Source organism: Knoellia sp. p5-6-4 (genome assembly GCF_029222705.1).
In the GTDB taxonomy this organism is placed as follows: domain Bacteria; phylum Actinomycetota; class Actinomycetes; order Actinomycetales; family Dermatophilaceae; genus Pedococcus_A.
The window spans coordinates 679,015-735,303 of record NZ_JARGZF010000001.1; the positions used below are offsets into that span (position 1 = coordinate 679,015).

At 72.4% G+C, this 56,289-nt stretch carries 54 protein-coding genes and 2 tRNA genes (2 of these 56 cut by a window edge); 11 read left to right on the plus strand and 45 right to left on the minus strand.

The annotated features are described in order from the left end of the window. The 4 genes in view from P2F65_RS03215 to P2F65_RS03230 are tightly spaced (each overlapping or abutting the next) and all read right to left on the minus strand, a layout consistent with a single transcriptional unit that may run on beyond the window. A protein-coding gene (locus tag P2F65_RS03215) for a TOBE-like domain-containing protein (RefSeq protein ID WP_275804090.1) crosses the window boundary here: on the minus strand, positions 1-678 show its 5' portion. It extends 333 nt beyond the left edge of the window; only the first 678 of its 1,011 coding nucleotides appear in the window; it begins with the start codon at positions 676-678; its stop codon lies beyond the left edge, outside the window. Beyond that, positions 675-1,481: a sulfate ABC transporter permease subunit CysW gene (cysW, locus tag P2F65_RS03220; RefSeq protein ID WP_275804091.1), complete on the minus strand. Its 807-nt coding sequence runs from the start codon at positions 1,479-1,481 to the stop codon at positions 675-677. Before cysW ends, P2F65_RS03215 begins: the two co-directional genes overlap by 4 nt. Further along, on the minus strand, positions 1,478-2,416 hold the full coding sequence (cysT, locus tag P2F65_RS03225; protein WP_345803670.1) for a sulfate ABC transporter permease subunit CysT: 939 nt from the start codon (positions 2,414-2,416) through the stop codon (positions 1,478-1,480). The genes cysW and cysT overlap by 4 nt, the downstream gene beginning before the upstream one ends. Continuing rightward, positions 2,373-3,416 (minus strand): sulfate ABC transporter substrate-binding protein, encoded by a 1,044-nt coding sequence (locus tag P2F65_RS03230; RefSeq protein WP_275804095.1) that lies wholly within the window; start codon positions 3,414-3,416, stop codon positions 2,373-2,375. The genes cysT and P2F65_RS03230 overlap by 44 nt, the downstream gene beginning before the upstream one ends. A gap of 324 nt (positions 3,417-3,740) precedes the next feature. Here P2F65_RS03230 and P2F65_RS03235 point away from each other — a divergent pair, with 324 nt between their 5' ends. Beyond that, positions 3,741-4,667: a sulfite exporter TauE/SafE family protein gene (locus P2F65_RS03235; RefSeq protein ID WP_275804097.1), complete on the plus strand. Its 927-nt coding sequence runs from the start codon at positions 3,741-3,743 to the stop codon at positions 4,665-4,667. A gap of 13 nt (positions 4,668-4,680) precedes the next feature. Here the strand turns inward: P2F65_RS03235 and P2F65_RS03240 are convergent, their stop codons facing one another. Further along, positions 4,681-5,781 carry an amidohydrolase family protein gene (locus tag P2F65_RS03240; RefSeq protein ID WP_275804098.1) on the minus strand — a complete coding sequence of 367 codons (1,101 nt, stop codon included), beginning with the start codon at positions 5,779-5,781 and terminating at the stop codon, positions 4,681-4,683. Positions 5,782-6,104: 323 nt separating this feature from the next. On the opposite strand from P2F65_RS03240, the gene P2F65_RS03245 reads away from it, so the two are divergent. Beyond that, a complete protein-coding gene (locus tag P2F65_RS03245; RefSeq protein ID WP_275804099.1) occupies positions 6,105-6,758 on the plus strand; it encodes a hypothetical protein in 654 nt (217 codons plus the stop codon). A gap of 114 nt (positions 6,759-6,872) precedes the next feature. Here P2F65_RS03245 and P2F65_RS03250 read toward each other — a convergent pair whose 3' ends face one another. The 20 genes from P2F65_RS03250 to P2F65_RS03345 form a co-directional block, all read right to left on the minus strand. Continuing rightward, positions 6,873-7,502, minus strand: a complete 630-nt coding sequence (locus P2F65_RS03250; RefSeq protein ID WP_275804100.1) for a hypothetical protein — start codon at positions 7,500-7,502, stop codon at positions 6,873-6,875. Between the two features lie 216 nt (positions 7,503-7,718). Continuing rightward, positions 7,719-9,332, minus strand: coding sequence for a signal recognition particle protein (gene ffh / locus P2F65_RS03255; protein WP_275804101.1), 1,614 nt, complete (start codon positions 9,330-9,332; stop codon positions 7,719-7,721). 67 nt (positions 9,333-9,399) lie between these two features. Next, positions 9,400-11,772, minus strand: coding sequence for a [protein-PII] uridylyltransferase (locus P2F65_RS03260; RefSeq protein WP_275804104.1), 2,373 nt, complete (start codon positions 11,770-11,772; stop codon positions 9,400-9,402). Positions 11,773-11,777: 5 nt separating this feature from the next. Further along, complete coding sequence (locus P2F65_RS03265; protein WP_275804106.1) at positions 11,778-12,116, minus strand: P-II family nitrogen regulator; 339 nt, start codon at positions 12,114-12,116, stop codon at positions 11,778-11,780. Continuing rightward, complete coding sequence (locus tag P2F65_RS03270) at positions 12,113-13,498, minus strand: ammonium transporter (protein ID WP_275804108.1); 1,386 nt, start codon at positions 13,496-13,498, stop codon at positions 12,113-12,115. The genes P2F65_RS03265 and P2F65_RS03270 overlap by 4 nt, the downstream gene beginning before the upstream one ends. Before the next feature lie 173 nt (positions 13,499-13,671). Beyond that, the gene (locus P2F65_RS03275; RefSeq protein ID WP_275804111.1) at positions 13,672-14,319 is read right to left on the minus strand and encodes a maleylpyruvate isomerase N-terminal domain-containing protein; all 648 of its coding nucleotides are present in this window, start codon (positions 14,317-14,319) and stop codon (positions 13,672-13,674) included. Positions 14,320-14,329: 10 nt separating this feature from the next. After that, positions 14,330-15,358: a hypothetical protein gene (locus P2F65_RS03280; protein ID WP_275804113.1), complete on the minus strand. Its 1,029-nt coding sequence runs from the start codon at positions 15,356-15,358 to the stop codon at positions 14,330-14,332. A gap of 5 nt (positions 15,359-15,363) precedes the next feature. Beyond that, positions 15,364-16,584: a signal recognition particle-docking protein FtsY gene (gene ftsY / locus P2F65_RS03285; RefSeq protein ID WP_275804114.1), complete on the minus strand. Its 1,221-nt coding sequence runs from the start codon at positions 16,582-16,584 to the stop codon at positions 15,364-15,366. 102 nt (positions 16,585-16,686) lie between these two features. After that, entirely contained in the window at positions 16,687-17,004 is a 318-nt protein-coding gene (locus P2F65_RS03290; protein WP_275804116.1) for a hypothetical protein, read from the minus strand. 106 nt (positions 17,005-17,110) lie between these two features. Further along, positions 17,111-20,689 (minus strand): chromosome segregation protein SMC, encoded by a 3,579-nt coding sequence (gene smc / locus P2F65_RS03295; protein ID WP_275804118.1) that lies wholly within the window; start codon positions 20,687-20,689, stop codon positions 17,111-17,113. Positions 20,690-20,833: 144 nt separating this feature from the next. Beyond that, entirely contained in the window at positions 20,834-21,148 is a 315-nt protein-coding gene (locus tag P2F65_RS03300) for a chorismate mutase (RefSeq protein ID WP_275804120.1), read from the minus strand. Next, on the minus strand, positions 21,145-21,336 hold the full coding sequence (locus tag P2F65_RS03305) for a hypothetical protein (protein WP_275804121.1): 192 nt from the start codon (positions 21,334-21,336) through the stop codon (positions 21,145-21,147). Before P2F65_RS03305 ends, P2F65_RS03300 begins: the two co-directional genes overlap by 4 nt. A 121-nt stretch (positions 21,337-21,457) precedes the next feature. Continuing rightward, positions 21,458-21,754 (minus strand): acylphosphatase, encoded by a 297-nt coding sequence (locus P2F65_RS03310; protein ID WP_275804124.1) that lies wholly within the window; start codon positions 21,752-21,754, stop codon positions 21,458-21,460. 100 nt (positions 21,755-21,854) lie between these two features. Then, entirely contained in the window at positions 21,855-22,724 is an 870-nt protein-coding gene (mutM, locus tag P2F65_RS03315; protein ID WP_275804126.1) for a bifunctional DNA-formamidopyrimidine glycosylase/DNA-(apurinic or apyrimidinic site) lyase, read from the minus strand. A 19-nt stretch (positions 22,725-22,743) separates the two neighbouring features. Beyond that, positions 22,744-23,571, minus strand: a complete 828-nt coding sequence (gene rnc, locus P2F65_RS03320) for a ribonuclease III (protein WP_275804129.1) — start codon at positions 23,569-23,571, stop codon at positions 22,744-22,746. 11 nt (positions 23,572-23,582) lie between these two features. Continuing rightward, positions 23,583-23,777, minus strand: a complete 195-nt coding sequence (gene rpmF, locus P2F65_RS03325) for a 50S ribosomal protein L32 (protein WP_275804131.1) — start codon at positions 23,775-23,777, stop codon at positions 23,583-23,585. Between the two features lies 1 nt (position 23,778). Continuing rightward, positions 23,779-24,363, minus strand: a complete 585-nt coding sequence (locus P2F65_RS03330) for a DUF177 domain-containing protein (RefSeq protein ID WP_275804134.1) — start codon at positions 24,361-24,363, stop codon at positions 23,779-23,781. A 123-nt stretch (positions 24,364-24,486) separates the two neighbouring features. Beyond that, entirely contained in the window at positions 24,487-26,580 is a 2,094-nt protein-coding gene (locus P2F65_RS03335) for an acyltransferase family protein (protein WP_345803690.1), read from the minus strand. Continuing rightward, positions 26,577-27,074, minus strand: a complete 498-nt coding sequence (gene coaD / locus P2F65_RS03340) for a pantetheine-phosphate adenylyltransferase (RefSeq protein ID WP_275804136.1) — start codon at positions 27,072-27,074, stop codon at positions 26,577-26,579. Before coaD ends, P2F65_RS03335 begins: the two co-directional genes overlap by 4 nt. Positions 27,075-27,125: 51 nt before the next feature. Then, positions 27,126-27,686, minus strand: a complete 561-nt coding sequence (locus P2F65_RS03345; protein ID WP_275804138.1) for a hemerythrin domain-containing protein — start codon at positions 27,684-27,686, stop codon at positions 27,126-27,128. A gap of 190 nt (positions 27,687-27,876) precedes the next feature. Here P2F65_RS03345 and P2F65_RS03350 point away from each other — a divergent pair, with 190 nt between their 5' ends. After that, the gene (locus P2F65_RS03350) at positions 27,877-28,170 is read left to right on the plus strand and encodes an iron-sulfur cluster assembly accessory protein (RefSeq protein WP_275804140.1); all 294 of its coding nucleotides are present in this window, start codon (positions 27,877-27,879) and stop codon (positions 28,168-28,170) included. A 117-nt stretch (positions 28,171-28,287) separates the two neighbouring features. On the opposite strand, the gene rsmD is transcribed toward P2F65_RS03350, so the two are convergent. From rsmD to P2F65_RS03365, 3 genes are read right to left on the minus strand one after another with little or no spacing between them, the layout of a single operon-like run. Next, positions 28,288-28,863 (minus strand): 16S rRNA (guanine(966)-N(2))-methyltransferase RsmD, encoded by a 576-nt coding sequence (gene rsmD, locus P2F65_RS03355; RefSeq protein WP_275804142.1) that lies wholly within the window; start codon positions 28,861-28,863, stop codon positions 28,288-28,290. A 4-nt stretch (positions 28,864-28,867) separates the two neighbouring features. Beyond that, positions 28,868-31,093, minus strand: a complete 2,226-nt coding sequence (locus P2F65_RS03360; RefSeq protein WP_275807245.1) for an ATP-dependent DNA helicase RecG — start codon at positions 31,091-31,093, stop codon at positions 28,868-28,870. 2 nt (positions 31,094-31,095) lie between these two features. Continuing rightward, positions 31,096-32,787: a DAK2 domain-containing protein gene (locus P2F65_RS03365; protein WP_275804144.1), complete on the minus strand. Its 1,692-nt coding sequence runs from the start codon at positions 32,785-32,787 to the stop codon at positions 31,096-31,098. Positions 32,788-32,952: 165 nt separating this feature from the next. On the opposite strand from P2F65_RS03365, the gene rpmB reads away from it, so the two are divergent. After that, complete coding sequence (gene rpmB / locus P2F65_RS03370) at positions 32,953-33,147, plus strand: 50S ribosomal protein L28 (protein WP_056922510.1); 195 nt, start codon at positions 32,953-32,955, stop codon at positions 33,145-33,147. 63 nt (positions 33,148-33,210) lie between these two features. On the opposite strand, the gene thiL is transcribed toward rpmB, so the two are convergent. Then, positions 33,211-34,185 carry a thiamine-phosphate kinase gene (gene thiL / locus P2F65_RS03375; protein WP_275807248.1) on the minus strand — a complete coding sequence of 325 codons (975 nt, stop codon included), beginning with the start codon at positions 34,183-34,185 and terminating at the stop codon, positions 33,211-33,213. A gap of 129 nt (positions 34,186-34,314) precedes the next feature. Between thiL and P2F65_RS03380 the strand changes: the two genes are divergently transcribed. Together P2F65_RS03380 and P2F65_RS03385 are read left to right on the plus strand one after the other, a co-directional pair. Further along, positions 34,315-34,548, plus strand: coding sequence for an Lrp/AsnC ligand binding domain-containing protein (locus P2F65_RS03380; RefSeq protein ID WP_275807251.1), 234 nt, complete (start codon positions 34,315-34,317; stop codon positions 34,546-34,548). 74 nt (positions 34,549-34,622) lie between these two features. Further along, entirely contained in the window at positions 34,623-35,051 is a 429-nt protein-coding gene (locus P2F65_RS03385; protein WP_275804149.1) for a DUF3515 family protein, read from the plus strand. A 152-nt stretch (positions 35,052-35,203) separates the two neighbouring features. Here the strand turns inward: P2F65_RS03385 and P2F65_RS03390 are convergent, their stop codons facing one another. Then, a complete protein-coding gene (locus P2F65_RS03390; protein ID WP_275807254.1) occupies positions 35,204-36,352 on the minus strand; it encodes a D-alanine--D-alanine ligase family protein in 1,149 nt (382 codons plus the stop codon). A 56-nt stretch (positions 36,353-36,408) separates the two neighbouring features. Here P2F65_RS03390 and P2F65_RS03395 point away from each other — a divergent pair, with 56 nt between their 5' ends. After that, on the plus strand, positions 36,409-37,509 hold the full coding sequence (locus P2F65_RS03395) for a PLP-dependent transferase (protein WP_275804151.1): 1,101 nt from the start codon (positions 36,409-36,411) through the stop codon (positions 37,507-37,509). Here P2F65_RS03395 and P2F65_RS03400 read toward each other — a convergent pair. Beyond that, complete coding sequence (locus P2F65_RS03400; protein ID WP_275804153.1) at positions 37,506-38,504, minus strand: NAD(P)H-dependent glycerol-3-phosphate dehydrogenase; 999 nt, start codon at positions 38,502-38,504, stop codon at positions 37,506-37,508. The two genes, P2F65_RS03395 and P2F65_RS03400, sit on opposite strands and share 4 nt — an antisense overlap. Beyond that, on the minus strand, positions 38,501-39,211 hold the full coding sequence (locus tag P2F65_RS03405; RefSeq protein WP_345803671.1) for a lysophospholipid acyltransferase family protein: 711 nt from the start codon (positions 39,209-39,211) through the stop codon (positions 38,501-38,503). Before P2F65_RS03405 ends, P2F65_RS03400 begins: the two co-directional genes overlap by 4 nt. A gap of 141 nt (positions 39,212-39,352) precedes the next feature. On the opposite strand from P2F65_RS03405, the gene P2F65_RS03410 reads away from it, so the two are divergent. Beyond that, a complete protein-coding gene (locus P2F65_RS03410; protein ID WP_275804155.1) occupies positions 39,353-40,279 on the plus strand; it encodes an NTP transferase domain-containing protein in 927 nt (308 codons plus the stop codon). A gap of 91 nt (positions 40,280-40,370) precedes the next feature. On the opposite strand, the gene P2F65_RS03415 is transcribed toward P2F65_RS03410, so the two are convergent. The 3 genes from P2F65_RS03415 to leuC all read right to left on the minus strand — a co-directional run bounded on the left by P2F65_RS03415 (position 40,371) and on the right by leuC (position 43,527). After that, on the minus strand, positions 40,371-41,105 hold the full coding sequence (locus P2F65_RS03415) for an HU family DNA-binding protein (protein WP_275804157.1): 735 nt from the start codon (positions 41,103-41,105) through the stop codon (positions 40,371-40,373). Positions 41,106-41,512: 407 nt separating this feature from the next. After that, positions 41,513-42,106 (minus strand): 3-isopropylmalate dehydratase small subunit, encoded by a 594-nt coding sequence (gene leuD, locus P2F65_RS03420; protein WP_275804159.1) that lies wholly within the window; start codon positions 42,104-42,106, stop codon positions 41,513-41,515. A 2-nt stretch (positions 42,107-42,108) separates the two neighbouring features. Then, positions 42,109-43,527 (minus strand): 3-isopropylmalate dehydratase large subunit, encoded by a 1,419-nt coding sequence (gene leuC / locus P2F65_RS03425; RefSeq protein WP_275804162.1) that lies wholly within the window; start codon positions 43,525-43,527, stop codon positions 42,109-42,111. Between the two features lie 118 nt (positions 43,528-43,645). Between leuC and P2F65_RS03430 the strand changes: the two genes are divergently transcribed. Further along, positions 43,646-44,386, plus strand: a complete 741-nt coding sequence (locus tag P2F65_RS03430; protein WP_275804187.1) for an IclR family transcriptional regulator — start codon at positions 43,646-43,648, stop codon at positions 44,384-44,386. A 466-nt stretch (positions 44,387-44,852) separates the two neighbouring features. Here P2F65_RS03430 and P2F65_RS03435 read toward each other — a convergent pair. From P2F65_RS03435 to P2F65_RS03455, 5 genes are all read right to left on the minus strand, one after another. After that, positions 44,853-44,925: transfer RNA gene (locus P2F65_RS03435), tRNA-Glu, on the minus strand. A gap of 111 nt (positions 44,926-45,036) precedes the next feature. Continuing rightward, positions 45,037-45,108 (minus strand) — tRNA-Gln (locus P2F65_RS03440). A 111-nt stretch (positions 45,109-45,219) separates the two neighbouring features. After that, entirely contained in the window at positions 45,220-45,660 is a 441-nt protein-coding gene (locus tag P2F65_RS03445) for a cyclic nucleotide-binding domain-containing protein (protein ID WP_275804189.1), read from the minus strand. 146 nt (positions 45,661-45,806) lie between these two features. Next, the gene (gene gltX, locus P2F65_RS03450) at positions 45,807-47,330 is read right to left on the minus strand and encodes a glutamate--tRNA ligase (protein ID WP_275804192.1); all 1,524 of its coding nucleotides are present in this window, start codon (positions 47,328-47,330) and stop codon (positions 45,807-45,809) included. Positions 47,331-47,403: 73 nt separating this feature from the next. Continuing rightward, complete coding sequence (locus P2F65_RS03455) at positions 47,404-48,177, minus strand: fumarylacetoacetate hydrolase family protein (protein ID WP_275804193.1); 774 nt, start codon at positions 48,175-48,177, stop codon at positions 47,404-47,406. Between the two features lie 76 nt (positions 48,178-48,253). On the opposite strand from P2F65_RS03455, the gene P2F65_RS03460 reads away from it, so the two are divergent. Beyond that, the gene (locus tag P2F65_RS03460) at positions 48,254-49,153 is read left to right on the plus strand and encodes a 3-methyladenine DNA glycosylase (protein WP_275807260.1); all 900 of its coding nucleotides are present in this window, start codon (positions 48,254-48,256) and stop codon (positions 49,151-49,153) included. Here P2F65_RS03460 and cimA read toward each other — a convergent pair. Then, positions 49,128-50,711: a citramalate synthase gene (gene cimA, locus P2F65_RS03465; protein ID WP_275804195.1), complete on the minus strand. Its 1,584-nt coding sequence runs from the start codon at positions 50,709-50,711 to the stop codon at positions 49,128-49,130. The genes P2F65_RS03460 and cimA overlap by 26 nt on opposite strands. 37 nt (positions 50,712-50,748) lie before the next feature. Between cimA and P2F65_RS03470 the strand changes: the two genes are divergently transcribed. Then, a complete protein-coding gene (locus tag P2F65_RS03470; RefSeq protein ID WP_275804198.1) occupies positions 50,749-50,901 on the plus strand; it encodes a hypothetical protein in 153 nt (50 codons plus the stop codon). Positions 50,902-51,142: 241 nt separating this feature from the next. Here the strand turns inward: P2F65_RS03470 and P2F65_RS03475 are convergent, their stop codons facing one another. From P2F65_RS03475 to serA, 4 genes are all read right to left on the minus strand, one after another. After that, positions 51,143-51,619 carry a hypothetical protein gene (locus P2F65_RS03475; RefSeq protein WP_275804200.1) on the minus strand — a complete coding sequence of 159 codons (477 nt, stop codon included), beginning with the start codon at positions 51,617-51,619 and terminating at the stop codon, positions 51,143-51,145. 635 nt (positions 51,620-52,254) lie between these two features. Continuing rightward, the gene (locus tag P2F65_RS03480) at positions 52,255-53,373 is read right to left on the minus strand and encodes a branched-chain amino acid aminotransferase (protein WP_275804202.1); all 1,119 of its coding nucleotides are present in this window, start codon (positions 53,371-53,373) and stop codon (positions 52,255-52,257) included. A 100-nt stretch (positions 53,374-53,473) separates the two neighbouring features. Next, complete coding sequence (locus tag P2F65_RS03485) at positions 53,474-54,541, minus strand: 3-isopropylmalate dehydrogenase (protein WP_275804204.1); 1,068 nt, start codon at positions 54,539-54,541, stop codon at positions 53,474-53,476. 532 nt (positions 54,542-55,073) lie between these two features. After that, a protein-coding gene (serA, locus tag P2F65_RS03490) for a phosphoglycerate dehydrogenase (RefSeq protein ID WP_275804206.1) crosses the window boundary here: on the minus strand, positions 55,074-56,289 show its 3' portion. The gene runs 371 nt beyond the window's last position; the window shows 1,216 of its 1,587 coding nt (coding positions 372-1,587); its start codon lies off the right edge, out of view — the gene reads right to left on this strand; its stop codon occupies positions 55,074-55,076.

Here is a 56,289-nt window from a genome sequence, read left to right on the forward strand (position 1 = left end):
GTCGTTTGCGGGCTGCTCGTACAGCTCGTCGGGGGTGCCCACCTGCTCGATGCGGCCCGCGTTCAGGACCGCGATGCGGTCCGACACGTCGAGCGCCTCCTCCTGGTCGTGGGTGACGAGCACCGTCGTCACGTGGACCTCGTCGTGCAGCCGACGCAGCCACCGACGCAGGTCGGCTCGCACCTTCGCGTCGAGCGCGCCGAACGGCTCGTCGAGCAGGAGCACGCCGGGATCGACCGCAAGGGCCCGGGCCAGCGCCATCCGCTGGCGCTGCCCGCCGGACAGCTGGGCCGGGTAGCGGTGCTGGAACCCGGCGAGGCCGACGATCTCGAGCAGCTCGTCGACCTTCCTGTCGATCTCCTTCTTCGGCCGCTTGCGAATGGTCAGCCCGAAGGCGACGTTGTCGCGAACGGACATGTGCTTGAAGGCCGCGTAGTGCTGGAAGACGAAGCCGATCCCCCGCTTCTGCGGCGGGACGAGGGTGACGTCCTGCCCGTCGATCACGACCTGGCCCGAGTCGAGGGCCTCCAGGCCGGCGATCGAACGCAACAGCGTCGACTTGCCCGACCCGCTCGGGCCCAGAAGGGCGGTCAGCGAGCCCGCGGGGATGTCGAGGCTCACGTCGTCGAGGGCGGCGAAGCTGCCGTAGTTCTTCCGGGCGCCGGTGACAGTGATCATGAGGTGCTCCTCTTCCGGTCGAGCAGGGTCATTCCGAGCAGGGTCACCAGCGCAAGGCCCATGAGCACGGTTGCGGCGGCGTAGGCCCCGAAGGTGTTGTGGTCGTCGATGTAGCGCGAGTGCACGAGCAGGGTCAGCGTCTGCGAGACGCCGGGGAAGCCGGAGGACACCATGATCACGGCGCCGAACTCCCCCAGCGCCCGCGCGATGGTGAGGACCACCCCGTAGGTGAGGCCCCATCGGATGGCCGGCAGCGTGATCCGCCAGAAGGTCTGCCGGGCGGAGGCGCCGAGCGTTGCGGCGGCCTGCTCCTGGTCGGTGCCGATCTCGTGCAGCACCGGCTCGACCTCCCGCACGACGAAGGGAAGCGTCACGAAGATGGTCGCGATCACCATGCCGGGGATGCCGAAGATGACCCGGAGACCGGTGGACTCCAGGCCCCCGAACCACCCGTGGACCCCCCACAGCATGATCAGCGAGACGCCGACCACGATGGGCGAGACGGCGAACGGCAGGTCCACCACGGCCTGTATCAGGCCCCGGCCGGGAAACCGCCAGCGCACGAGCGCGATGGCGGTGACGACGCCGAACACGACATTGAGCGGGACGACGATGGCCACGATGAGCAGCGACAGGTTCAGCGCCGAGATGGCCGCAGGGGTGCGCACCGACTCGAGGAACGGCATCAGCCCGTCGCCGAAGGCGCGCCAGAGGATCACCGCGATGGGCACGGCGACCAGGCCGAACAGGTACCCCAGGGCGATGGTGCGCAGGGTGAGCTGGGCGGTGCGGGAGGTCCTCATTCGGCACTCTCCTCTCGCTGCTGGGCGCGGCTGATGTAGAGGCGCAGCAGGAACAGGGTCAGGAAGGCGATCGCGAGCAGCGCCACCGAGACGGCCGCGGCGTTGACCGGCCGGTCGATCTCGATCTGCTGCTGGATGTACTGCGAGGCCACCTGGGTCTCCCGCGGGATGTTGCCGCCGATGAGGACGACCGAGCCGTACTCCCCGATCGCGCGGGCGAAGGCGAGCCCCGTGCCACTGACGATGGCCGGCATCAGCGTCGGCAGCACCACCCGCCGGAACGTCGTCCAGTTGTCAGAACCCAGCGACGCCGCCGCTTCCTCCACCTCCCTGTCGGCCTCGATGAGCACGGGCTGGACGGAGCGCACCACGAACGGCAGCGTGACGAACGCGAGCGCCACCACCAGTCCTCCCTGGGTCGCGTTCAGGTGGATGTTCACCGGGCTGCTCGGGCCGTAGAGGGAGAGCAGCACGATGCTCGCGACGATCGTCGGCAGCGCGAACGGCAGGTCGATGAGGGCGTTGACGATGCGCTTGCCGGGGAAGTCGTCGCGGACCAGGACCCAGGCGATGAGCGTGCCCATCAGGGCGTTGACCAGGGCGACGACGACGGAGACGCCGACGGTCACGCGAAGGGAGGCCAGCGCCACCGGCGCCGTCACCGCCTCCCAGAAGCCGGCGAGCCCCTCCTCGAAGGACGCCACCGTCAGCGCGGCCAGCGGCAGCAGCACGATGAGGCTCAACCACAGGGACACCACGCCAACGCCGAGGGCCCGCCCCGCCCCGGGCCACCGGGCCCGGGACCAGGGCGAGGGAGCTGGCGGCAGGGACGCGGGGAGGGTGTGGGGGTGCGCGTCCCTGCCAACCAGGGTCTGGGTCGACATCAGGGCCCTACCGGGTGGCCTCGTCGTAGATGACGGCGATCGAGCCGACATCCTTCTTGAACAGCGAGTCGTTCACGGCCTTCCAGCCCCCGAGGTCCTCGATGGTCCACAGCCGCTGCGGCTCGGGGAAGTCCTTCGCGAACTCCTGGGCGACCGAGGCGTCGACGGGGCGGAAGCCCGCCTCGGCCCACAGCCGCTGGGCCTCGGGCGTGTAGAGGAAGTCGTTGAAGGCCTTGGCCTTGGCTGCGTTGGGGCTCTTGCCCAGCACCGCCACCGGGTTCTCGATCTTGAAGGTCTGCGGTGGCGTGACGTGCTGGACCGGGTCGCCACCGCGTTCGATGAACAGCGCCTCGTTCTCGTAGCTGAGCAGGACGTCGCCGCTGCCCTGGAGGAAGGCCTCGGTCGCCTCGCGGCCCGACTTCGGCTGGATCTTGACGTGGTCCTGCACGAGCGACGAGATGTAGGCCAGGCCCGCCTTGGCGTCCTTCCCGCCCGCGCTCTTCGCGGCATACGGGGCCAGGAGGTTCCACTTCGCCGAGCCCGAGCTGAACGGGTTGGGCGTCACGACCTCGATGCCGGGCTTGAGCAGGTCGTCCCAGTCCTCGATGCCCTCGGGGTTGCCCTTGCGGACGACGATGGTGACGACGGAGCCGAACGGGATGCCCTTGTGCTCCCCGGCGTTCCAGGCCTTGTCGACGAGCCCGGCGTCGACCAGGCGGGTGACGTCCGGCTCGACGGAGAAGTTGACGATGTCGGCGGCCGCGCCCGCCTCGACCTTGCGCGACTGGTCGCCCGAGGCGCCGTAGGACTGCTGGAAGGCCACACCCCTGCCCGCCTCGGTCGCGTTGAACGCGGGGATGACCTTGTCGAAGCCGACCTTGGGGACGGCGTACGCATAGAGGTTGATGGTGCCCCCGCTGCCCTGGGCGGCTGCCGGGCCGCTCCGTGCTGCGGCGACCGTGTCGGCGGACCCGCCTCCGGCGCAGGCGGACAGCGCGAGGGCGGAGGCGGCAAAGATGCCGCCCAGCGCTACGGCTGGTGTGCGTTGCATGTGATCTCCCTGGTGCCCCTCGTCGGGGAGAAGCCAAGACGGCCCGAGACTTCCTCGTCTCCCCCTAGTCCTATATGACAAGTAGGAGTTTCTTCGCCCATGCGGCCGGGGGTCAACCACCCACCCGGGCCATCTCGAATGCTGGCTGACCAGAACGCTTGCAGGATGAGGCCTTCCCACCTCGGCACTAGGCAGCACCTCCGTCGTACTCAGCATGCGAGATACGGCCGACGGTGGATTGCCCCCACGCATTTCGTCGCCATACTCCTATAAGACCTATAGGAGTAGTGGCGCCTTGTGTGGCCGCCAACGAGGGGAGTTCTGATGCGCAAGCTGATCTTGCTCGCGATCGTGGGCCTTGGTGCCCAGCTGGTCGACGGCAGCCTGGGGATGGCCTACGGCGTGACGTCCTCCACCCTGCTGTTGGCGGTGGGCACCAGCCCGGCTGCGGCCTCGGCCACCGTGCACCTCGCGGAGATCGGCACCACGCTCGTCTCGGGCGCCGCGCACTGGAAGTTCGGCAACGTCGACTGGCGGGTGGTCCTCAAGATCGGCATCCCGGGGGCTGTGGGGGCCTTCGCCGGCGCGACCTTCCTCTCCCACCTCGACACCTCGGTCGGCAAGCCTGTGATGTCGCTGATCCTGCTCGCCCTGGGCCTCTACGTCCTGGGTCGGTTCACCGTCCGGGGGCTGCGCCAGGACCGTCTCGGCACGCCGCTGCGGGCCCGCTTCCTGGGCCCCCTCGGGCTCTTCGCCGGATTCGTCGACGCCACCGGGGGCGGCGGCTGGGGCCCGGTGGGCACACCCGCGATCCTGGCCAGCGGTCGCCTCGAGCCCCGCAAGACGATCGGGTCCATCGACACCAGCGAGTTCCTCGTGTCCGTCGCCGCCAGCATCGGCTTCCTGTTGGCCCTCGGCACCGCAGGCGTCAACGCCGCCTGGGCCCTGGCCCTGCTTGCCGGAGGCATGGTGGCGGCACCCATCGCCGCGTGGCTCGTGCGCCACGTCCCGCCTCGGGTCCTCGGTTCGCTCGTCGGCGGGCTGATCATCCTCACCAACGCACGGACGCTGCTGCTCAGCGACTGGCTGGACGCCGGCACGAGCACCAGGTACCTGGTGTACGCGCTCATCTGGGCGATGTGGATCGGTGCGGTGACCTACTCCGTGCGCGCCTACCGGGCGGAGCGCGCCCAGTCCCCCGCACCCGCCCTCGCGAGCGACGGACGGGTCGCTGTGGCCGACCCCGTCTGATCCCGGGCCGGGCTCAGCCCCGGACGGGCCGGCCGCGCAGCACGACCAGCTCGGGGTGGGCCAGGACGCCGACGTCGTCACGGGGGTCCGCCCCGTAGACCACGAGGTCGGCGTCCGCACCCTCCTCCAGCCCCGGGCGGCCCAGCCACTCCCGCGCCCCCCACACCCCGGCCCGCAGGGCCTCGACGGGCGTGAGCCCGGCGGCCACCAGCTCGGCGGCCTCCTGCGCCACGAGCCCGTGAGGCAGCGAGCCACCCGCGTCGGTGCCGACGTAGACGGGGATGCCCGCCTCGTGGGCGGCGCGGACGGTCTCGTGGCGACGTTCGTGCAGGGCCAGCATGTGCCGGTGGTAGGCGGGGAACTTCTCGCGGGCCGCCTCCGCGATCGCCGGGAAGGTGGCGATGTTGACCAGCGTCGGCACGATGGCGATGCCCTGGGCGGCAAACTGCTCGATGGTCGCCGGCTCGAGACCGGTGGCGTGCTCGATGCAGTCGGTGCCGGCCGCGGCGAAGTCGTAGAGCGAGGCCTCCCCGAAGCAGTGGGCCGTCACCCGCGCCCCCTCCTCGTGGGCGGCCGCGATGGCGTCCTTGAGCACGTCCGCCGGCCAGCAGGGGGTCAGGTCGCCGACCTCGCGGTCGATCCAGTCGCCCACCAGCTTGACCCAGCCGTCACCGGCCCGGGCCTCGATCCGCACCCGCTCGACGAGCTGTTCCGGCTCGATCTCGTGGGCGTAGTTGCGGATGTACCGGCGGGTGCGCGCGATGTGCCTGCCGGCGCGGATGACCTTCGGAAGGTCGTCCCGCTCGTCGATCCAGCGGGTGTCCGACGGGGACCCGGCGTCGCGGATCAGCAGCGTGCCGGCCGCGCGGTCACCGAGCGCCTGCTGTTCTGCGGTCTCGCGGTCGACGGCGCCGTGGGCGTCGAGCCCCACGTGGCAATGGGCGTCGACGAGGCCGGGCAGCACCCACCCGCGCACGGTCTGCACGTCGCCACCGGCGGCGGCGGGCCGGTCGAACGTCACCGTGCCGCCCACCACCCAGGCCTCGGCTCGTACGTCGTCCGGTCCGACCAGGACCGGTCCCTTGAGGTGCAGCACCGTCGCCGTCGCCGTCATGTCCGCGACCCTACCGAGCCCCACTCCCGCCAGCCCATGGCGGCGCGGCCAGATACCCGTGTCACGCATAACCGGCAACTCGGGTCGAACAGCCGGAGAAGCGGACCGAACGCCTCAGGAGAACGGGCCACGGCAGATCGGCCAACTACCCCCAATGCGAAAGCCACCATAGGCATCCACACACGAACTCATTAGCGTGCCAGAGATCGCAGTCCTGCCCACGGGACAGTGATCGAGGGGGTCCAAAAGGGGGGACTCTCGCGCAAACCGCCAGATACAACCGCCGCGGCACGGTGCCCGGCGGACATCCAGGGAGGGTCATTGTGCGTCTCGCTTCCAAACTGACCGCGTTCGGCACCGCACTCGCCGCAGCGCTCATCGCCACACCCGCTGCCTCGGGCGCGCCCGAGGGCGGCCCCGGCAACGGAGCGCCCAGCGGCGCTCACTACACGCTCAACGTCATCGGCGTCGAGAACGCCAAGACTGCGTCGATGGACGGCACCAACCGCCACACCATCTTCGTGCCGAACCAGGGCAGCTGCCGCATCAACCTCGGCGAGGGCGACTACGGCGTGGGTGACGGCAACTGCTTCGACGGCGACGGGGCCCAGTTCACGCTGCCCGACCCAGACCCCGACGGCGACGGCGTGACGGCCTACAGCGTCTACGCCCGCGCCCTCGGCAAGCCGGGAGGCTCGTCGGTGACCACGACCTGCTTCGACGAGGACGGCGAGACCTATTGCTCCACGGAGAACATGGTCCTGGTGCGCAGCACCGGCAAGTCGCGGTTCAGCAACGTCTCGAAGGAGCTGCTCTCGCTCTGCCTCGACACCGACGGCGACATGGTCTGCGACACCCGTGAGTTCCTGTTCGACCGTGACCTCGCGGACTACTTCTGGTCCTACGACAACGCCGGCCTGAAGGTCGCCCAGCTGCGCTTCTACGAGGTCCCGACGAACGTCGGCACCACACCCTGACCTCGTAGGAGAACCGATAGGGAGGTCACTGAGGCCCCCGCCCGTGCCGGGCGGGGGCCTCGGTGACCCCCTCCAGAGGAGCCTCGATGTCCGCTCCGGCACCGCGCAGGCCGGTCAGGCGCCCACGCCGCCGTCGTCCTGCAGCCGCTGCCCGAGCGCGGCGAGCGGGTCCTGCCGCCGGGTGCGGGTCTCCAGGGCGATGCCCCAGCGCACGAAGGCCCCGCGCTCGACGGGGAAGGGCCCCGCGAGGCCGTCGGCCCGGCGCAGGGCCTCGGCGGCCAGCAGCGTCGCCTGGGCGGGCACGTAACGCAGCTCGACGACCAGGCGCCACGCCTCGACAGGCTCCTGGGCGTGCCAGGGCAGCATCGCCACCAGCCCGTCGAGCAGCGTGACCACGCGTCCGACGTCGTGCGTGGCTGCCCTCGCCACCAGCCCGTCGAGGTAGGGCTCCCAGCCGCCCGGTCCGGCAGGATCCGGCCGCCGGGTGATGCTCTCCAGGCCGGTCAGGACGTCGTCAGGGGCGCCCCGGTCGCGTGCCCGCTCGAGGAGCAGCGGGCCCAGACCGCTCTCCTCGTCGTCGTCGTGGAGCACCGCCACCATCTGGTGCACCGGCCCGTAGCCGGCCGCCTCCGCCAGCCGCCGCACGGCACGCTGGCGCTCGCCACCGCGACGCCGACCGGCTTCGACGACCCCCCGGTGCGCGCTGTCGGCCAGCGCGATTGCCTCGTCGAGTGTGAACCCCACGCGCCGACGCTAGGACCGATCCGCTCCCCTCGCGAGCAGCACCGGGCGATCGGTCCGAACGGCTGAGCCGGTCCGTCCCGTTGAACCCGTTTTGTCAGCGCCCCCCACCCGCTGACCGTTTATCGGGTGACCCGATGAGCGGTCACTTCACCCGAGGTGCCACCTGGGGTGAAGCGCACCTTTGTCGGGTGACCCGATAAAGGTGCGGGGTCGCGGTCAGCGGCCGAGGAACTTCTCGAAGCCCTTCGGCAGGTTCGCGGGGTCGAGGTCCGGTATGCCGCCGTCCCCGTCACCGGGGCCGCCGGCACCGAAGGCTCCGCCACCGGAGGTCCGGGCTGCCTTGGCCTTCTCCGCGGCAGCCCTCTCCTCGGCCGCGCGCTTGGCGGGGTTGCCGGACTTGGACTTCTTGCGCTGCGGCTGCTGCTTGCCCTTGCGGCCGCCGCCACCCATGCCGGGGATGCCCGGCATACCCGGGATGCCGCCGCCGCGGGCGAGCTGCTTCATCATCTTCTGCGCCTCGGTGAACCGCTCGAGCAGCGCGTTGACCTCTGAGACCTGCACGCCCGAGCCCTTGGCGATGCGGGCGCGGCGCGAGCCGTCGATCTGCTTGGGGTGCGTGCGCTCGAACGGCGTCATGGAGCGCACCATGGCCTCGACCCGGTCGAACTCGCGCTCGTCGAGGTTGTCGAGCTGGGCGCGCATCTGGCCCATGCCCGGCATCATCCCGAGCATCGACTTCAGCGACCCCATCTTCTTGATGGCGGCCATCTGGCTGAGGAAGTCGTCGAACGTGAAGTCCTCCTCGGCGAGGAACTTCCGCTGCATCTCGGCCGCCTGGGCGCGGTCGAACGCCTTCTCGGCCTGCTCGATGAGGGTGAGCACGTCACCCATGTCGAGGATGCGTGAGGCCATCCGGTCGGGGTGGAAGACCTCGAAGTCCTTCACGCCCTCGCCGACCGAGGAGAACATGATCGGTCGCCCGGTGACCGAGGCCACCGACAGGGCGGCACCACCGCGGGCGTCACCGTCGAGCTTGGAGAGCACGACACCGGTGAAGTCGACGCCCTCCTGGAAGGCCTGGGCCGTCTCGACCGCGGCCTGGCCGATCATCGCGTCGATGACGAAGAGCACCTCGTCGGGCGCGATCGCGGTGCGGATGTCCGCGGCCTGCTGCATGAGGTTGGCGTCGACGGCCAGGCGACCGGCGGTGTCGACGATGACCACGTCGTGCTGGCGGGCCCGTGCCTGCTCGATGCCCTGGCGCGAGACGGCGACCGGGTCACCGAAGGACCGCGTGCCCTCGCCGGACTCGAGCACGGCGTCGTGGCCGCCCATGTTGCCGCGCTCGGGCGCGTAGACCGGCAGGCCGGCGCGCTCCCCCACGACCTCGAGCTGGGTGACCGCGTTCGGGCGCTGGAGGTCGGCGGCGACGAGCAGCGGCGTGTGGCCCTGCTCCTTCAGCCAGGCGCCGAGCTTGCCCGCGAACGTGGTCTTTCCCGAGCCCTGCAGACCGGCGAGCATGATGACCGTCGGCGGCGTCTTGGCGAGCTGCAGCTGCCGCGTCTGGCCACCGAGGATGGCGATGAGCTCCTCGTTGACGATCTTGACGACCTGCTGCGCCGGGTTCAGCGCCTGCGACACCTCCGCCCCCAGCGCCCGCTCGCGGATGGCCGAGGTGAACTGCTTCACCACGGGCAGCGCGACGTCGGCGTCGAGCAGCGCGAGCCGGATGTCCCGGATCGTGGCGTTGATGTCGGACTCGGTGAGCCGCCCCTTGTGCCGGAGGTTCTTGAAGGTGGCGGTCAGGCGGTCGGAAAGGCTGGCGAACACGGGTCACAGCCTAACCGCCACGGCGGGGCCGCTCTGACCACCAGCCCCTGCCCGTGACGGCGGTGGGCTACTCCGCACCGCCGTCACAGGTGTCGATGATCGCCGCCACCGTCTGCGCCACCTTGGCCGGCGAGAGCAGCCGGCCACCGAACTCGGTGAGGTAGAAGGTGTCGAGCGTCTGCCCGGCATACGTGGCGATGTGCGCGGAGCGCACCGACAGCCCGGCCTTGGCGAAGGCGACCCCCAGCTCGTGCAGCAGCCCCGGGCGGTCCTGGGCCCGCACCTCGAGCACCGTCGCCTCCTCCGACGCGTGCGGCACGACGAGGGCGCGGGCCTGCCCCGGCGCGCCCGACCCCGCCTGCGCGCTGGGCGGCCCGGCGAACTGGCGCCGGCGGTCGAGCAGCGACAGCGGTGCACGGTCACCCTGGGCGAGCCGCGCGAGCCCGCGCGCGATCCGCTCGGCGTCGGGGGCGTCGCCACCTGGGCACTCCACGTGCCACTCGTTGGCCGCCAGGCCGTCGAGGGTGCGCAGGATCGCCGTGCGCACCACCAGGCCGTATGCCGCGAGCAGGCCCGCGGTGTCAGCGAACAGTCCCAGCCGGTCGCGGTCGAAGATGTCGATGCGGTAGGCGCCGCCCTGCGGGCGGACGACGACGCGCGGCTCCCCCGCAGCGACGGCCTGGAGGTCCTCGTCGGTGACCCGTGCCTCGCCGGCGGCCGCGACAGGTGCGTCGGCGTCCCACCCGGCACCCACCGCATCGGCGAGCTGGCGCAGCAGGGTGGCCCGCCAGTCCGTCCAGGCGAGCGGGCCGGCGGCACAGGCATCGGCCTCGGTCAGGGCGAGCAGCAGGTCGAACACGTCCTGCGAACCGCCCGCCGCGGCGCGTGCCGCTGCGGCCGTCCGCGGGTCCTGGTGGTCGCGGCGCGTGGCGAGCTCGATGAGGGTCAGGTGCTCGCGCACCAGGGTCGTCACGACCTCGACGTCCGAGGCCGGGTAGCCCATCCGGGTCGCGATGGCGGTGGCGACGGGCGCCCCTCCCGCCGAGTGGTCGTGCGCCCCGCGGACCTTGCCGATGTCGTGCAGGAGGGCGCCGAGCAGCAGCAGGTCGGCCCGCGCGACCCGGCGCACCAGCCCACCGGCGTGCACCACCGTCTCGATGAGGTGCCGGTCGACGGTGTGCCGGTGCACCGCGTTGCGCTGCGGCCGCGACCGCACCGCCGTCCACTCGGGCAGCCAGGCGTCGATGACGCCGGCCTGGTCCAGCCCCTCCCAGACCTGCACCAGCCCCGGCCCCGCGGACAGCAGGTCGGCGAAGAGGTCGCGGGCCGCCTCGGGCCACGGGTCGGCGAGCATCGGCGCGCTCCGCGCGAGGTTGGCCAGGGTGGTCGGCGCGATGGGCAGGCTGTGCCGCGCAGCGACCACCGCTGCCCGCAGCGGCACCAGGGGGTCGCTCGCGACCGCGCTGCGCGGCCCCAGGACGACCTCGCCGTCGTGCTCGAAGAGCCCGTAGCCGAGGGGGTTGAGGCGGGGTCTGCGCGGCCCCACGCGCAGGGTCCGGGCCCGTTGGGCCTGCCCGGCCCGCCGGACTGTGCCGTCGAGCGCATAGGCCACGGTGCGGGCCGCCGTGGAGACCGCGGTGAGCAGGTCGTCGGCGTCGCGGTGGCCCAGCAGCGCCGCCACGGCGTCGTGGTCCTCCCGGCTCAGCCGGTCGCGGCCGCGGCCGGTCACCACGTGCACCGCGTCGCGGACGTCGAGCAGCACCCGGTGCGCCTCGTCGACGTCGCCGTGCGGCCGGTCGGCCAGCCAGGCCTCGGCCAGCGCCCGCAGCACGGTCATGTCCCGCACACCCCCGCGGGCCTCCTTCAGGTCCGGCTCGAGCGACTGGGCGAGGTCACCGTGCCGGGCATGCCGCAGTCGCAGGCCGTCGACGAGCTGCGGAAGCCGCTTGCGGGCCGATGCGCGCCAGTCGTGGGCGATGACCGAGCGGGTCGAGGCGACCACGCCCGGGTCCCCGGCGATCCCGGCGAGGTCGAGCAGGCCGACGGCGGCGCTGAGGTCGCCGCCGGCGACGGTCCGGCACTGGTTGACGGTGCGCACGCTGTGGTCGAGCCGGATACCCGCGTCCCAGATGGGGTACCAGAGCCGGTCGGCCACCTCACCGACGTCCTCCCCGCCCAGGGACCGGCCGTTGTGCAGCAGCACGAGGTCGAGGTCGCTCAACGGCCCGGAGTCGCCGCGGGCGAGGCTGCCGACCGCGGCGAGGGCGATCCCCTCCTGCGGCCGGCCGGCCATGGCCTCGTCCCAGATGGAGACGAGCCACTCCCGCGTCAGCTCCCCCATGCCCTGCCGTCGCGCCGGACCGGCGCCCGGGGCGTCGAAGCCCCGGGCGCCGGCCAGGTCGAGACGCAGGGCCGCCAGCCCGCTCAGCCCAGTCGTCATACGGCTCAGAGCGCCTCTGCGCCGCGCTCGCCGGTGCGCACCCGGACCACGTCCTCGACCGGGACGGTCCAGATCTTGCCGTCTCCGATGCGGCCGGTCTGCGCCGTCTTGAGGATGACGTCGACCACGCTGCTGGCGTCGAGGTCGTCGACCAGCACCTCGAGGCGCACCTTGGGCACGAAGTCGACCGTGTACTCCGCCCCACGGTAGACCTCGCTGTGGCCGCGCTGGCGCCCGTAGCCGGAGGCCTCGCTGACGGTCATGCCCGAGATGCCGTAGGCCTCGAGGGCCTCCTTCACCGCGTCGAGCTGGTGGGGCTTGATGATGGCCGTGACGAGCTTCATGCTGACGCTCCCTCAGGGGTCTTGGCGCTGGGCACCGTGGTCGGGACTGCACCGCTGCCGAAGCGGCCGCCCGAGACGCCGCCGATGTCGTAGGCGGACTCGCCGTGCACGGCCTGGTCGATGCCGTCGGTCTCGACGTCACGGGTGACCCTCCAGCCCATGGTGGCCTTGAGGGCCAGGCCGATCAACGCCGTGAGCGCACCGGAGATGAGCAGGCAGACCAGCGCGATGACGAGCTGCACGACCGTCTGCTGGACGCCACCGCCGTAGAACAGGCCCGTCTCGGTGGCCAGCAGACCGGCGCCGACGGTGCCCCACAGTCCGGCCACCAGGTGCACGCCGACGACGTCGAGCGAGTCGTCGTAGCCGAGGCGGTACTTCAGGCCGACCGCCAGGGCCGCCAGGGCGCCGGCGACGACACCGAGGACGAGCGAGCCGACGGGCGACAGCGAGCCGCAGGCCGGCGTGATGGCGACCAGGCCGGCGACGACACCGGAGGCGGCGCCGATGGAGGTGGCGTGGCGGTCACGCAGCTTCTCCACGAGCAACCAGCCGAGCATCGCCGCGCAGGTGGCCGCCACGGTGTTGACCCAAACGACGGAGGCCAGGCCGTCGGCCGCCAGCTCGGAGCCGGCGTTGAAGCCGAACCAGCCGAACCACAGCAGCCCGGCGCCGAGCATGACGATCGGCACGTTCTGCGGGCGCATGGCCTGCGCCCCGAAGCCGAACCGCTTGCCGACGATCAGGGCCAGCACCAGGCCGGCGATACCGGCGTTGATGTGCACCACGGTGCCACCGGCGAAGTCGATGGGGGCGAAGCTCGCCGCGCCGTCGGTGACGCCGAACAGCTTCGCTGCGATGCCGTCCTCGCTTCCGGAGAGCAGGCCGCCGCCCCACACCATGTGAGCGATCGGGAAGTAGACCAGGGTCACCCAGATCGCGGCGAAGGCCAGCCAGGTGCCGAACTTCGCGCGGTCGGCGATGGCGCCGCTGATGAGCGCCACGGTGATCACCGCGAAGGTGAGCTGGAACCCGGCGACGAGGATCTCGGGGATGTAGACCCCGGCGCCGAAGACGTCGACGAGGGGGACGTTGCCGTTGCCGTCGTCGAGCAGGCCCTTGAGGCCGAAGCGGTCGAACGGGTTGGCGAAGAGGCCGGCGATGTTGGTGGGGCCGAACGACATCGAGTAGCCCCAGAGGATGTAGACGACGCCGACGACGCCCATGGCGCCGAACGACATCATCATCATGTTGAGGACGGACTTGGCTCGCGTCATCCCGCCGTAGAACAGCGCGAGCCCCGGTGTCATGAGGAGGACCATGGAGGCCGCGACGAGCATGAAGGCTGTCGCGGCCTCGTTGATCTCTGGTGCTGTAGTCATGCCCAGAACTGTGGGCGAGCGCCGTTTCAGGGCGTGCGGCTGCGTGTTACAGCCGTGTTAGCGGCGGGCGCCGGTCGTAAGCATCAGGTAACGGACGGCCACTGGTCTCGCATCGTGGGATCCGGCCGTCCCCTCGGCACGCAGACAGCGGTATGCCGTGCGGCCGGCCCCGCTCAGAACGCCGAGACGCTGGTGGGTGCCCGCTGCGGGCGGGCCAGTGCGCGCACCAGGGCCGTCTGCCCGTGGCGCCGGACCGCGACCCCGGTGAGCAGGCTCAGCACCGGCCCGACGACGTCGTCGGCATACGTGGGAGTCGGCAGGCCCACGCTGGAGGCGAGGTCGTCGCCGTGCACGACCATCTCCATCATCCGCGTGGTGAGGAAGTCGGCCGTCGTCAGCGACCAGCCCTGCCAGGGGATGAAGATGGTGTCCGGGTCCCGCGGCGCGGCAAGCAGGTCCGGCAGGGCGTCGACGTGCTCGCGGGCCTGGGCCAGCACGGCGTCCGGCCCTGCGAGGGCGCGCTCGTTGTCGCTCTCGCGGATGCCGACGTTGACCTCGTCGTCCGGGGCCGCCTCGACCCAGGCGGCGCGGGCGTAGTGCTCCAGCAGGGCGATGGGCTCCGGGGAACCGCCGGGGTCCACACGCAGGCCTCTCGCCGTGTTGACGGCCTGGTTGAGCAGGTGGTGGGCCAGGCCGCCCACTGTCATCCCGGCGCACGAGCTCTCCTGCCCCCACGCCTGCAGGACCTCAGGCGACGACGCCAGCTCCCAGGACTGCGAGACGGCGGACAGGAACGCGGCGGCGTGCGGATCGAGCGTCATGGGGCCGACCCTAGTGCGACCCGTCGCGCCGAGTCCGTCGGAGCAGCACGACCAGCGCGCCCACGCAGAGGAGGCCCACTGCCACGCCGGCGGGGCCGAGCAGCACGTCACCGACCCGCTCGGCAGGGGACGGTTCGGGCTCGGCCCTGAGGTGGGAGAAGTCGAGTGGCGTCTCGCGCACCTCCACCCTGACGTCCGGGTCCGGCAGGTCGGGCGGACTGGAGGTGGGCGTGGCCCGGGCCGGCACCGGCACCCGCTGCACCACGGAGCGGCGGCCCTCGCTGCCGACCAGCAGCCCCTCACCACCCGGCGCCACAGCCACCGTCTCGCCCTGCGGCTGGAGCGGCAGCCGGTTGCTCGCGACCTGGAGGAAGGTCTTCCCGTCGAGGAGCAGGGCATGGGTGTAGGTGCGGACCACCAGGCCGGAGCCGTCGGGCAGGAACACCGCGTCGGTCACCATCGACGGCGCCGGGCCGATGCGCTCCAGCCGGTTGACCCGCTGTCGGCTCGGCCGCGCCGGCAGGGCGTAGACGCCACCGGGCCTCCCCTTCGTGACGACGTACGCCCGCCCCGTCCGCGGGTGGACGGCCAGCGCCTCGGCGTCGTGCGGGCCGTCGGGGTAGGCCAGCTCCCACGACGCCCAGCCGCCCGAGGTCTCCCCCAGCGCCGGCTCGTCGAACCAGAAGACCCTCACGAGCTCGCGCGACCCCGTGTTGTCGCCGAGGTCGCCCACGAGCATCCGGCCGTCGGGGTCCATGGCCAGGGCCTCGACGTCCCAGACCGGGGCGCCGAACCGGTGCACCCCCAGCGTCCGGCCCGTCCGCGTGTCGACGGCGAAGACCCGGGCGGTGTCACCGGAGTCGTTGACCGTCCAGACGGTGTGCGGGTGGGCGCGGCTCAGCGCCAGGCCCGACGACTCCGTGACGCGGTCGTCGGTGATGCGGAAGGTGTCGTCAGCCGCTGCGGCAGCCCGCGGCACACCGGAAACGACTGCGGCGGCGACCACCGTCGTCGCCGCCAGGCGCACCCCCCTGGCCACGAGGCTCAGTCGATGAGCGCGTCGACGAATGCCTCGGGGTCGAAGGGGGCCAGGTCGTCAGGGCCCTCCCCGAGACCGACGAGCTTGACCGGTACCCCGAGCTTGCGCTGCACCGAGACCACGATGCCGCCCTTGGCCGTGCCGTCCATCTTGGTCAGCACGATGCCCGAGACGTTCACCGCCTCGCCGAACACCTCCGCCTGGCGCAGGCCGTTCTGGCCGGTGGTGGCGTCGAGGACGAGCAGCACCTCGTCGATCGGCGACTGCTTCTCGATGACGCGCTTGACCTTGCCGAGCTCGTCCATGAGCCCGACCTTGTTGTGGAGCCGGCCGGCCGTGTCGATGAGCACGACGTCGGCCTCCATCTCGGCGCCCGCCTTGACGGCGTCGAACGCCACCGCGGCAGGGTCGGCCCCGTCGCGGTCCGAGCGGATCGTCGGCACGCCGACGCGGCCGCCCCAGGTCTCGAGCTGGTCGGCCGCCGCGGCGCGGAACGTGTCTGCGGCGCCGAGGACGACGTCCTTGTCCTCGGCGACGAGCACTCGCGCGAGCTTGCCGACCGTGGTGGTCTTGCCGGTGCCGTTGACACCGACGACGAGCACGACCGCGGGACGGCCCTCGACGCGGCTCGAGGCGATGGTGCGGTCCATCGACGGGTCGACGAGCGTGAGCAGGTCCTCGCGGAGCCAGCTCCGCACGGTGGCCTCGTCGGTCGTGCCCTCGACCTTGACCTTGGCGCGCAGCGACTCGACCAGCTCGGTGGTGGCCTCCACGCCGAGGTCGGAGGCGAGCAGGGTGTCCTCGACGTCCTCCCACGCCTCCTCGTCGAGCCCACCACGGCTGAGCAGGCCGAGCAGGGCCTGGCCGAGCGCGGAGTTGGAGCGTGCGAGTCGGGCGCGCAGGCGCTTGAGGCGGCCGGCCGGGGCCTCGGGCCGCTCGATGGTGGGGGTCGGCGCGGGCTCCGGCAGCACCTCCGCCTCGTCGGGCCGCGGCAGGGTGTCGACACCGCCGGCGTCCTCGATCGAGCGCTTGGGCGCGTCACGTGGCTCCTCGGCGTCGTCGCCGACCCCGGGCAGGATCTCCCGCTCCTCCGGTGGGGCGGTCGGCAGGCTCTTGCCCCGCCCGCCTCGGCCCCGCAGCAGGCCGAGCAGCACGCCACCGAGGATGACGAGGATGCCGACGGCGACGGCGATGTACTCCCACAGCTGATCGATCACGCGTGCCATCCTCTCAGAGCCCGTCGGGTGGGAGCGCGCGAGGCCGCCCCGTGGGGCGGCCTCAGGTCATGCGGATGGGGCCGGGCGGACCCGGCACCCCTCAGGGGTGGGCTAGCTGGCCCTGCGGGCCGGGGTGTCCTGCGCGTCGCGAGCCGCCGGGGCGGGTGCGGCGGGGGCCGTCTCACGGGGCGCGGTGCCGGTGGGGGCAGCGCCGGCGATCGACTCGCTCACCTTGTCCTTGGTGGCCACGAGCGCCTCGCCGGTCTTGTCGAGGGCGTCCTGGGTGCGCTCCTTGGCCATCGCCACGATCTCCTCCCCCTGTGGGGTGAGCACGTCGCGACCCTGCCGCCGCGCGGGGATGGCGACCAGCGCCACGACCGCGAGGGCCAGACCGACGCACAGCAGCATTCCCACGATCAGCGCAACCATGCCTCCAAGGGTGACCGACCGGGCGGCCATCCTCAAATCGACCCGCCGCAGGGGTGGGCCACGTCACGTCGCCGACGGCGCGCAGATGCGCAGTTGGGAGGGCTCCTCAGGCGCTCTGTGCCGCCACGTCACGGATCCGTTGCGACACCACGGTGGTCACGCCGTCGCCGCGCATGGTGACGCCGTAGAGCGCGTCGGCGACCTCCATCGTGCGCTTCTGGTGGGTGATGACGATGAGCTGGCTGGAGTCGCGCAGCTCCTCGAAGAGGGTGATGAGGCGGCCGAGGTTGGCGTCGTCGAGCGCTGCCTCGACCTCGTCCATGATGTAGAACGGGCTCGGGCGGGCCTTGAAGATCGACACGAGCAGGGCCACCGCCACCAGTGAGCGCTCGCCGCCCGAGAGCAGCGACAGCCGCTTGATCTTCTTGCCCGGCGGCCGCGCCTCGACCTCGATGCCGGTGGTGAGCATGTTCGAGGGGTCGGTGAGCAGGATCCGGCCCTCGCCGCCCGGGAAGAGGCGGCTGAAGACCTGCTCGAACTGCGCGGCGGTGTCGTGGAAGGCCTCGGTGAAGACCCGCTCGACCCGCTCGTCGACCTCGCGGACGATGTCGAGCAGGTCGCGCTTGGAGCTCTTGAGGTCCTCGAGCTGCTCGGTGAGAAACTTGTGCCGCTCCTCCAGCGCGGCGAACTCCTCCAGGGCCAGCGGGTTCACCTTGCCCAAGGCGCCCAGGGCCCGCTCGGCCTTGCGAAGCCGCTTCTCCTGCACCTCGCGCACGAACGGCGCCGGCTCGGGCAGGTTGTCGGGGTCGTCGTCGGGACCCGGCACGTGCGGCACCACCTGGTGCGGGCCGTAGTCCTCCATGAGCACCTCGGGGTCGATGCCGAGCTCCTCGACGGCCTTGGCCTGCAGCTGCTCGATGCGCAGCCGCTGCTGGGTGCGGGCGACCTCGTCGCGGTGGACGCTGTCGGTGAGCTCGCGCAGGTCGTCCTGGAGGGCGGCCATGTCGCGGCGCACCCGGGCCAGCGCCTGGTCGCGCTCGGTGCGCTCCTGCTCGGCGCGGGTGCGCCGGCCGGCGGCCAGCTCGAGCGCGCCGGCCAGGTGCTCCACGGCGTGCGTGGCGCCGATCCGGACCGCCTCGGCGACGGCGGCCTCGCGCCGGCGCCGCTCCTGCCGCGCAGCCAGGCGCTCCCGGGCGGCGAGCTCGTTGCGGGCGGCCCCCTCGAGGGAGTCCGCGCGGCCGTGCAGGGCCCTGGCGCGCTCCTCGCGGGTGCGCAGCGTCAGGCGCAGCTCTGTCTCGGCGGTGCGGGACTGGCTGGCGGCGAGCTCGAGCCCGTCGCGCGTGTCGGTGGAGGGCTCCTCGACCTCCTCCGGCTGGGCCTGGGCCTCGGCGAGCCGCTCCTCGAGGGCGGCGAGCTCCGCACGGTCCTTGTCCAGGGCAGCGGTGGCGTCGGCCACGGCCTTCTCGGTGCGCTCGGCCTCGGCCTTGGCCGACCGGGCCGTGGCGCCGAGCTGGCCGAGCTTCTCGACGACGGCGGACATGCGGGCGTCCGACTCGTGCAGTGCCTCCAGCGCCTGCTCCACCCGTTCGGCTGCCTCGCGCGCCTTCTCCTGGGCCGCGGCCAGCGCGAACCGCGCCTGCTCGCCGCGGCGGGTGGCGTCGGCGACCCGCTCGCGCGTCTCGTCGACCGCCGACTGGATCTCGATGAGGCTCGGCGCCGAGCTGCTGCCGCCGCGCACCCAGCCCGGGGCGAAGACGTCGCCCTCGGCCGTGACGGCGGTGACGCCCCGGCCACGGCCCACCAGCTCGGCGGCCTGCTCGGCGGTCTCGACGAGGGCGACGCGGTCGAGGAGCTGGTCGACCGCGGGGCGCACCCCGGCGGGCGCCTCGACGACGTCACGGGCCCACACGGCATACGGCGGGAGGGCGGGCCACTGCGACGGGTCGCCGGGCACGGCGGTCTGGCCGACGAGCAGGGCGGCCCGGCCCGCGTCCTCCTCGCGCAGGGTGGTCAGCGCGCGGGCTGCGTGGTCGACCGACTCGACGGCGAGCGCGTCGGCCGCCCAGCCGAGGGCCGCCGCGACGGCGCCCTCGTGGCCTCCGTTCACCTGGAGCAGCGACACGATGGAGCCGACGATGCCGTGGTCCTGGCCTTCCTCGGCCGCGGCGAGCAGCGTCGCGGCACCGTCCTTGCGGCTCAGGCTCATCTCGAGTGCCTCGAGGCGCGCCGCGGCGGAGGTGCGGTCGCGCTCGGCCGTGCGCTCCTCCTCGCGCAGGCGCTCGACCTCGGCCTCGGCGCTCTGCAGGGCGGCCTCGGCGCTCTCGTAGGCCGAGTCGAGGCCCTCCTCGCCCTCCTCCTCGACGGCGACCGACGCCTCGAGGGTGGCGAACTCCTTCTCCGCCGCGGCGGCCCGGGCGAGCGACTGCTCGCCGATGCCGCGCAGGCGCCCGATCTCGGCCTCGCCCGCCTCGATGCGGCTGCGCCGGGCGCCGACCTGGCCCTGCAGCTTGGCCAGGCCCTCGCGGCGGTCGGCGGCCGCCCGGGCGAGGCGCTGGAGGCGCTGCTGCTCCTCCTGGAACGCCTTCTCCGCGGCGGCGCGCCGCTCGACCGCGGCCTGCAGCTCGTCCTTGGCCTGCCGCACCTCGGCGAGCAGCGCCTCCTCCTGCCGCCGGGCCTCGGCGGCCTGCCGGCGCAGCTCCTCGGGGTCGCGGCCGGAGGTGGTCTCGTCCTGGGTGTCCTGGCTGAGCAGGCGCACGCGCTCGGCCGCCAACGACTGGGTCGAGGTGAGCTTGTCGCGCAGCGACTGCAGGGCGAACCAGCGTTCCTGCGCCCGGGTGGCCAGCGGCCGGGCCTCCTCGGCCTCGCGCTCGAGGGCGGCCAGCCGGTCGCGCACCGCGGCGAGGTTCTCCTCCACCTCGGTGCGCCGGGCGATCAGGGCGCTCTCGTCGGCCACCTCCTGCTCGAGGGTGGTGGTCAGCTGGACGAGGTCGTCGGCGAGCAGGCGCAGCCGGGCGTCGCGGGCGTCGGCCTGGATGACGGCGGCCTTGCGGGCGGCCTCGGCCTGGCGTCCGAGGGGGCCGAGCTGGCGGCGGATCTCACCGGTGAGGTCGGTGACCCGGGTGAGGTTGGCCTCCATCTGGTCGAGCTTGCGCAGCGCGCGCTCCTTGCGCTTGCGGTGCTTGAGGACGCCGGCGGCCTCCTCGATGAACCCGCGGCGCTCCTCCGGGGTGGCGCGCAGCACGGTGTCGAGCTGGCCCTGGCCGACGATGACGTGCATCTCACGGCCGATGCCGGAGTCGGAGAGCAGCTCCTGCACGTCGAGCAGGCGACAGGGGGTGCCGTTGATGGCGTACTCGGAGCCGCCGTTGCGGAACATGGTCCGCGCGATGGTGACCTCGGTGTAGTCGATCGGGAGGGCGCCGTCGCTGTTGTCGATGGTCAGGGAGACCTCGGCGCGCCCGAGCGGGGCGCGGCCGGCGGTGCCCGCGAAGATGACGTCCTCCATCTTGCCGCCGCGCAGGCTCTTGGCGCCCTGCTCCCCCATGACCCAGGCGAGGGCGTCGACGACGTTGGACTTGCCGGAGCCGTTGGGGCCGACGATGCAGGTGATGCCCGGCTCGAGGCGCATGGTGGTCGCCGAGGCGAAGGACTTGAAGCCCTTCAGGGTCAGGCTCTTGACGTACACGAGCGGCTCGGCTCCTCGGTGACTGCGGTGCAGGCGGGCTGCGGATCGCGGATCACTGTACCGGCGGGGGCACGTCGGCCCCGGGACGCGCAGGGCGGCACACCGAAGCCTGGGACTGCTGTGGCAGGAGTGACGCGCCGCGGGTCAGAGCTGGGGGCCGCGGCCGTCGGCCAGCGCCTCGTGGTGGTGGATGACCTCTTCGATGATGAAGGTGAGGAACTTCTCGGCGAACTGCGGGTCGAGCCCGGCCTCGTCGGCCAGGGCCCGCAGCCGCGCGACCTGCTTCTCCTCGCGCGCCGGATCGGCCGGGGGCAACCCCCGGCTGGCCTTGAGCTCACCCACCTGCTGGGTGCACTTGAACCGCTCGGCCAGCAGGTGCACCAGGGCAGCGTCGATGTTGTCGATGCTCGCGCGCAGGCGCAGCAGCTCAGCCGGTGTCTCTGGGGCGGGTGAGGTCACCCGACGATCGTAGGCACGGAGGTCGGGACAGCGTCCGGCTGTCTCAGATCCTTCCGCAGGCGGTCGTTGTCCTTCTGCAGACGGGCGACCAGCCCTTCAAGATCCCGGACTCTGCGACGCAGCTCGACGGTCTCGAGCATGAGGCGCTGGTCAGGTGCCGTGCGGTATCCCAGCAGGGCCTTGGCCATGATGTCTCCTTGGTCCCGGGCGCGACGGGTTCGCCCTGGGCGGTGCCCGATCGGGGCATCTCTCAGACTGACAGCAAGGCCGCACATCGGTCAATGAGGCCTTGGTCCCGCGGCCCTCGGCTCACTTCTCGATGAAGCCCTCGAGGCCGTCCCGGGGCGGCCCCCACGTGGTCACGCAGTTGGTCACCTCGCCCGGGCGCAGCCGCGTCGACGGCTTCTCCTCGAGCATGGCCACCAGCTCCTCGACCCGCTGCTTGGGGCCCTGGGCGAGCACCTCCACGCGCCCACCGTCGGCGTTGCGGGCATGACCCACGAGTCCGAGCTCGAGGGCACGGGCCCTGGTCCACCAGCGGAACCCCACCCCGTGCACCCTGCCGTGGACCCAGATCGTCGCCCGTACCGGCTCGCTGTCGTTCATGCGCCTCACCTGCCTCACCGGCATTGTCCTGAGCCGGAGCGGGTGCAGGCAAGAGCCGTATGACGCAGAGCCGGTCGGTGAGCCGCCCGCCTGTTGGCAGTCAGCGACCGAGCGTGCGAGGTCGTGGCTGGCAGCGGGGGCAGGAATAGGACGACCGGTTCATGAACGACTCGCGGCGGATGGGTGTGCCACAGCGGCGGCACGGACGGCCCTCCTGGCCGTAGGCGTTGAGCGAGCGGTCGAAGTAGCCGGACGCCCCGTTGACGTTGACGTACAGCGCGTCGAAGCTCGTCCCGCCCTGGCCGAGGGCCTCGAGCATGACGTCGCGGGCGTGCTCGAGGATCCGGGTGAGCGCCGGCCTGGTGAGCGCCGAGCACAGCCGCTCGCCGTGCACCCCGGCCCGCCAGAGGGCCTCGTCGGCGTAGATGTTGCCGATACCGGAGACCAGGTCCTGGTCGAGCAGCGCCCGCTTGACGGCGCTGTGGCGCTTCTTCATCGGCGCGACGACGGCCTTGAGGTCGAAGGACGCCTCGAGCGGGTCGGGCGCGATGTGCTCGATGGCCTCGGGCACCCCGTCGTCGTCGAGGTCGGAAAGGGCCATCCCCCCGAACGTGCGCTGGTCGACGAACCGCAGCTGGGGCCCGCCGTCGTCGAAGGTGAACCGGGCGTGCAGGTGCTTCTCGTCCGGCGCGTCGGGGTCCTCGACGAGGAGCTGGCCGCTCATGCCGAGGTGGGTGATCAGGCCCTGGTGCGACCCGTCGGGCGTCTGCAGGACCATCCAGAGGTACTTGCCCCGGCGGCGCGCCTCGGCGACGAGGTTGCCCGCGAGCTGTTCGGCGAGGTGGTGGGCGCCGGGCAGGTGGCGGCGGGCCACGCGGGCCCCATAGAACTCGGCCTGCTCGATGGTGCGCCCGACCACGTGGTCGGCGAGGCCGCGGCGGACCACCTCGACCTCGGGGAGCTCGGGCATGGGGCCAGTCCGCGTCCGGTCAGGCGGACTCGGGCTGGGCCGTGGCAGACGACCCGGCAGACGACGTCGCCGACGACCCGGCCGACGACGTGGCAGCCACCGCGGCGCCCGAGCCCCCGGCACGGGCGCTCAGGTGCTTCCACGCCTCCTCGGCGGCGCGCTGCTCGGCCTCCTTCTTGGAGCGGCCCACGCCCTCGCCGAGCACGCTCTGGCCCACGACCGCGGAGGCGGTGAAGGTCTTGGCGTGGTCGGGGCCCTCCTCGTCCACGCGGTACTCGGGGACGCCGAGGGAGTCCGCGGCAGCGAGCTCCTGCAGGCTGGTCTTCCAGTCCAGGCCGGCGCCGAGCCGGGCGCTCCTGGCCATGAGCGGGTCGAGCAGGTGGTGCACGAGCGTGGCGGCGTGCTCGAGCCCGCACGAGAGGTAGACCGTGCCGATGACGGCCTCCATCGTGTCGGCGAGGATCGAGGCCTTGTCGCGGCCCCCGGTGGTCTCCTCGCCGCGACCCAGGAGCAGGTGGTCACCCAGGCCCAGCGTGCGGGCCACGTCGGCCAGGGCCCGCATGTTCACGACCGCGGCCCGCAGCTTCGCGAGCTGCCCCTCGGGCAGCTCGGGGTGCGCGGCATACAAGGTGTCGGTGACCACGAGGCCCAGCACGGAGTCGCCGAGGAACTCGAGGCGCTCGTTGTTGGGCAGGCCGCCGTTCTCGTAGGCGTAGCTGCGGTGTGTCAGCGCACGCAGAAGCAGCGACTCGTCGACGGGCGAACCGACCACCTCATGGAGGAGGGCGGCGAACTCGTCGACGGGCCGCTGCACTGCGCGGGCGCCGTCAGAAGAGGGCGTGCTCACGCGCGGAAGGCTCAGCCCTGGTGCTCGGTGCGCTCGGCGGCGTTGTAGTGACGGCCCTTGTAGGTGCCGCAGGACGGGCACGCCACGTGCGGCTGGGTGGGAGCCTTGCACTGGGGGCACGTGGTGAGCACGGTCGCCGTCGTCTTCCAGTTCGCGCGACGCGAACGGGTGTTGGAGCGCGACATCTTCCGCTTCGGGACAGCCACGTCAGTTCCTCTTCTCTTCGGTGTTGCTCGGGGTCTCGGTGGACAGCGCCTGCAGCGCGGACCATCGTGGGTCGATCACTTCGTGGTGGTGGTCCGGGTCTTCCGCCAGGTGCGCCCCACATTCGGAACACAGCCCGGGACAGTCCTCCCGGCATACCGGCTGGAACGGCAGCGAGGGCACCACCGCGTCCCGGAGCACCGGCTCGAGGTCGATCAGGTCGTCCACGATCTGGTGCTCCTCGGCCTCGTCGCTGTCGTCCCCCACCTCGCGGTGGTGGGCGGCGCGGTCGGCGTAGGCGAACAGCTCCTGGAACCGCACGTCAACCTGGTGGCTGACGGGGTCCAGGCACCGCACGCACGCGCCGGTCGCGGTGGCGCTGGCCGAGCCGGTCACCAGCACACCCTCCATGACGGACTCCAGCCGGAGGTCCAGCTCGATCGGCTGGCCCTCCTGGACGGCAATCACGTCCGTGCCCAGGTGCGCGGGCGCCTCGACGGTGCGCTGGACCTCTGTCATGGAACCGGGTCGCCGACCGAGGCTCTTGGTGTCGAGCACCAGCGGCGATCGGGCGTTGAGACGGTTCATGGCTCCAGTGCGTGTCGAGGGACTCGGCCCTCGTCACAGCAGGGACGTAGACCGACCGCTCAGGTTACCGGAGCGTCTGCCACCTTCCCAAATGCGCTCCGACCAGCGGCTCCGACCACCGGTTCAGCGGCCCTCCCTGGTCATGACGGTCTCGAGCTGGCGGGCGATCTGCGGGCCGAGGGTCTTGGCGTAGGTGGCCGTGATGTGGTCGCCGGCGCGGTGGATGACGACGTTGCCGATGGCCACAGGGCAGCGGTCGACCGGGCAGATCCACGGGGTGAGGTCGATGACCTCGACCCCCGGCGTCCTGAGCGCCGCGGCGCGTTGGGCGTCCAGGCCGGTGCTGGCCAGCGCGGTGGTGCGGTCGAAGGCGCAGCGCGAGAGGCGGATGGGGTTGCGCGCCATGCAGCTGTCGAGGTCCGCCGGGGAGCCGGGGTTGTCGCCGATCACGGCCACCGGCACCCCTGCGCGCTGCAAGCCCTTCCAGCGCCGCGCGAGGTAGTCGGCGAGCGCGGCCTCGCTGACCCTGTCGCCGCGCAGGGCCGCGTCGGCCTGGGTCGAGGTCACGACCAGGTCCGGCGGGTCGGCCGACAGCTGGTCGACGACGGCCTCGTTCCACCGGTCGCAGGACTCGTAGCGGGCGCGGGAGAGCTCGGTGGTCCCGGCGGCGAAGGCGCACGAGCTCTTGCCGTAGGTGACGATCCGCCAGTCCTTGCCCGGAGCGACGCGCTCCAGGGCGGGCAGCCACTGCAGGGCCTTGGAGTCTCCAACGAGCGCGATCGTCACCGCCCCGTCCCGCACCCCGAACTCGCACCGCACCGGGGTGGAGCTGCGCTCGTCGACCTGGCAGCGGTCGACGTCCGCCGAGGGCCGGTCCTCCCCCGCCCGTTCCGGGTCGGGGGTCAGCCAGCCCCAGTCGTCGACGGCGTAGTCGGCCGGGTCGGCGCTCGGGGTGTCGCCGAGGGTGCCCGCCCCCAGCCGCTCCAGGGGCGGGAGGGCTCCGGTGGCCGGCGTGGTCTGGAACACCGCAGGCGCGGTGATGAGCGGTATGCCGGCGAGGACGCCTGCGAGGGACAGCGACGCTCCCAGCGCCAGGGACAGGCGGGTGCTGCGCGCGAGCGGGGGGGTGTGGTGCACCGGACGCTCCACCAGGCGGTAGCTGAGGTAGGCGGGCACCACGCTGAGGAGCACGGCCCAGGCCCGCGCGGTGCCGCCCGGCCACAGCTCGTCGGCGAAGATGGCGAAGGGCCAGTGCCAGAGGTAGAGCGAGTACGACAGCCCGCCCACCCAGACCAGCGGGCGCAGGCTCAGGAACCGTTCCGGCCCGCGGGGCTCCGCGCCCCACCCGGCCAGCACCACCGCGGCCGTGCCGAGGGTCGGCAGCAGGGCCCAGGCGCCGGGCCACCCGGCGGTGTCGGGCAGCAGGAAGGCCGTGCCGACGACCACCGCGAGCCCGATCCACCCCAGGGCGCCCCCGAACCGCACGTGGTGGGGGTGCTGGTCGACCGCCCAGATGGCGAGGGCGGCCCCGACCCCGAGCTCCCAGACGCGGGTGGTCGTGGCGAAGTACGCGTGCGAGGGCACCGTGACCGTGTGCCAGACGGAGTACACCAGCGAGGGCACCGCGATGGCGGCGAGCAGCACGCCGATCGCGCGCAGGCTGGGGCTGTGGCCGGGTCCCCGCGCGAGCACCCGGGGACGGAACCGACGGAGGCCGACGACGAGCAGCACCAGGGCGAGCGGCCACAGGACGTAGAACTGCTCCTCGACCGCGAGTGACCAGTAGTGCTGCACCGGTGACGGCTGGGTGTCCTTGGCGAGGTAGTCGACCGAGCGCCCGGCCAGGACCCAGTTCTCGACGTAGAGCGCTGCACCCACGACGTCACCGCCGATCTCGCGGCCGCGCCGGCCGGGGATGAGCAGCCAGGTGGCCACCGCGATGGCGAACAGCACGAGCATCGCGGCGGGCAGCAGCCGTCGGGCGCGGCGGGCGAGGAACTGCGACCAGGAGATCCGGCCGGTGGCGGCCAGCTCGCGCAGCAGCAGGCTGGTGATGAGGTAGCCGGAGATGACGAAGAAGACATCGACCCCGAGGTAGCCGTGCGGCAGGAACGGCAGGCCGGCGTGGTAGACCATCACCAGCAGGACGGCCACCGCCCGCAGGCCCTCGATGTCGGGCCGGAAACCCTCCGGCCTGGGCGGACGCGCCAGGGTCAGCTCTCCGTCTGCAGACGCGCCAGCAGGGCGCCTCGGACCGCGTCGCTCACCAGCCCGGAGATGTCGCCGCCGAGGCGGGCGACCTCCTTGATCAGCGAGCTCGAGATGTGCTCGAACCGGGGGTCGCCCGGCAGGAAGACCGTCTCGATGCCGGTCAGGTGACGGTTCATCAGCGCCATGGGCAGCTCGTAGGCGAAGTCGGTGCCGCCGCGCAGGCCCTTCACGACGGCCTCGGCCTGCGCCTCACGGCAGACGTCGACGAGCAGGCGGTCGGTGTACACCTCGACCCGCACGTTGGGGTGGTGGCCCACGCTGTCCTCGAGCAGCTTGCGGCGCTCGTCGGGCGTGAACAGCCCGGCCTTGGCGGGGTTGTGCAGCACGGCGACGACGACCTCGTCCCAGAGCGCCGACGCGCGCTCGATGACGTCGGCGTGGCCGAGCGTCACCGGGTCGTAGGAGCCGGGGCACACACACCGTCTGGTCACAGTCGGCAACCTAGCAGCGGAAGGTGGTGGCGCCCCGGCCGGCAGCGACCCCGGTCGGGGTCAGCTCTCGCCGTCCTCGTCGTCGGCCGGCAGCACACCCTCCTTGTAGGCCTCCTTGACGATCCGGCGCACGTTCTCGACCGAGCCGCAGTCATCCCCGATGAGCCGGTTGCGCATGGCCGCCCACTTCTCGCCGAGGTTCTGGCGCACCTGCTCCGAGACCTCGGTACGAGCCGGGTTGAGGATGGTCTGCTCCTCCTCGCCGATGTGGTGGTTGAGCGCCTCGGCCAGCTTCTCGACGGCGTCGTCGAACTTCTGGGTGTCGGTGCCCTTGCACTCGAGCAGCGCGAGCAGCGCCTCGTTGCCCTCCGCGTGCTCCTCCTCGCCGTGCTCCTTCTCGTGCTCGCCGATCGCGTCCTTGCTCTTGAGCTTGGGGTAGACCTCGGTCTCCTCGGCCTCGCCGTGGGCGATGAGCACGTTCGACAGCGCCTGCCGGGCCGCCCCGCGGTCGGCGGTGGCGTCGCGGAGCTCGCGCAGCAGCGACTCGAAGAGGCGGTGGTCGTCGAGGATGAGCTGGACGACGTCACCGGAGGTGGGCTTGGGGATCTCGATCTGCCTCATGGGCACATCCTGAGGCAGTTCCCCGACACCCGCACGTCTTGTGAGGGCGGCCTGGCCGACATCGGCGCAGGTCAGGAGGGTGGGACCGCCCCGGCTGTCCGCTGGGTGGACACCACGGACCGAATTCTTGTGTCTGCCGGGCCGATCCGAGACGGTGGAGGCTTCCTGTCCGCAATCGGAAAGAGAGCCAGTGCTCACCCTTACCGACAACGCCAGCAACATCGTCAAGGCCATCGTCGAGCAGAACGGCGGCACGCAGGACGCAGGTCTGCGCTTCTCCGCCGAGCCCTCCGACGGCGCCCAGGCCGGCGCGCTCGCGGTCACCACCGTGGAGGCGGGCCAGCCCGGCGACCAGGTCGTCGACAAGGACGGCGCCAAGGTCTACCTCGAGGAGACGGCCGCGGTCGCCCTCGGCGACCAGGTGCTCGACGCCTCGGTCGACCAGGCCGGGGCTGTGCAGTTCAGCATCGCCCCCTCCGCCTGAGGGAGCACCACCACAGTCGAGGCACGCGCGCCGGCAGTCGGCGCGCGTGCCTCGACTCGTCTGCGCAACCGGTGCGGGCCACCTCTTGGGGCTGTCCAGGCGACGTCGTCGGGCTGTCTAGGCGACGTCGTCGGGCTCCGGGACCCCGGCGAACCAGACCCGGGTCTCGCCGTAGCGACGCTCGCCCTCGGGATCGAGCCCTGCCGGCCAGCGCGGCTCGGGCGACCGAGAGGACCGCTCCACCACCACCAGCGCCTCCTCGGAGAGCCAGTGCAGCTCGACGAGCGCGGAGAGCACCCGCTCGAGGGCGTCCTCGCCGACGTCGTAGGGCGGGTCGAGGAACACGAGGTCGAACGGCGCGGGTGGCGGCGCCGCGAGCGTCCTCTCGACCGTGGCGGCCCGCACGGAGACCCCCGGTATGCCGGTCAGCGCGGCGTTCCTGCGCGCCACCGCCGCGGCGGCGCGGTCCGACTCCACCAGCAGCACCGAGGTCGCGCCGCGGCTTGCCGCCTCGAGCCCCAGCGCACCGGACCCGGCGTACAGGTCGAGCACCGCGGCGCCCGCCAGCACGTCGAGGTGGTCGAGCCGCGAGAACAACGCCTCGCGCACCCGGTCGCTCGTGGGCCTGGTGCCGCTGCCGGCGGGCGTGTGCAGCCGCTGGCCGCCGGCCCGGCCGCTGATGATCCTCGTCACCTGCTCACCCCCGCTCCAGGAAGGCTGCCTGCTCCTCGTCGACCCAGCTGCGGACCGCGGCCTGCAGGTCGGGGTGCTCGGCGAGGTCGGGGTCCGCGGCGACGAGGGCGGTGGCGTCGTCGCGCGCCTGCAGGATGACGTCCTCGTCGCGGACCAGCGACAGGAAGCGGAAGCTGCCCCGGCCCATGCCACGGCTCGACCGGCCCCCGCCGCTCTGCCGGGCGCTCAGGACGTCACCCGTGCCGCGCAGCTCGAGGTCGAGGCGGGCCAGCTCGAACCCGTCGGTGGTCCCCGCCACGGCGTCGAGCCGCTCCCGCGCCGTCTCCGCCTCCGAGGCGGTCATGAGCAGGCAGAGCCCGGCATGCCGGCCACGACCCACCCGGCCGCGCAGCTGGTGCAGCTGGGAGACGCCGAACCGCTCGGCGTCCATGACGACCATGACGGTGGCGTTGGGCACGTCGACCCCCACCTCGATGACGGTGGTCGACACGAGCACGTCGACCTCGCCGCGGGTGAAGGCCGCCATCACCGCGTCCTTGTCCTCCGGCGCCAACCGGCCGTGGAGCACCGCGATGGTGAGCCCGTCGAGGGCGGGGTTCTCGCGCAGCAGCGCCTCCACGGCATACACGCTGGGCATCTCGTGCGGTGCTGCCTCGTCGCCCTCCCCGGGCTCGGGGGCTGCGAGCTCCTCGTCGTCGGCGGAGCCGGCGGTCGGTGGGCCGTCGTCGCCGATGCGCGGGCACACGACGTAGGCCTGGCGTCCGGAGCGGACCTCCTCGGCGATGCGCTCCCAGGTGCGCTGCACCCAGGCGGGACGGTCGGCCGGCACGACGTGGGTGGCGATCGGCGAGCGCCCCTTGGGCAGCTCGGTGAGGGTGGAGGTCTCCATGTCGCCGAACACCGTCATGGTCACGGTGCGCGGGATCGGGGTGGCCGTCATGACGAGCACGTGCGGGGGCTGGTTTCCCTTGCCGCGCAACGCGTCCCGCTGCTCGACGCCGAACCGGTGCTGCTCGTCGACGACGACCAGCGCGAGGTCCTGGAACTGCACGTGCTCCTGGATGAGGGCGTGGGTGCCGATGACGATGCCGGCGTCGCCGCTGGCCGCGTCGAGGAGGTTCTGCCGGCGGGCCTGCGTCGGCTGGCTGCCGGTGAGCAGGGCGACGCGGGTGCCGATCTCGCTGCCGCCGAGCATGCCGCCCTCGGCGAGGTCACCGAGCATGGCCGTGATCGACCGGTGGTGCTGGGCGGCGAGCACCTCGGTGGGCGCGAGGAGGGCCGCCTGGCCCCCGGCGTCGACCGCGGCGAGCATGGCGCGCAGGGCGATGACGGTCTTGCCCGAGCCGACCTCACCCTGGAGCAGCCGGTGCATCGGGACGTCGCGGGACATCTCCTGCGCCAGGGTCTCCCCCACGGTGCGCTGCCCGGCGGTGAGCTCGAAGGGCAGCCTCGCGTCGAACGCTTCGAGCAGCCCGCCCTCGCGGGGCCTGCGTGCCCGCGTGCGCTCCGCGGCCTGCCGCGCCCGGCGCTGCGCGAGCAGGGACTGGAAGACGAACGCCTCCTCGTAGCGCAGGCGGTGACGGGCGCGCTGCACCTGCGCGAAGTCGCGGGGCACGTGGATGCCCTTGAGTGCGTCGAGGCGCCCGGGCAGGCCGTGGCGCGAGCGCAGCGTCGCGGGCAGCGGCTCGGGGACGCTGTCGACCTCGAGGTGGTCGAGGACGATGCGCACGCACTCGGCGACCGACCAGTTCTGCATCCCCTTGACCTGGAGGTAGACGGGGATCGGCCCGCGGTCGGCCCCGTGGGGGCCGAGACCGCCCTCGAGCACCTGGTATGCCGGGTGGGTCAGCTGCCAGCGCCCGCGGTACATCCCCACCTCGCCGGCGAAGAGGGCGGTGACGCCCGGGACCAGCGCGTCCTTGTGGCCCCAGGACTTGAAGAACGTGAGGTCGACCTCGTCGCGGCCGTCGGTGATCGTGACGTTGAGCATCTCGCCCTTGCGCTTCTGCATGCGCCGCGTGGTCGCCGACTTCACCTCGGCGACCACCACGACGTACATGCCGACGTGCAGGTTCGACAGGTCGGAGGTGTGCTCGAGGTAGCGCCGTGGCCAGAACTCGAGCAGGTCGCCGACGGTGTGCAGGTCGCGTGCCTTCGCCAGGGGGCCCGCCGAGCGGGCGCCCACCACCGCCGACAGCTTGGTGGACTCGTCGACCACGGCCCCGACCACGCTCACTCGACTCCCAGCAGCAGCGGGTAGTGCGGCTGGCCCCCGTCGATGAGGGAGACCTCGGCGTCGCGGTGCTCGCCCTCCACCCAGCGGGCCAGGTCGTCGGCCAGTCCGTGCGGCGCGTCCTCGCCCGCGACGATGGTGACCAGCTCGCCGCCGCTGGACAGCAGGCGGCGCATGACGTCGCGGGCCACCTCGAGCAGGTCGTCGCCGACGACGACGATGTCGCCCCCGACCACGCCGAGCACGTCACCGCGCCGGCACTCCCCGGCGCTGGTCAGCGCGTCCTTGCTGGCCACCGTCACCGCACCGTGGCGGGTGGCCGAGGCCGAGCTGATCATCGCCGCGAGGTTCTTGGGCGCCGACAGGGCGGGGTCGAACACGGCCATGGCCGCAAGGCCCTGCACCGCCGTGCGGGACCGCACCACCGCGATGTCGATGCCCTCCTGCTCGCCGGCGTCGGCCGCAGCCTCGGCCGCGAGCACGGTGTCCTTGTCGTTGGGCAGCAGGATCACCGAGAGCGCGTGCGCGTCACGAGCGGCCTCGAGGAGCTGGCCCGCCGAGGCGCGCCGGCCCGGGCCGCTGGCGATGACGTGCGCCCCCGAGTCGGCGAAGACCGCCTGCAGGCCCGGCCCCGCGGCACAGGCCACGACGGCCACGTCGCTGGCAGGCCGCCGCGGCGACTGGTCGTCGAAGTGGGTCACCTTGATGCGGTAGGGACGACCCGCGCGCACGCCTGCCTCGAGCGCCGCACCGGCGTCGTCGACGTGCACGTGGACGTTCCACAGCTCGGGGCCGCCGACGACGAGCAGCGAGTCACCCAGCGCGTCGAGCGACGTCTTCAGCGACTCGATGCGCTCCTCGTCGGTGTCGGTGAGCAGGTACATCACCTCGTAGGCAGGGCCACCCGGGGCGCCCAGCGCGCCGCCCCGTGGCGAGGACCCCTCCCCGTCGGTCGGGTGCACCCCCGTGCCGTGCGGAACCCACTCGGGCCGGCGGCGCAGCGAGAGGTCGTCCGAGAAGGGCTCCCCGAAGGACGCGGTGCCGGGCGGGGCGGTGGGGCTGTCCTCGTGTGCGACCCTCGCGAGGGCCTCGAGCAGGAGGACGTAGCCGGCCCCGCCGGCGTCGACGACACCGGCAGCCTCCAGCGCCGGCAGCTGGGTCGGGGTCAGTGCGAGCGCCTCCGACGCCCCGCGCAGCGCCGACTCGGTGACCTCGCCCAGGCCCGTCAGCCCCTGGGCGGCCTCGGCCGCCGCCCTCGACACCGACAGGATGGTGCCCTCCACCGGGTGCGTGACCGCCTTCCACGCCCGCTCGCCCGCCCGGGCCAGGGCCTCGGCCACCAGGGCGCCGTCGGCCGTCTCCGCGCCGCTCTCGGCGATCGCCTCGGCAAAGCCGCGCACGAGCTGGCTGAGGATCACCCCCGAGTTGCCGCGCGCGGTGAGCAGCATGGCCTGCCCGAGCGAGGTGCACTCCTCCTCGAGGGTGGCGTGCCCGAGGACGCCCCGCTGCTCGTGCACGGTGCGCACCGCGTCGAGGGCGGCGTCGAAGGTGAGGTAGAGGTTGGTGCCGGTGTCGCCGTCGGGCACGGGGAAGACGTTGAGCGCGTCGATCTCCGCCCGCCGCGCCGCGAAGGCCGCCCGGGCGAGGACGGCCCAGCGGCGGGCGTCGGCAGCGGTCAGGCGTTCCAGCACGGTGGCAGGCTAGTGCCTGGGGCCGTCGGCCCCGCGGGCATTGGGGCCGTTTTGGTCGCAGCGCCCGCTCTCGGCTACTCTTGACCGGTTCCCATGGGCCGACCTCCATTCGAGGCTGCCCGGGAGCCCACCGAGTTTGTTCGCATCGAAATCAGGAGATCACCCGTGGCTGCCAACTGCGACGTCTGCGGCAAGGGACCGGGCTTCGGTCACAACATCTCGCACTCGCACCGCCGCACCAAGCGTCGCTGGAACCCCAACATCCAGCGCGTGAAGGCGCTCGTGGGCGATGCGGGTGTGACCCCGAAGCGTCTCAACGTCTGCACCTCGTGCCTGAAGGCCGGCAAGGTCAAGCGCTGACCCAGCCGCCCGGCATACCGCAGAGGCCGGTCTCCCCTCGGGGAGGCCGGCCTCTCGGCTTGCTCAGTCCGCCCGGAAGTGGTCCCACCCACGCGGCTGCTGCGGCTCGCCGTCGATGGTGACGCCGGTGCCGGGCGCCACCGCACCGAGCACCTGCCAGCCCTCCGGCACCGAGCCCGCCGGGAACGTCGCCAGCAGGCTGTGCTCCTCCCCGCCGGCCAGCACGCACTCGCGGGCGGCGTCCTCCCCCACGGCCGGCGCAAGCGCCTCGACGTGGGGGCGAACGCCGGCACCCGACAGCGCGACCTGCACGCCGCTGGCGCGGGCGATGCGGTCCGCGTCCCGCAGCAGTCCGTCGGAGACGTCGATCATGGCCGTGGCCCCGGCTGCGGCGGCCTGCACCCCGGCGGCGAGGGGGGCCGACGGTCGCCGGTGGTGCGCGAGGCACTCCTGCCGTATGCCGGTGGGCCGGCTGACGGCCTCGCCGCCCCGCTGCAGGAGCACCAGCCCGGCACCCGAGCGCCCCAGCGTGCCGCGCACTGCCAGGGTGTCTCCGACCTGGGCGCCGTTGCGCAGCACCGGCTGCCGCCCGGACAGGTCGCCGAGGGCGGTGATCGAGACGACCAGCACCCCCGCCGGCGCCGACGACAGGTCACCTCCGGCGACGGCGACCCCGGCCCGCGCCGCGCCCTCGCCGATGCTGCGGGCGAAGTCCCGCGCCCACGCCGAGGGGGTGGCCGGGTCAGCCATGAGGGTGACGAGCACCGCCGTGGGGGTGCCGCCCATGGCCGCGACGTCGGCGAGGTTCTGCGTGAGCAGCTTGGCGCCGACGTCGGCCGCGGTCGACCACTCGTCGAGCCAGTCGCGCCCACGCACCATCGAGTCCGTCGTCGCCACGACGCGGCCGGACGTCGCCAGCACCGCGGCGTCGTCCCCGGGGCCCACGAGCAGGCCGGGCTGCAGCGTGAAGAACGGGAAGATGGAGCGCAGCAGGCCCTCCTCCGACACCTCCCCGAGGGTCTGGGCCGGTGTGACCATCACTTCACCTTCCTGGGGAGACGGGCGGTCCACGGAGACGGTAGCGTCTGGCGTGCCGGGGCACCGTCCCGGCTGGTTCACGCGGGGGCCCGCCCCCGGCAACCCCGACTCAGTGAGGTGTCTCTCGTGGTGGTGCAGGCCTACATCCTGATCCAGACCGAAGTCGGCAAGGCGGCGACCGTTGCCGAGTCCATCGCCCAGATCCAGGGCGTGGTGATGGCCGAGGACGTCACCGGGCCGTACGATGTGATCGCCCGCGTCGAGGCCAACACGGTCGACGAGCTGGGCAAGCTCGTCATCGCCAAGATCCAGGACGTCCCGGGCATCACCCGCACGCTGACCTGCACGGTCGTGCACGTCTGAGCGCTCCCCTGGGCGTCCTGCGCGCGTCTGCACGCGCCTCTCGCACACCGGCCACCGGCCGCCTCGTCCTCGGGGTGGCCGGTGGCCTCCTTTGTGCCGGAGCGCTCGCGGGATGCTCCTCTGCCGTCGAGGTCACGGCTCCACCGCAGGCCGGGACGGCCGCCTGCACCGCCGCAGCCTCCCACTGGCCCGCGACCGTCTCCGGCCAGGAGCGGGTGGAGACCACCGCCGGCACCGGGGCCGTGGCCGCCTGGGGCGACCCGCCGGTCATCGCCCGGTGCGGCGTGAGCGCCCTCGGCCCCACCACCGAGCAGTGCCTCAACGTCGACGGCGTCGACTGGGTGGTGCGCGAGGCCAGTGACGGGGCGGTCCTCACGACGTTCGGGCGCGACCCGGCGATCGAGGTGCTCGTGCCCGACGCCTACGCCCCCGAGCCGCTCCTGCTGCCGGCCTTCGCCGAGGCCGCCCGGGGCCTGCCCTCGAACGGCCGCACCTGCGACTGACCCCGACCCCTGACCCCCACCCCCCTGCAGCAACCTCTGCTAGCACATGGTGCTGCCGCAGCCCCACGTTGCTGCACACCCCTGCGGCAGCAACGTCTGCCGAGTCCGGCGGGGACGTCGGCTTCCGAGAGGGTCTTCGCGGCCGGCGGTCGTCAGCGCAGGCCGGTCGGACGCGCGAGCGCGAGCTGGATGAGCTCGTCGATGAGGTCCGGGTAGGACAGGCCCGACGCGGCCCACATCTGCGGGTACATCGAGTGCGGCGTGAAGCCCGGCATGGTGTTGATCTCGTTGACGACCACGTCGCCGCTGTCGGTGTAGAAGCAGTCGACCCGGGCCAGGCCCTCGCAGCCGAGCGCCTCGAACGCCGCGGCCGCCAGCCGGCGCACCTCGGCCGCCACCTCGTCGGGAACCTTGGCAGGGCAGCTGAGCGTGACGCCCTGCTCCTCGAGGTACTTGGCCTCGAAGTCGTAGAAGTCGTGGCCCCCGTCGCGGTCGACCTCGATCTCGCCGACCTCGGACGTGCGCGGCGGCTGGTGGTCGCGCCCCTGCAGCACCGCACACTCGATCTCGCGGCCGACGATCATCGCCTCGACGACGACCTTCGGGTCGTGCTCGCGGGCGGCCTCGATGGCGTCCTCGAGGTCCTGCGGGTCGGAGACCTTGCTGATCCCCATGCTCGACCCGGCCCGGGCCGGCTTGACGAAGACGGGGAACCCGAGCGAGGCGACGGCGTCCATGGCCGCCGCCTTGTCGCGCCGCCACTGGGAGTCGGTGACCACGGCATACGGGCCCACCGGGATGCCGGCGCCCTGGAAGACCACCTTCATGTAGTGCTTGTCCATCCCCGCGGCCGAGGCGAGCACCCCGGAGCCGACGTAGCGGATGTCGGCGAGCTCGAACAGTCCCTGGAGCGTGCCGTCCTCGCCGAACGGCCCATGAAGCAGCGGGAAGACGACGTCGACCTCACCGAGGCTGTGCGGCACCTCCCCCGGCTCCTGCACCGTGAGGGTCCGCTGCGTGCTGCCGAGCGGCACCACCACGCCGGCCTCGGTGGGCTGCACCTCGGGCGTGTGCCCCACGGTCAGCTCGAGGCGCGACGGGTCGCCGTCCATGAGCACCCAGTGGCCGTCGCGGGCGATGCCGATGGGGATCACCTCGTAGGCGTCGCGGTCGATGGCGCGCATCACGCCTGCCGCGGTGGAGCACGACACGGCGTGCTCGGAGGAGCGGCCGCCGAACACGAGGGCGACCCGGGTCTTGCGGGGGGCGTCAGGCTGGGAGGTCATCGCCCGAGAGCGTATCGCCCACAGTGCGGCGTCCCCGACCCGGCGCGCGCGAGCGCGCCTAGTCTGGGCCGGTGACCGCGCAGAACCCAGAGCCGACGCCCGGCCAGCTCGCTCCCGCCACCCGCCTCGTCGTGCTCGGCCGCCAGCACCGCCGGCCCGGCGCCGGGGTCAACGCGCCGCTGGAGCTGTCCTCCACCTACGTCGCCGACGGCCCCGTCAACTACGCCCGCGGGGGCAACCCCACCTGGTCGGCCTTCGAGGAGGCCCTCGGGTCGCTGGAGGGCGGCGAGGCGCTCGTCTTCGCCTCCGGCATGGCGGCCGTGGCCGCCGCCGTGAGCCTGGTGCCCCACGGCGGCACGGTGGTGGTGCCGGCCCACGCCTACAACGGCACGACCGCCCTGCTCGACGACCTCGCGGGGAGCGGCGCCGTGGTGGTGCGACGGCTGTATGCCGGCGAGGCCGGGTCGGTGGGCGACGTCCTCGACGGTGCCGAGATGCTGTGGATCGAGTCGCCGACGAACCCGATGCTCGAGGTGTTCGACGTCGCGGCCCTGTGCGCCGCAGCCCGCGAGCGCGGCGTGCTGACCGTGTGCGACAACACCTTCGCCACTCCCCTGGTGCAGCAGCCGCTCGACCTCGGCGCCGACCTCGTCCTGCACTCGGTGACCAAGTACCTCGCCGGCCACTCCGACGTGGTGCTCGGCGCCCTCGTGACGCCCGGCACCGAGGCGGGCCGCCGGCTGCGGGACCGGCTCTCCCGGCACCGCCTGCTGCACGGGGCGATCGCGGGCCCGATGGAGACCTGGCTGGCGCTGCGCGGCCTGCGCACCCTGCACCTGCGGGTCGAGCGGGCGAGCGCCAACGCCCGCGAGCTGGCGCGTCGCCTGGATGGCCACCCGAGCCTGGAGCGGGTGCGCTACCCCGGGTTCGGGGCCATCGTCGCCGTCGAGGTCGCCGGTGGCGCGGAGGCGGCCGAGCGGGTCGCTGCCGCCACCCGTGTCTGGATGCACGCGACGAGCCTCGGCGGGGTCGAGTCGCAGGTGGAGCGTCGCCGGCGGCACCCCGCCGAGCCGGAGACGGTGCCCGAGGGCCTGCTGCGCCTGTCGGTGGGCGTCGAGGACGTGGAGGACCTCTGGCGCGACCTCGACCAGGCGCTGGCGACAGCGCCCTAGTCGAGCTCGGCCTTGCGCGCCCGCGAGAGCAGCGACTCGACCACCTGCTGGGGCGTGCGGCCCTCGTGCACGACGGCCGCCACCTGCTCGATGATCGGCACGTCGACGCCGTGCTCCCTGGCCAGCTGCAGGATCGAGTCGCACGACTTGACGCCCTCGGCCGTCTGCCGGGTGACGGCGACGACCTCCTTGACCGCCATGCCGCGACCGAGGTTGACGCCGAAGGTCCGGTTGCGCGACAGCGGCGACATGCACGTGGCGATGAGGTCGCCGACCCCCGCCAGGCCCGCGAAGGTCGCGGGATCGCCGCCGAGGGCGACGCCGAGCCGGGTCGTCTCCGCCAGGCCTCGCGTGATGATGGTGGCCTTCGAGTTGTCGCCCATGCCCATGCCCTCGGCCATGCCCACGGCGAGGGCGATGACGTTCTTGACCGCACCGCCGAGCTCGGCGCCCACGACGTCGGTGTTGGTGTACGGGCGGAAGTAGGGCGCGGCACAGGCCTCGGCCACTCGCTCCGCGGTGTGGGCGTCACTGCAGGCCACCACGCTCGCGGCCGGCTGCTTGAGGGCGATCTCCCGGGCCAGGTTCGGCCCCGAGACGACGACGATGCGCTCGGGCTCGACACCCCCGACCTCGGCGATCACCTCGCTCATCCGCTTGGTGGTGCCGAGCTCGACGCCCTTCATCAGCGAGACGACCGCCGCCGTGCGCGGCAGCAGCGAGGCCCAGCCCTCGAGGTTCTGCCGCAGCGTCTGCGACGGCACGGCCAGCACCACGATGTCGGCGCCGTCGGCTGCCTCGCCGGGGTCGGTGGTCGCGGAGATGCCCTGCGGCAGGCGGATGCCCGGCAGGTAGGTGTCGTTGCTGCCGGCGTTGATCTGCTCGACCAGCTCGGGACGACGGCCCCACATGCGCACCTTCGTGCCGCTGTCGGCGAGCACCGCGGAGAACGCGGTGCCCCAGCTGCCGGTGCCGAACACGGCTGCCGTGGTCATCGCCGGTCCCCCTTCTTGTGGAAGTTGCCGGTGGGGGGCAGGCCGTGCCGGCGGCCGTCGAAGCGCACCGGCGGGGCCTTTTCGCCGCGCAGCTGCTCGAGCTGGACGGTGATCGCCGTCATGATCCGCTCGGTCGCCTCGCGCAGCACCTCGGCGCTCAGGGGCCGGTCGTAGAGGTCGGACAGGTCGACCGGCGGCCCCGCGAGCACGTGCATCGTCTTGCGCGGGAAGAGGCGGAGCCGCTTGGAGTAGGGCGCGAGGATCTCCTGCGGGCCCCACTGGGCCACGGGCACGATTGGGCACCGCGTCGCCAGGGCGATCCGCGCCGCACCGGTCTTGCCGACCATCGGCCACAGGTCGGGGTCACGGGTCAGCGTCCCCTCGGGGTAGACGCCCACGCACTTGCCCTCCTCGACCGCCGCGACCGCGGAACGGAACGCGTCGACCGCCTGGCCGGTGTTGCGGTGGACGGGGATCTGCTGGGCGCCGCGAAGGATCGCGCCCACGACCGGTACCCGGAAGACCGACTCCTTGCCCAGGAAGAACGGCGACCGGCCGCTGTCGTAGAGGTAGTGCGCGAAGGCGAGCGGGTCGACGTGTGAGATGTGGTTCGGGGCCACGACGAAACCACCCGTCTCGGGAAGGTGCTCCCAGCCCCGCCAGTCCCTTTTCGTGAGGATCATCAGCAACGGCCGGATGATCGCCACGGCCAGCCGGTACGCGAAAGGCAGGGGGCGTCTGCCGCTTGGGGTCACCACTACTCCACTCTTGACGGGGTCGAGACTGCATCCTCTCGGGTGAGGGGGTCGCTGTCGAGCAGCGCCCCCGCGCTTGGGACGATCGTGTCGATGAGCCCCGACCCAGCCCCCTCGTGGCGTCTCGTGGTCCCCGTCAAGGGTGGCGCCGGCGCCAAGTCGCGCCTGCAGCCGCCGAGGGGCGTCACCCGGGCGGCCCTGGCCTCGGCCATCGCACGCGACTGCCTCACGGCCGCGTGCGCGGCCCTTCCCGAGGGTCGGGTGCACGTGGTCACCTCCGACGACGCGATGAGGTCGTATGCCGTGCGGCTCGGTGCCGCGGTCGTGACCGACCCCGGGCGCGGGCTGGACGAGGCGGTGCGGGCGGGCCTGCGCGCCGCCATGGGCGCCGCGGCGGACCACGGCGCCCGGTGGCTCGGCCCTTCCGCGGGTCCGCGCCGCAGCAGTGGCCCGGTCCCCGTCGAGGGCGTGGGCGTGCTCCTCGGTGACCTGCCGGCCCTGCGCCCGTCGGACCTCGAGGAGGCGCTCACCGCGGCGGCCGCGCACCCTCGCGCCCTGGTGCCCGACGCGGACGGCACCGGCACGGTGCTCCTCACCGCGGTGGGGGCGCCGCTGGAGCCGGCGTTCGGCGCGGACTCGGCCGTCCGGCACGCCGCGGCGGGGCACCGCCGCCTCGACCTCGACCTGCCGCGGCTGCGCACGGACGTCGACGACGACGAGGGTCTGCGAGCCGCGCTCGCCCTGGGCGTCGGTCCCGCGACGCTCGCCGTCCTGGCAGGGGCGGGCGCTACGCTGCCGGGCATGCAGGCCAGCGTGCACACGTTCGACGAGGCGACCGGCTCCGGCACCGCCCTGCTCGACGACGGCCGCGAGGTGACCTTCGCAGCAGAGGTCTTCGCCCGCAGCGCCCTGCGGCACCTGCGACCCGGGCAGCGGGTCAGCATCGACCTCGCCCCGGGGACGACCACCGTCGCACGGCTCTGGATCGTCGGCATCGGCGACGACCAGCGCATCGGCTGAGCGCGGCTACCGGGCCACACGGCGAGGGAGGCCGACACCCCATGGGTGCCGGCCTCCCTCGCCGGTCTCGTCGGACGCTGACCGCTGCGGGTCAGGCCTTCTTGGCGGCGCGCTTGGTCGTCGCCTTCTTGGCGGTGCTGGTCTTCTTCGCCGCGGCGCTGCGGGTGGCGGTCGCCTTCTTGGCCGGGGCGGCCTTCTTGGCGGGGGCCGTCTTCTTCGTGGTGGCCTTCGTCGCCGGTGCCGACTTCTTGGCCGTCGTGGTCTTCTTGGCCGCCGCGGTGCGCGTCGTTGCCGCCTTCTTCGCCGGTGCGGCCTTGGTGGCGGTGGTCTTCCGGGCCGGCGCCGCCTTGGTGGCGGTGGCCTTCTTGACCGTCGTGGTGGTCTTCTTGGCAGCAGCGGTCCGGGTGGTGGCCGCAGCCTTCTTCGCCGGAGCCGCCTTCTTCGCCGCGCCCGTGGTGGTCTTCTTGGCTGCACCCGTGGCGGTGGCGGCCGCACGGGTGGCGGTCCCGGCCGCGGCGCGCGCGCCGGCCACAGCGGCCTTCGGCAGCTTCTTCGGGTTGGCGACAACCTCCTTGAAGCCGGCGCCCGCCCGGAACTTCGGGACGTTGGTCTTCTTGATCTTCACCGTCTGGCCTGTGCGCGGGTTGCGGCCGGTGCGCGCGGCGCGGGCCGACTTCTCGAAGGTGCCGAAGCCGGTGATGGCGACCTTGCCGCCCTTGGCGACCTCACGGATGATCACGTCGACGACGTGGGTCAGCGCGTCGTTGGCGGCCTTGCGGCTGCCCAGGCGCGACTCCAGCTCCTTGACCAGTTCTGCCTTGTTCACGTTGTCCCCTCCACAGGGTCCGGCGCCGGGCCACTGGCCCAGCGAAGGTGGTGAGCGGCCGGGCTGGAGCCCGACATGGTGCTGACGTTATGGCCCAAGCCCTCCGGCGTCCACCACTTCGGGACCCCGATCCATTGTGTCGCAACGGCATTCGTACCCATATCGGGGCTGTGGGAGGCGTCGCCAGCAGCCCTCAGCGGCTCCACCACGACGGTCGCACGGACCTTGCAGGAATGTCGGCTCGCAACGACCTCCATTGCGGCACAACATGATTGAGCCGTCAGGAACCTGACACGGGGATGCCTCCCGGAGACGGCAGGAGCCCCGGACGGCTTCACCAGCCGTCTGGGGCCCTGTGCGGGGGCGCTCCCCAGAAATTTTCCGCAGACACGCCGCAAGAGGGGCGCTCAGGCCCCCGTGGTCGTCGGCTTGTAGGCCGGTCGGCGACCCTCGAAGTCGGTGACGTCCTGCTCGTGGCGCAGCGTCAGGCTGATGTCGTCGAGGCCCTCGAGGAGGCGCCAGCGGGTGTAGTCGTCGACCTCGAAGGGGGCCACGATGTCACCGGCCGTGACCGTCCGCGAGACGAGGTCCACCGTCACCGAGGCGCCGGGTTCGTTCTCGAGGTACTTCCACAGCAGCTCGACGTCATCCTGCGCCACCTGGGCGGTGAGCAGCCCCTGCTTGCCGCTGTTCCCTCGGAAGATGTCTGCGAACCGGCTGGCGATGACGACCCGGAAGCCGTAGTCCATCAGCGCCCAGACCGCGTGCTCGCGCGAGGACCCGGTGCCGAAGTCCGGTCCCGCGACGAGGACCGAGCCGGCGGCATACGCGTCGTGGTTCAGGACGAAGGTCTCGTCCTTGCGCCACGCGGCGAACAGGCCGTCCTCGAAGCCGGTGCGGGTCACCCGCTTCAGGTAGACCGCGGGGATGATCTGGTCGGTGTCGACGTTGCTGCGCCGCAGCGGAACGCCGATGCCGGTGTGGCTGGTGAAGCTGTCCATGGTCAGTTCCCTCCCTGGGCAGTGACGTCGGCCAGGTCGGCCGGGCTGGACAGGGTTCCGCGCAGGGCGGTGGCAGCGGCCACGAGCGGGCTGACCAGGTGCGTGCGCCCGCCCTTGCCCTGCCGTCCCTCGAAGTTGCGGTTGGAGGTCGAGGCGCTGCGCTCCCCCGGCGCCAGCTGGTCGGGGTTCATGCCCAGGCACATGGAGCAGCCGGGCAGGCGCCACTCCGCGCCGGCCTCGGTGAAGACCTCGTCCAGGCCCTCCTCCTCGGCCTGCAGGCGCACGCGGGCGGACCCGGGCACCACGAGCATGCGCACGCCGTCGGCGACCCGGCGCCCCTTGACGACCGAGGCGGCCGCGCGCAGGTCCTCGATCCGACCGTTGGTGCACGAGCCGACGAAGACGGTGTCCACGCGGATGTCGCGCAGCGGCGTACCGGCCGCCAGGCCCATGTACTCCAGCGCGCGGCGGGCAGCCGCCTTCTCGTTCTCGTCGACCATCCGCTCAGGGTCGGGCACCGCCTCCGAGAGCGGGGCCCCCTGGCCGGGGTTGGTGCCCCAGGTGACGAACGGGGTCAGGGCGCCGGCGTCGAGGTCGACCACGGCGTCGAAGACGGCGTCGTCGTCGGTGCGCAGCTGCCGCCAGTCCTCGACGGCGGCGTCCCAGGCCGCGCCGGTGGGCGCGTGCTCGCGGCCCTTCAGGTACTCGAAGGTCGTCTCGTCGGGGGCGATCATGCCGGCTCGCGCGCCAGCCTCGATGGACATGTTGCAGATGGTCATCCGCGACTCCATCGAGAGGCTGCGGATCGCGCTGCCGCGGTACTCCAGCACGTAGCCCTGGCCGCCGCCGGTGCCGATCTTGGCGATCACGGCGAGCACGACGTCCTTGGCGGTGACGCCCGGCTGCAGCTCGCCCTCGACGTTGATCGCCATGGTCTTGAACGGCTTGAGCGGCAGCGTCTGGGTGGCCAGCACGTGCTCGACCTCGGAGGTGCCGATGCCGAAGGCCAGCGCCCCGAACGCGCCGTGCGTCGAGGTGTGGCTGTCGCCGCAGACGATGGTCATGCCCGGCTGGGTCAGGCCCCGCTGCGGGCCGACGACGTGGACGATGCCCTGCTCGGCGTCACCCATCGGGAAGAGCCGGACCCCGAACTCCTCGCAGTTTCGGCGCAGCGTCTCGACCTGCGTGCGGCTGACGAGGTCGGTGATCGGGCCCGGAGTCGTCGGGACGTTGTGGTCCTCGGTGGCCAGGGTCAGATCGGTGCGGCGGACCTTGCGGCCGGCCAGCCGGAGGCCGTCGAAGGCTTGCGGGCTGGTCACCTCGTGCAGCAGGTGGAGGTCGATGTACAGGAGGTCGGGCTCACCGTCGGCCCGCCGTACGACGTGGGCTTCCCACACCTTCTCCGCGAGCGTTCCTGACACGTTCCCTCCTCAGCCACTGGTCTGGACCGACGCCCCTGCGCGTCGTTACCGGCAGGTTTTCACCGCCACACGGGTGCATGGATTTGCGTCTCAGGCAATGAGACGTCAATATCAATGCATGGACAACACTAGCGGGGTCGGCGTCCTCGACAAGGCAGCAGTCGTTCTCGGTGCCCTCGAGGCAGGGCCCTCCACCCTGGCGCAGCTCGTCACGGCCACCGGCCTGGCGCGTCCGACGGCCCACCGCCTGGCCGTCGCCCTCGAGCACCACCGTCTCGTCACGCGGGACATGCAGGGCCGCTTCGTGCTCGGCCCCCGGCTCGCGGAGCTCGCCGCGGCCGCCGGCGAGGACAAGCTCCTCGCCGCCGCCGGGCCCGTGCTCGGCGCCCTGCGCGACCACACCAACGAGAGCGCCCAGCTCTTCCGCAGGCAGGGCGACCACCGCATCTGCGTCTCGGCCGCCGAGCGCCCGGTCGGCCTGCGCGACTCGATCCCCGTGGGCGCGACCCTCTCGATGCTCGCCGGCTCCGCCGCCCAGGTGCTGCTCGCGTGGGAGGAGCCCGACCGGCTGCACCGCGGACTGCACGGCGCCAAGTTCACCGCCACCACGCTCTCCGGCGTGCGACGCCGCGGCTGGGCGCAGAGCGTCGGCGAGCGCGAGGCCGGCGTCGCTTCTGTGTCGGCGCCGGTGCGCGGGCCGTCGGGTCGCGTCGTGGCCGCCGTCTCGATCTCCGGGCCCATCGAGCGCCTCTCCCGCCAGCCCGGCCGCCTGCACGCCGCGACCGTGGTGGCCGGCGCGAACAAGCTCACCGAGGTGCTGGCGCGCCACGCCGCGCAGCAACAGCAGCAGAACGCCTGACCGCGACAGGCCGGTATGCCGCGTGGCCGGCCACCCGGCATACCGGCCTGTTCATGACGCCCGCCATCGGCGGCGCGGACGGCCGCACCTACCTGTGGTGCCCCTACGGCGGTCGGGCCCAGTGGTACCGGACGTCATGGCCGACCCGGTCGCCACCGTGCAGTGGCGGTGCTGTGGGCACTGCGCCGTTTCGGCGGCTCGTTCTTCAGGGACCACCTCGCGTCGCAGGGACTGGCCGACGACGACGAGGAGCTGGCCCACAGCTGGCAGCGACTGCGCCTGCGGCGGCTGGAGCCCACCCATCAGCCGGGGCCGGCGCCGCTGAGGGCCGACCTGACGTGGGTCTGGCTCGTCCCCCCGCCCCCGCCCTGGCCGCTGGGCTCCTGGCGCGGCGGCGACGGCACAGACGCTGCCAACCCCGGACATGCGAAGAGCCCCCGTCCGCTGGACGGGGGCTCTGGTCGCGTAGCCCCGACGGGATTCGAACCCGCGCTACCGCCTTGAGAGGGCGGCGTGCTAGGCCGCTACACAACGGGGCCCTAGCTGTTCTGCCCGATGGCCTCTCAGCGCTTCAGGCAGCGGAGAGAACCATACCTGCTGGTGTGGATTTCTCCGAATCGGCCTCTGGTCTCACGACCGGAGGACACGCGCTGGGGTACCAGGACTCGAACCTAGACTAACTGAACCAGAATCAGTCGTGCTGCCAATTACACCATACCCCAAGGGGGTATCACTGCCGCTGGCCCCGGAGGACCCGGGCGGTGAACCGAGAGCAGACTCTACCGGCCCCACCGACGGTCCCCCAAATCGGGTCCTCGGGGGTCTGCCGAGAGTCAGCAGGTGGCACTGGCCTCCACGTCGAGGGCGCGGATGCGGGCGCACAGGGCCTTCATCAGGCACCGCCGCAGCGACGCGTGGCGGTCGATGAGGGGCCAGAAGGTCAGCGGCGAGACGGCGAAGGTCTCGAGCCCGTCCTCGCCCGCGGTGATGGTGGCCGACCGCCTTCCGCCGTCGATCACCGAGATCTCGCCGAAGTAGTCGCCCGGGCCGAGCGCACCGTCGCGCCGGACCCCACCCACGTCGACCGTCGCCGTGCCATCGAGCACCACATGGAGCCCGGAGTCGCTCTCCCCCTGCCGCACCACGGCGTGCCCGCCCGGGGTGTGGATCGTCGCGCCCGCCTCGACCAGCTCGAGGATGACCTCGTCCGGCAGCTCGGCGAACAGGTCGATGCCCTTGAGCATCTCCGGCAGCGCTGGGTGACCGTGCGCCATGTCAGCCCTCCCCGTGCCGCACCGGGGTGCGCACATCGATCGGTGGTGCTGCCCAGTGTGGTGGGGCGCCTACAGCCGTGGATCGCCCAAAAGCAGTAGGTGCCCCCGGGCCCGGTCACGGGCGGGGGCACCTGCGTGCAGAGGCGTCAGGCGAGCTCGTCGTGGAGGCGCTGCAGCCGGTTGAGCGTCGAGGACTTCCCGAGGATCTCCATGGACTCGAAGAGCGGCGGCGAGATGCGCTGCCCGGAAACGGCGGTGCGCAGCGGGCCGAACGCGAACTTCGGCTTGATGCCCATGCCGTCGACGATCGCCTCGCGCAGCGCGGCCTCGATGGCAGGAGCGTTCCAGCCGCGCTCGGAGCCGAGCACACCGGTGCCGGTGTCGTCGACGTCACCCAGCACCCGCAGCGCCGTGGCGAGCACCTCCTGGGCGTTCTCCTTGAGCTGGGCCCGCGCGTCGTCGGCGATCTCGAGGGCCTCGTCGGCGACGTAGAAGGGCGCCACGAGGGCGGTCGCCTCGGACAGCAGCGCCATGCGGGTCTGGATGAGCTCGGTGACCGCCTTCAGCCGGGCCAGCTCCCCCAGGCTCGGGTTGTCCGACAGCACTCCGTCGCGCTCGAGGAAGGGGAGCAGCCGGCTGGCGAGGTCACCCACCTCGAGCTCGCGGATGTAGACGCCGTTGAGCCACTCGAGCTTCTTGAGGTCGAAGATCGGGCCGACGGGGTTGACCTTGGCCCAGTCGAAGTCCTTGGAGAAGTCGGCGAAGGAGAAGACCTCCACGTCGTTGCCCTCGGAGTCCTGCTTGGGCGGGTAGGCCAGCAGCGCCAGGAAGTTCACCAGCGCCTCGGGCAGGTAGCCCTGCTCCTGGAACCACGTGAGCCGGGCCGCGGGGTTCTTGCGCTTGGAGATCTTGGACTTGTCGTTGTTGCGCAGCAGCGGCATGTGGGCGAACTTCGGCGCCTCGAGCCCCAGCCAGCGGTAGAGCAGCACGTGCTTGGGCGTGCTGGAGATCCACTCCTCACCGCGCACCACGTGGGTGATGCCCATCTCGTGGTCGTCCACCACGACGGCCAGGTGGTAGGTGGGGAAGCCGTCGGCCTTGAGGATGACCTGGTCGTCGGGCCTGGGGGCCGAGACCCGGCCCCGGATCAGGTCGTCGAAGTGCAGCTCGACGTCGTCAGGGACGAGCATGCGCACGACGGGGGTCTCGTTGAAGCCGGGCAGGGTGGCCCGCTCCTCGCGGGTCTTGCCGTGGCAGAGTCGGTCGTAGCCGGTGGGCAGCTTCAGCTTCTGCTGCTTGTCGCGCATCTCCGCGAGGCGTGCCGGGGAGCACCAGCAGTGGTAGGCGTGCCCCTCGGCCAGCAGCCGCTCGACGTAGGGCTTGTAGGTGTCGAGACGCTCCGACTGGCGGTAGGGGGCGTAGGGGCCGCCGACGTCCGGGCCCTCGTCCCAGCCCAGGCCCAGCCAGTGCAGCGTGTCGAAGACCTGCTGCTCGCTGTCGGCGCGGAAGCGCGCCCGGTCGGTGTCCTCGATGCGGAGGACGAACGAGCCGCCCTGCTGGCGCGCGAACGCGAGGTTGAACAAGGACATGTAGGCCGTGCCGACGTGGGGGTCGCCGGTCGGCGAGGGGGCGACGCGCAGGCGGACGGGGGCGGAGGACGTTTCGCTCATGGTGGGTCCGATTCTAGGGGCGGCCCGGACTGCCCCCTGCCTGCCCGCCGGCGGGCGCCCCGCGCCCTGCCCCTCAGTCCTTGGCGACGAACGGGTTGGAGAGCACGCCGATGCCGACGATCTCGACCTCGACGCGCTGGCCCGCCACCACCGGGCCGACCCCGGCCGGGGTGCCGGTCAGGATCACGTCGCCGGGGAGGAGGGTGAACGCCTTCGAGGCGTGCGAGACCAGCGCAGCCACGTCGTGGACCATGTCCGCGGTCGTGCCGTCCTGCACGACCTCGCCGTCGCGGCGGGTGACCAGCGCGAGGTCGCTGGTGTCGAGGTCGGTCTCGATCCACGGCCCGAGGGGGCAGAACGTGTCCATGCCCTTGGCCCGGGCCCACTGCCCGTCGCCACGCTGGAGGTCGCGGGCGGTGACGTCGTTGGCGCACGTGTAGCCGAGGACGACCTTGGCGACGTCCTGCGGCTCGACGTCCTTGCAGACGCGGCCGATGACGACGGCCAGCTCGCCCTCGTAGTGGACCTCGGAGGTCAGCGGCGGGATCACCACGGGCTCGCCGGGGCCGACCACCGCGGTGTTGGGAATGAGGAACATCATCGGCTCCGCGGGCGCCTCACCGCCCATCTCCTTGGCGTGGTCGGCGTAGTTCCTGCCGATGCCGATGACCTTGCTGCGCGGGATGACCGGGGCCAGGAGCCGCACGTCGGCGACCTCGTGGGTCGCGCCGGTCAGCTCGATCCTCGTGTAGAGCGGGTCGCCGGTGATCTCGGCGATCTTCTCGCCCGCCCCGTCGACCAGCCCGAACACCGGGTCGTCACCTGTCGTGAACCTCGCGATACGCACGAGGAGAGCCTAACGAGGCCTCCCGCCGCCCGCGCACGACGCCCTGCGGCACGGCATACCCTTGGTGCCCGTGTCCGTGCGCGTGATGACCAGGAGCGAGTGGGAGGCCGCCGAGGCCGCCCACCACTCCCGCGTCGACGCCGCGACGTCCGCGCACCTGCGGCGGCGCGAGGACGGGCGCAGGCACCCCGTCGAGGACTTCCTGTTCACCTACTACTCGCACCGCCCGGCGCAGCTGCGGCGCTGGCACCCGGGGCCGGGGGTGCTGCTCGAGGGCGCGGCCGGGCTCCCGCGCGCAGCGTGGAAGCACTACCGCGTCGAGGGTGACGGGGTCGTGCTGGAGACGGCGACGTTCGTCGAGGCCCGCTGGGAGACGGTCGACTTCACCACGAACCTGCTGCGTGCCACCCGTGGGCGGCAGGCCCAGTTCGGCTGCTTCGGGCTGCACGAGTGGGCGATGGTCTACCGGCTCGGCGAGGACGAGGTGCGTCACGCCGGGTGGCCTTTGCGGCTGGGCAGCACGGGCACCGACGAGGTCGTCGAGGCGCACCAGATCCGCTGCTCGCACTACGACGCGTTTCGCTTCTACACCCCACCGGCGCGGTCGCTGAACCTCCTCCAGCCCACCCGTGCGACCCAGCCCGACCTCGAGCAGCCCGGCTGCCTCCATGCCGGCATGGATCTCTACAAGTGGGCCTACAAGCTCTCCCCCGCGGTGCCGAGCGACCTCGTCATGGACTGCTTCGACCTCGCTCGCGACATCCGCGAGCTCGACATGCGGGCCTCGCCCTACGACCTGCGTGAGCTCGGCTACGAGCCCGTGCCGATCGAGACACCTCAGGGCAAGGCTGCGTATGCCGCCGCGCAGCGCGGCTTCACTGCGCGGGGTCAGGCTCTGCGCGCACGCCTGCTCGACGCCCTGGACGAGCTGGGTCAGGCGCGGCCCGCGCTCAGCGGACCGGCACGCCGGCCCTGACCAGGCCGTAGGTGACGCCCTCGACCAGCGCGTGCCACGAGGCCTCGACGATGTTGCCGGCCACCCCGACGGTCTCCCACGACGTCTGGCCGTCCGAGGTCTCGATGAGCACGCGGGTGACGGCGTCCGTGCCGTGGGCGGCGTCGAGGATGCGCACCCGGAAGTCGATGAGCTCGAGCTTGTCGAGCTCGGGGTAGGCCGGCGAGAGGGCCTGGCGCAGCGCGTGGTCGAGGGCGTTGACCGGCCCGTTGCCCTCCCCGGTCGCGACGACCCGGTTGCCACCGGCGACCACCTTCACCGTCGCCTCCGAGAGGGCGCTGTCGTCGCCGCGGGCGTCGGTGATGACGCGCCACGACTCCACCTCGAAGTACTCGTGGATCTCCTCGCCCTCGACCTCCCGGCGCAGCAGCAGCTCGAAGGAGGCATCGGCGGCGTCGAAGGTGTAGCCGCGCAGCTCGAGGTCCTTGACCTTGGCGAGCACCCGGGTGAGCAGCTCGTCGTCGCCGGCGAGGTCGAAGCCGAGCTCGCGGCCCTTCAGCTCGATGCTGGCCCGACCGGCCATGTCGGACACGAGCATGCGCATGTCGTTGCCGACCCGCGTGGGGTCGGTGTGCTGGTAGAGGTCGGGGTCGACCTTGATGGCGCTCGCGTGCAGGCCGGCCTTGTGCGCGAACGCGCTGGCCCCGACGTAGGGCTGGCGGCTGTACGGGGGAACGTTCGTGATCTCGCTGATGGCGTGGGCGATCCGCGTGGCCTCGCGCAGCCGCGGCTCCTCGAGGAGCGGCAGGCCGCGCTTGATCTGCAGGTTGCTGACGACGGTGAGCAGGTCGGCGTTTCCGGTGCGCTCGCCGTAGCCGTTGATGGTGCCCTGCACGTGGGACGCGCCGGCGTCCACGGCGGCCATCGAGTTGGCCACCGCGCAACCGGTGTCGTTGTGGCAGTGGATGCCCAGGCGCGCGGAGGTCGTGTCGAGCACGTCGGCGACGACGTCGGCGACCTCGTTCGGGAGCATGCCGCCGTTGGTGTCGCACAGCGCCACGACCTCGGCACCGGCCTCCACCGCCGCCCGCACGGCTTCGAGCGCGTAGGCGCGGTCCGCGGCATACCCGTCGAAGAAGTGCTCGGCGTCGAGGAAGACCCGCCGCCCCTCTCCCCTGAGGAACGAGACGGTGTCGCGGATCATCTCGAGGTTCTCGCCGAGGGTGGTGCGCAGTGCCCGCTCGACGTGGCCGGCGTGCGACTTGGCGACGAGCGTGACGACGGGCGCCCCGGAGTCGACGAGGGCGCGCACGAGCGGGTCATCAGCGGCCCGCCCGCCCGCGCGCCTCGTCGCCCCGAACGCGGCGAGGGTGGCGTTGCGCAGCTGGAGCTCCTGCTGCGCCCGGGCGAAGAACTCGGTGTCCTTGGGGTTCGCACCCGGCCAGCCACCCTCGATGTAGCCGACTCCGAGCTCGTCGAGGTGTGCCGCGATGGCGAGCTTGTCGGACACGGAGAGGTTGAGCCCCTCCTGCTGCGCACCATCGCGCAGGGTGGTGTCGTAGACGTGCAGGTCGCTCATCGCAGTTCCTCGTTGGTGTCGGGTCGATGGTCGCGCGGTGGTGATGGTGCTGGTGCTGGTGCTGGTGCTGGTGCTGGTGCTGGTGGTGATGGTCCTCCGCCGGGCCCTGCCGGCCCGGGGTGCGTCCGACAAAGCAAAAGACCCCCCGGGTGTGGGAGGTCTGCGCGACGAGGAGGGCTCGTCGCGCTAGTCGATAATCACCGTGGCGGTGGCCACGTTCCAGGACGTCACGGGAGAACTGTCGCACGGTGCGCCCGGGATCCGAACCCCTCGTCCGCCATCTGGTCAGCTTCCAGCCGCAAGGTATGCCGCCCGCGCCCGTCCCCGCGTCGGCGCAAGGTTCGCCCAACCTTTCGATGGTGGGCGAAGGTTCTGCCAGGAATGAAAGGTTGGGCGAACTTTGCCGCGGGGTGACGCGAGGACTGCGTGCCTCAGGCGGCTCGCCGCGCCCGCTGGGTCGCCTCCCGAACCAGCCGGGCGACATGGTCCTGGCGGCCGAGGTCGGCCCAGGTCAGGCGGACCACCTCGTACCCAGCCGCTCTCAGCCGGTCCTCGCGCCGCTTCTCGGCCGCCAGCGCCTCGCGTCCCTGCGCTCCCTCGTACTTGACCAGCCCGTCGAACTCGACCACCACCCGGTCGCCGACGAGGAAGTCCACACGGCCCACGAAGCCGGCGGCGTCGCTGATGCCCACCTGCGAGCGCACCGGGAAGCCCAGGCCGGCGAGGATGAGCCGCGTCAGCGACTCCCCGGGCGACTCCACCTGCCCGTCGGCGAGGCCCAGCGCCCGCGTCACTCGGCCCTGTGCCTTCGGCCCCAGCCCGAGCCGCTCCGCTGCCTCCTCGATGCCCTCGGCCGTCACCACCGTGTTGTGGAGTGCTGCGTCGAGGGCGACAACGGCTGCCTTCACCCCCGAGCTCGCCGCGACCTGGACCAGAGCAGTCGCTGTGGTGATGGACCTGGCTCCTTTCACCAGTAGGGGCTTCTCCCCCGCTGGCAGGGGGTGGGTCACCACCCCTCCGCGCCGGTGGGAAGCCTTGACGCGCGCGCACACGTCGAACCGAGCGAGGTCACACCCCACCAGGGGCAGGTCGGAGATGGCGAGCGCGGCATGGTGCGATGCCCACGTCGCGCCGGGCCTCGACAGCAGCACAGCGCGGGCACGCACGGCGTACGCCGGTTCGGGCTTCAGCCCCTGCAGGCTCGCCGCCAGGACGAAGGCTCCGCGTCGGACGCGGACGACCTCGCCCTGTCGCACCAGGCGGTGGATGTCCAGGTCGGTGACCCCGAGGCGACGGGCCTGCTACGCCCCGAACGCTCCGTGCTGGGACTCGGCGAGGTCGATGAGCGCGGGTTCGATGGGGTGCATCCCGCAACACTGGCGACACGCACGACCGGCTCGCTGAGCCGCGAGAGGGCCTGTGGGCGACGGGTCGGTGCAGCTTCACCCTGTGGAAGGTTCGCCCAACCTATGCATCGGGGCCGAAGGTTCGGCCTGGAGCGAAAGGTTGGGCGAAGGTTTCGAGGGAGGGCGCGTGAACCTCCTCAGACGAGGCGGTGCATCCAGCCGTGGGTGTCCTCGGCGCGGCCGTACTGGATGTCGAGCAGGGCGGAGCGGATCCGCGCGGTCACGCTGCCGACCCCGCCCTCGTTGATGACGACCTCGCCGCCGTCCCAGGCGAGCCGGCCGACCGGGGTGACGACCGCGGCCGTTCCGCAGGCGAACACCTCGGCGATCTCGCCCGAGGCCGCACCCTCGCGCCACTCGTCGATCGAGATGCGGCGCTCGCTGACGTCGTGGCCGAGCTCCTTGGCCAGCTCGACGATCGAGTCGCGGGTGATGCCCTCGAGGATGGTGCCGGTCAGCTCGGGCGTGACGATGCTGCCGTCACTGCGCACGAAGAACAGGTTCATGCCGCCGAGCTCCTCGACCCACCTGTGCTCGAGGCCGTCGAGGAAGACCACCTGGTCGCAGTGGTGCTCCGCGGCCTCGACCTGGGCGGCGAGGCTGGCGGCGTAGTTGCCGCCGCACTTCGCCGCGCCGGTGCCGCCGGGAGCCGCCCTGACGTACTCGTTCGAGACCCAGATGCTCACCGGCTTCAGGCCGCCGCTGAAGTAGGGGCCCGCCGGGGAGGCGATGACGCTGTAGGTGACCCGGGCAGCCGGTCGCACCCCGAGGAACGCCTCTGAGGCGAACATGAACGGGCGCAGGTAGAGGCTGGCCTCACCGTGCTCGGTGCCCGGCACCCACGCCTGGTCGACGTCGACCAGCGCGCGCAGTGACTCGACGAACGCCGCGGCCGGCAGCTCGGGCAACGCGAGACGGCGCGCGCTGCGGGCGAACCGCGCGGCGTTCTGGTCGGGGCGGAAGGTCCAGATCGACCCGTCGGCGTGCCGGTAGGCCTTCATGCCCTCGAAGATCTCCTGCGCGTAGTGCAGGACGGCCGCCGACGGCTCGAGGGTGAGGGGCCCGTATGCCGTGACGCGGGCGTCGTGCCAACCCTCGCCGGGCGTCCACGTGGCCAGGACCATGTGGTCGGTGAAGGTCTTGCCGAAGCCGGGGTTGGCGAGCACCGCCTCGCGCTGCTCGTCGGGCAGCGGGTCCGTGCGCCGCTCGATGGCGAACTCGAGGGTGGGCTCGGACAGTGCCGGGGCCTCGGTCATCAGTGCCTCCAAACGTCATGCACGACTCGGCGTCGGGTGTTGCCTGCAGGCTACCGCTGCCCCCGCCGGGTCAGGCCGGTGGTCGGCCGTCAGGGACTGCCTACACGCGGGCGGCGATGGCATCGCCGATCTCGGTGGTGCTGCGCTCCGCGGTGCCGCGCTCGGCGAGGTCAGCCGCCACGGCGCGCTCCACGCGCTGGGCCTCCTCGGTGCGGCCGAGGTGCTCGAGCAGCATCGACACCGACAGGATCGTCGCCGTCGGGTCGGCCTTGCCCTGCCCCGCGATGTCGGGCGCCGACCCGTGCACGGGCTCGAACATGCTCGGCGTGGTGCGCTCGGGGTTGATGTTGCCGCTGGCGGCCAGGCCGATGCCCCCGGCGATGGCGGCGGCGATGTCGGTGATGATGTCGCCGAAGAGGTTGTCGGTGACGATGACGTCGAACCGCCCGGGGTCGGTGGTCAGGAAGATGGTGGCGGCGTCGACGTGCAGGTAGTCGGTGCTCACCTGCGGGAACTCGGCGCCCACCTCCTCGACCGTGCGGCGCCACAGGTGTCCGGCGTGGGTGAGGACGTTGTGCTTGTGCACCAGGGTCAGGTGCCGCCGCTCGCGGCTGGCCGCCCGGGCGAACGCGTCGCGCACCACACGCTCCACTCCGAAGCGGGTGTTGACGCTGACCTCGGTGGCGATCTCGTGGGGCGTCCCGACGCGCAGCACTCCACCGTTGCCGACGTAGGGGCCCTCGGTGCCCTCGCGGACGACGACGAAGTCGATGCCGTCGGGCGCCACCCGGTCGACGGCCAGTGGGCTGGTGGCGCCGGCGTAGAGCCTCGCGGGGCGCAGGTTCACGTAGTGGTCGAGGGCGAACCGCAGCGGCAGCAGCACCCCGCGCTCGAGGACTCCGCTCGGCACGCTCGGGTCGCCGATGGCGCCGAGCAGGATCGCGTCGTGGCCGCGCAGCTCCTCGAGCACCGAGTCGGGCAGGGTCTCGCCGGTGGCGTGCCAGCGGCGGGCGCCGAGGTCGTAGTCGGTGGTGCTGACCTTCGGCCCAGCAGCCCCGGTCACCGCCGAGAGCACCTTGAGGCCCTCGCCCACGACCTCCGGCCCGATGCCGTCGCCGCCGATGACGGCGATGTTCACGGTGTCCGCGGAGTGGGCGTCGGTGACCATGGCCCCACGATAGAGACGGTCTTGCCATCTGAAATCCACGTCTCACATGACGAACGGCCCCATCGGCAGCTGCCGTGGGGCCGTTCCGTCATGGGGCCGACGTCAGTCGTCGGTGTGTCCCTGCTCCCGCAGGTCCATGGACTCCTGCAGTGCCTGGCGTGCCTTCTTGGCCTCTTCGCTCATCGAAATCAGTCCTTTGCGGTTTTCCCTTGTGTCGCAAGGGAAGTGAAGTTGGGTGGGAGTTCTGCGGGGCCACCTCCCGGATCCGGGGCGGCCTGCCAGCCGAGCAACGCGGGATCTCCGCGGCGAGGGGGCTGGCTACCGGAACTCGCCGCGGCGGTGAATGAGTACGACCTGCCGCGTCATGTCTTCGAGGGTACGAGGACGTCCAACTATCCGATACCGCTTTCCCACCTAGTGAGACGAGGGTCTCACGTCACGCCCCTTCCCTGCCTGGCCGCAGACAGCGGTATGCCGCGTGCGCGAGGTGCGCACGCGGCATACCGGAAGAGGGCGGTGACCGCCGCGGACGTCAGCCGTCGAGGTCGACCACGCGGACCTCGGCGTCGATCTCGCCGGCGATGGCATGGACGACGTCGCTGGGGATGGCGCTGTCGACGGTGAGGGCGACCAGGGCACGGCCACCCTTCTCGTCACGGGCCACCTGCATGCCGCCGATGTTGACGTCGGCCTCGCCGAGCAGGCGGCCGACGGCGCCGACGATGCCGGGGCGGTCGCGGTAGGTGAAGAAGGCCATGTGCTCCGACAGGGGAACCTCGAGGTCGAAGCCGTTGATGCCCACGATCTTCTCGACCATGCGGGGGCCGGTCAGCGTGCCGGCGACGCTGACGATCGTGCCGTCGGCGAGCGTCCCGCGCAGGGTGGTGACGTTGCGGAAGTCCTGCGAGGCCGGGTCGGTGAGCAGGCGCGCCTCGACCCCGCGCTGCTCGGCCAGCAGGGGGGCGTTGACGTAGGTGACCGGGTCCTCGGTGAGGTCGGTGAACAGCCCCTTGAGCGCCGAGAGCTTCCAGACGCTGACGTCGTGCTCGGTGATCTCGCCGCGAACGTCGACATCGAGCTGCACCGGCACGGCACCTGCCACCGCGGTGAAGATGCGACCGAGCTTCTCGACGAGCGCGATGCCGGGGCGCACCTCCTCGGCGATGGCGCCGCCGGACACGTTGACCGCGTCGGGCACGAGGTCGCCGCCCAGCGCGAGGCGCACCGACTTGGCGACCGCGACGCCTGCCTTCTCCTGGGCCTCCTCCGTCGAGGCACCGAGGTGCGGGGTGACCACGACGGACTCGAACTCGAACAGCGGGCTCTCGGTGGTCGGCTCCTTTGCAAAGACGTCGATGCCGGCACCGGCCACGCGTCCCTCGCGCAGGGCCTCGGCGAGGGCCTCCTCGTCGACGATGCCGCCACGGGCCGCGTTGATGACGCGCACCGTCGGCTTGACCTTGGCCAGCGCCTCCTTGCCGATGAGGCCGACCGTCTCCGGGGTCTTGGGCAGGTGGACGGTGATGAAGTCGCTCTGCTCGAGCAGCTCGTCGAGGCTGACGAGGTGCGCGCCGAGCTGCCCGGCCTTCTGCGCCGAGACGTAGGGGTCGTAGGCCAGGACGTGCATGCCAAAACCCTTGAGGCGCTCGGCGACCAGCTGGCCGATGCGCCCGAAGCCGACGACGCCCACCTTCTTGTCGAGCAGCTCGACGCCGCCGTACCTGCTGCGCTTCCACGCGCCGTTCTTG

Excerpts from the sequence above, each read along its gene's own strand:
- P2F65_RS03275 (WP_275804111.1), bottom strand. The coding sequence starts at position 14,319 with ATGACGCTCGATCCGCACGCCGCCGCGTTCCTGTCCGCCGTCTCGCAG.
- P2F65_RS03310 (WP_275804124.1), bottom strand. The coding sequence starts at position 21,754 with ATGAACGACAGCGAGCCGGTACGGGCGACGATCTGGGTCCACGGCAGG.
- mutM (WP_275804126.1), bottom strand. The coding sequence starts at position 22,724 with ATGCCCGAGCTCCCCGAGGTCGAGGTGGTCCGCCGCGGCCTCGCCGAC.
- cysW (WP_275804091.1), bottom strand. The coding sequence starts at position 1,481 with ATGAGGACCTCCCGCACCGCCCAGCTCACCCTGCGCACCATCGCCCTG.
- P2F65_RS03260 (WP_275804104.1), bottom strand. The coding sequence starts at position 11,772 with ATGACGACTGGGCTGAGCGGGCTGGCGGCCCTGCGTCTCGACCTGGCC.
- P2F65_RS03345 (WP_275804138.1), bottom strand. The coding sequence starts at position 27,686 with ATGAGGCAGATCGAGATCCCCAAGCCCACCTCCGGTGACGTCGTCCAG.
- ftsY (WP_275804114.1), bottom strand. The coding sequence starts at position 16,584 with ATGGCACGCGTGATCGATCAGCTGTGGGAGTACATCGCCGTCGCCGTC.
- P2F65_RS03410 (WP_275804155.1), top strand. The coding sequence starts at position 39,353 with ATGAGCCCCGACCCAGCCCCCTCGTGGCGTCTCGTGGTCCCCGTCAAG.
- P2F65_RS03485 (WP_275804204.1), bottom strand. The coding sequence starts at position 54,541 with ATGGTCACCGACGCCCACTCCGCGGACACCGTGAACATCGCCGTCATC.
- P2F65_RS03480 (WP_275804202.1), bottom strand. The coding sequence starts at position 53,373 with ATGACCGAGGCCCCGGCACTGTCCGAGCCCACCCTCGAGTTCGCCATC.
- gltX (WP_275804192.1), bottom strand. The coding sequence starts at position 47,330 with ATGAGCGAAACGTCCTCCGCCCCCGTCCGCCTGCGCGTCGCCCCCTCG.
- P2F65_RS03230 (WP_275804095.1), bottom strand. The coding sequence starts at position 3,416 with ATGCAACGCACACCAGCCGTAGCGCTGGGCGGCATCTTTGCCGCCTCC.
- leuD (WP_275804159.1), bottom strand. The coding sequence starts at position 42,106 with ATGGACAGCTTCACCAGCCACACCGGCATCGGCGTTCCGCTGCGGCGC.
- P2F65_RS03240 (WP_275804098.1), bottom strand. The coding sequence starts at position 5,781 with ATGACGGCGACGGCGACGGTGCTGCACCTCAAGGGACCGGTCCTGGTC.
- P2F65_RS03270 (WP_275804108.1), bottom strand. The coding sequence starts at position 13,498 with ATGACTACAGCACCAGAGATCAACGAGGCCGCGACAGCCTTCATGCTC.
- thiL (WP_275807248.1), bottom strand. The coding sequence starts at position 34,185 with ATGGTCACACCGGCCCAGACCCTCGGGGAGGTGTCGGAGGAGGGCCTG.
- P2F65_RS03265 (WP_275804106.1), bottom strand. The coding sequence starts at position 12,116 with ATGAAGCTCGTCACGGCCATCATCAAGCCCCACCAGCTCGACGCGGTG.
- P2F65_RS03400 (WP_275804153.1), bottom strand. The coding sequence starts at position 38,504 with ATGACCACGGCAGCCGTGTTCGGCACCGGCAGCTGGGGCACCGCGTTC.
- P2F65_RS03330 (WP_275804134.1), bottom strand. The coding sequence starts at position 24,363 with ATGAACCGTCTCAACGCCCGATCGCCGCTGGTGCTCGACACCAAGAGC.
- cysT (WP_345803670.1), bottom strand. The coding sequence starts at position 2,416 with ATGTCGGCTCGATCGCCGTCATCTACGACGAGGCCACCCGGTAGGGCC.
- P2F65_RS03305 (WP_275804121.1), bottom strand. The coding sequence starts at position 21,336 with ATGGCCAAGGCCCTGCTGGGATACCGCACGGCACCTGACCAGCGCCTC.
- P2F65_RS03290 (WP_275804116.1), bottom strand. The coding sequence starts at position 17,004 with ATGGTTGCGCTGATCGTGGGAATGCTGCTGTGCGTCGGTCTGGCCCTC.
- P2F65_RS03235 (WP_275804097.1), top strand. The coding sequence starts at position 3,741 with ATGCGCAAGCTGATCTTGCTCGCGATCGTGGGCCTTGGTGCCCAGCTG.
- cimA (WP_275804195.1), bottom strand. The coding sequence starts at position 50,711 with ATGAGCGACCTGCACGTCTACGACACCACCCTGCGCGATGGTGCGCAG.
- P2F65_RS03445 (WP_275804189.1), bottom strand. The coding sequence starts at position 45,660 with ATGGCGCACGGTCACCCAGCGCTGCCGGAGATGCTCAAGGGCATCGAC.
- P2F65_RS03430 (WP_275804187.1), top strand. The coding sequence starts at position 43,646 with ATGGACAACACTAGCGGGGTCGGCGTCCTCGACAAGGCAGCAGTCGTT.